Here is a 56,388-nt window from a genome sequence, read left to right on the forward strand (position 1 = left end):
GCAGCAGCACCGGGCCGCGCTCGTCGCCGAGGGCCAGGCCGAGCACGAGCGCCTGATCACCGAGACGGAGGTCTACCGCACCGCCGTCTCCCGCGCCGACGAGCTCGGCGAGCAGTCGCACGCCGAGGCCGCGCAGATGCGGGCGGAGGTCGACGAGTACGTGGACTCCCGGCTGGCCGAGTTCGGGGCGGCCCTGGAGCGCATGCTGCGCTCGGTGGACAAGGCGCGCAGCAACCTCCGGGACGGCTGAGACCTTCCGCACGGTGGGGGCCGGGAGAGGATCGGGTAGTCTCGACCACCGGTCCCGCCGACGGCGTCCCGCCCGGCTGGCCACCCCTCCCGCACCCGACCGCGAGTACCGACATGCCTGCTGCTCCCCAGAACCACCCCGGCGCTGCGTCCAACGAGGACCGGCGCCCCTCGACCAACCCCTGGAAGGTCGACCTCCGGGAGCTGGGCCGGCGCGCCGGCAGCCTGCACGAGCTGGACCGGACGGCGACGGCGCCGGAGGGCTGGGGCCTGGAGCTCATCCGTGTCCCCGGCGGCGCCGAGGTCCACCTGCGGCTCCGGCTGGAGTCGGTCATGGAGGGCGTGCTCGTCACCGGTGACCTGGAGGTGCCCGTCGTCGGCTCCTGCGCCCGCTGCCTCGAGCCGCTCGAGGACACCCTCACGCTCGACGTCCAGGAGCTGTACGCCTACGCCGGGAGCACCACCGAGGCGACCAGCGAGGAGGACGAGGTGCGCCGGGTCGAGGGCGACTTCCTCGACCTGGAGCCCCTGGCCCGCGACACCATCGTGCTGAGCCTCCCGCTCTCGCCGGTGTGCACCGAGGACTGCGGCGGCCTGTGCGTCGACTGCGGTCAGCGGATCGACGACCTGCCCGAGGACCACACCCACGAGGTGACCGACCCCCGCTGGGCGGCCCTCGCGGAGCGATTCGCTTCCTCGCCGGGCACCCCCGGCGAATCCACCACCCCAGAGGAGAACTGACGTGGCCGTTCCGAAGCGGAAGATGTCGCGGGCCAACACCCGCATGCGCCGGTCGCAGTGGAAGGCCAGCGCGCCGACCCTGTCGCCGTGCCCGAACCGCGCCTGCGGCGAGCTCAAGCCCCCGCACCAGGCGTGCCCGACCTGCGGGCAGTACGACGGCCGCCAGGTCCTGTCGGTCTGACCTCCCGCACCGCCATGGGGACGTCGGCCGCCGCTCCGCACCCTGACCGGGGTGCCGCGGACGGTCGCGTCCCCGCGGCGCCCCCGGGTGGGCCGGAGCACGCCGAGCGGGCCGCCACCTGGTTGTTCGACGCGCTCGGCGTCGCGCTGCCGGGTGGGCTGCTGCCGCTGGCGCTGACCCACCGGTCCTTCGCCTACGAGAACGGCGGCCTGCCGACCAACGAGCGGCTGGAGTTCCTCGGCGACTCGGTGCTCGGCCTCGTGGTCACCGACGAGCTCTACCGCAGCCAGCCGGACCTCCCCGAGGGCCAGCTGGCCAAGCTGCGTGCCTCCGTGGTCAACATGACGTCGCTGGCCCGCGTCGCCCGGCGCCTCGGGGACGGCGGGCTCGGCCCGCACCTGCTGCTCGGCCGTGGCGAGGAGACCACCGGCGGCCGGGACAAGGACTCGATCCTCGCCGACGCGCTCGAGGCCCTCATCGGTGCGCTGCACCTGGGCTGCGGGCTGGACACCGCCGCCGCGATCGTGCACCGGCTGTTCGACCCGCTGCTGGTCGAGGCGGCCACCCGCGGCGCCGGCCTGGACTGGAAGACCAGCCTGCAGGAGCTCGGTGCGGCCCAGGGCCTGGGTGCGCCCACCTACCAGGTGGACGACGAGGGGCCCGACCACGCCAAGACGTTCCGCGCCGAGGTGCTGCTCGCCGGGATCGTCCGCGGCACCGGCACCGGCCGCACGAAGAAGGCCGCCGAGCAGGAGGCCGCCGAGGCCGCCTGGCGCTCCCTGTCGGAGGAGTAGAGCCGTGCCCGAGCTGCCCGAGGTCGAGGTGGTGCGCCGGGGGCTGGAGCAGTGGGTGGCCGGGCGCACCGTCGCCGCCGTCGAGGTGCACCACCCGCGGGCGGTCCGCCGCCACCTCGAGGGCGCCGACCACTTCGTGCAGGCGGTAACCGGCCGCACCTTCACCGGCGCGTACCGCCGCGGGAAGTACCTCTGGCTGCCGCTGGCCGAGCCCGACGGGACGCCGTCGGGGCGGGCGCTGGTCGGGCACCTGGGCATGAGCGGTCAGCTGCTCGTCGAGAAGCCGTCCGCGCCCGACGAGACCCACCTGCGGGCCCGGTTCACCTTCACCGACCGCGGCCGCGAACTGCGCTTCGTCGACCAGCGGACCTTCGGCGGCCTGGCCGTGGAGGAGTGCGCCGGCGGCGGTGGGGAGGGTGGACCGGCAGCCGACCAGGTCCCGCCGCGGCTGGCGCACATCGCGATCGACCCGCTGGACGAGGGCTTCGACGTCGACGCGTTCAGCGCGGCGCTGCGCCGGCGCCGCACCGAGGTGAAGCGCGCCCTGCTGGACCAGACGCTCATCGGCGGGGTGGGCAACATCTACGCCGACGAGGCGCTGTGGCGGGCCCGCCTGCACGGCGCCCGCCCCACCGACCGGCTGACCCGGGCGCAGGTGGCCGACCTGCTCGACGGGGTCCGCGACGTGCTGGGGGAGGCCCTCGCGCAGGGCGGCACCTCCTTCGACTCCCTGTACGTCGACGTCAACGGGCAGAGCGGCTACTTCTCCCGCTTCCTCGCCGTCTACGGGCAGGAGGACCGGCCGTGCCCCCGCTGCGGGACGCCGATCCGCCGGGAGTCGTTCATGAACCGCTCCAGCTACAGCTGCCCCACCTGCCAGCCACGGCCGAGAGCACGCCGCACGTGACCGTCCGCGTCGAGGTGCTGGTCTCCGGCCGGGTGCAGGGCGTCGGCTACCGGTACTTCGTGCGCGAGCTCGCTCGGAGGGCCGGCCTCGCCGGCGTCGCGCGCAACCTTCCCGACGGGCGGGTCGAGGTGGTCGCCGAGGGTGCGGAGCAGGCGGTGCGCGAGCTCGTGGCCGCCCTCGACGGCCCGGACGCGCCGGGGCGGGTGACCGACGTCGACGTGCGCTCCGGACCCCCGCAGGGGCTGCGGGGCTTCACCACGGCGTGACGAAGACGACATCCCCCTGGCACGGAAGCCCTGCCCCGTCGCCGTTGACCTGCGTGTCGGGGGCTGTCACCCTGGGAACATCCAGCCCGCGCCGACCGCCCACCGGGGCGCCGGGCACACCCTCTCGCTCTCGAAAGGCCGTCACAGCCATGGCCAAGGCCCTGTTCGGTTCGGTCGTCACCCCCGTGGAACTCCGGGTAGCCGAGGAGAACGCCGCCCTGCGGGCCCGGGTGCAGCGGCTCGAGCACGAGCTCGCCGAGCTGCGTGCCCAGCGCGACGCCGCCATCGCCCACGAGCTGCTCTCGCTGGCAGGCGACACCGCCGAGCCCGCGCTCGCCTAGCTCCTCGTCGCGTCACAGGGGCACCACCGGCCCCGCAGCCCACCTGTACTGCGGGGATCCGGGCTAGAGTCCACGTCCCGTGCACCTCTCCAGCCTGACGCTCAAGGGCTTCAAGTCCTTCGCGTCCGCGACGACGCTCCGGCTGGAGCCCGGCATCACCGCCGTCGTCGGCCCCAACGGGTCGGGCAAGTCCAACGTCGTCGACGCCATCTCCTGGGTCCTCGGCGAGCAGGGCGCCAAGAGCCTGCGCGGCGGCAAGATGGAGGACGTCATCTTCGCCGGCACCGCCGGCCGCCCGGCGCTCGGCCGGGCCGAGGTGACGCTGACGATCGACAACGCCGACGGTGCCCTGCCGATCGAGTACGCCGAGGTGTCGATCACCCGCCGCATGTACCGCTCCGGCGAGAGCGAGTACGAGATCAACGGCGACAAGGTCCGGCTGCTCGACGTCCAGGAGCTGCTCAGCGACTCCGGCATCGGCCGCGAGATGCACGTCATCGTCGGGCAGGGGCAGCTCGACGCCGTCCTCTCCGGCCGCCCCGAGGACCGCCGCGCCTTCATCGAGGAGGCCGCCGGCGTCCTCAAGCACCGCAAGCGCAAGGAGAAGGCGCTGCGCAAGCTCGACGGGATGCAGGCCAACCTCGACCGGTTGGCCGACCTCACCGCCGAGCTGCGCCGCCAGCTCAAGCCGCTGGGCCGGCAGGCCGAGGTGGCCCGCCGCGCGGCGGGTGTCCAGGCCGACCTCCGCGACGCCCGCCTGCGGCTGCTCGCCGACGACCTGGTGCAGCTGCGCGACGCCCTCGACCGGGACGTCGCCGACGAGACAGCGGCCCGGCAGCGGCGCGCCGTCGTCGAGCGCGAGCTCTCCGCCGTCTCCCGGCGGGAGGGCGAGCTGGAGAGCGAGCTGGCCGCGAGCGCGCCGCGGCTGCAGGCCGCCTCGGACACCTGGTACCGGCTCTCCGCGCTGGGGGAGCGGTTCCGCAGCGTCGCCCAGCTCGCCGCCGAACGGCACCGGCACCTCTCCGCCGCGGCCCCGTCGGCCGCGACCGGGCGCGACCCCGACCAGCTCGACGCCGAGGCCGACCGGGTCGCCGCGACCGAGGCCGAGCTCGCCGCCGGGTTGGCGGTCGAGCGGGAGCGCCTCGCCGCGGTGGTGGCCGGCCGGGCGGAGCTCGAGACGGCGCTGGCCGCCGCCGAGAAGGCCTGGGTCGCCGCCGCCCGGGCGCTCGCCGACCGCCGCGAAGGCCTGGCCCGGCTCTCCGGCCAGGTCGCCGCCGCCCGGTCCCGGGTGCACGCCGGGGAGGCGGAGATCGAGCGGCTGACCGCCGCCGCCGCCGAGGCCACCGAGCGCGCCGACACCGCCGCCGAGCGGCTGGCCGACCGGCGAGGTCAGGTCGCCGACCAGGAGGACACCGACCTCGCCCTGGTCGCGGCGCACGAGGACGCCGTCGCCGCGCACGCCGCCGCGGCCCGGCGGGTGAGCGAGCTGGCCGAGGCGGAGCGCGCCGCCGAGCGCGACCGCGCCTCCTGGCAGGCCCGCCGCGACGCCCTGGCCCTCGGGCTCACCCCCGCCGACGGCGCGGCCGCGGTGCTCGGCGCCGGCCTCGCGGGCGTGCTCGGGCCGGTGACCGAGCACCTCACCGTGACCCCCGGCGACGAGGTCGCCGTGGCCGCCGCGCTGGGCGGGATGTCCGACGCCGTCGTCGTCGCCGGGGTCGCCGAGGCCGCCGCGGCGCTCCAGCACCTCACCCGCACCGACGGCGGGCGCGCCGGGCTCCTGGTGACCGCGGGCCTGCCGCCGGTGCCGCGGGACGGCTGGCCGGAGCTGCCGGACGGCGCCCGCTGGGCGCTGGACGCCGTCCGGGCCCCCGACGCGCTGCGCCCGGCGCTGGCCCGGGCTCTGGAACGGGTCGCCCTGGTGCCCGACCTGGACGCCGCCGTCGCGCTGGTGCGCACCCACCCCCGGGTCCGGGCGGTCACCGCCACCGGGGACCTCCTGGGCGCGGACTGGGCGCTGGGCGGCCAGACCGACGCCCCTTCCAACCTGGAGCTGCGCGCCCGCGTGGAGGAGGCGGCCACCGAGCTCGCGACAGCAACGGAGCGGGCGGCCGGGCTCGCCGAGGAGCTGGCCGCGGCCCGCGAGACGGCCCGCGCGCGCTCGGCCGCCGTCGACGAGGCGCTGGCCGCGCGCCAGGCCGCTGACCGGACGCGTTCCGCCGAGGCCGCGGCGCTCGCCGAGCTCGGCGCCGCGGCGCGGTCGGCCGCCTCGGAGGCCGAGCGCTCGCTGGCCGCCCGGGTGCGGGCCGAGCAGGCGCTCGAGCAGGCCCAGGGCTCGCTGACCCGGCTGGAGCAGCAGCTCGCCGAGGCCGAGGCCGCGCCGGTGGAGGACGAGCCGCCGACCGAGGAGCGCGACCGGCTGCGCGCCGAGGCGGCCGCCGCCCGGCAGGCCGAGACGGAGGCGCGCCTCGCCGTCCGCACAGCCGAGGAGCGGGCGCGCGCCCTGCAGGGGCGGGCCGAGTCGCTGCGCCGGCAGGCCCGCCAGGAGCGGGCGGCCCGCGAGCGCGCCACGGCGGCCCGGGTCGCGCGCGAGCGCGGCGCCGCGGTGGCCGACCGGGTGCGGCGGGACGCCGGGGTGGCGACCGCCGCCCTCGAACGCTCCCTGGTGCGCGCGGCCGCCGAGCGGGACGCGCTGGCGTCGTCGCGCAGCGGGGCCGAGGCCGAGCTGCTGGAGGTGCGCAGCCGGGTGCGCGCGGCCACCGCGGAGCTCGACCGGCTCACCGACGAGGTGCACCGCGACGAGGTCGCCCGCACCGAGCAGCGCTACCGCATCGAGTCGCTGGAGACCCGGGCCGCCGAGGAGTTCGGCGTCGACCTGGCCACGCTGATCGGCGAGTACGGGCCGGCCGCCGCCGTGCCGCCCTCGCCGCAGCAGGTGGCCGAGGCCGAGGCGGCGGGGGAGCCGGCACCCGACCCGGTGCCCTACGACCGCGCCGTCCAGGAACGGCGGGTGGCGCGGGCCGAGCGGGACCTCGCCACGCTCGGCAAGGTGAACCCGCTGGCGCTGGAGGAGTTCGCGGCGCTGGAGGAGCGGCACACCTTCCTCGCCACCCAGCTGGAGGACCTCAAGACCACCCGCAAGGACCTGCTCACCGTCGTCCGTGAGGTCGATAGCCGCATCCACGACGTCTTCGCCGCGGCGTTCGCCGACGTGGCGCGCGAGTTCGAGCAGGTCTTCGCCACCCTCTTCCCGGGCGGCTCGGGGCGGCTGGTGCTCACCGATCCGGAGAACATGCTGACCACCGGTGTCGAGGTGGAGGCGCGGCCGCCGGGCAAGAAGGTGAAGCGCCTGTCGCTGCTGTCGGGCGGGGAGCGGTCGCTCACCGCGGTGGCGATGCTCGTGGCGATCTTCCGTGCCCGGCCCTCGCCCTTCTACGTGCTCGACGAGGTCGAGGCGGCGCTGGACGACGTCAACCTGGGTCGGCTGCTGGTGCTGGTGGAGCAGCTCCGGTCCACCTCGCAGCTGATCATCATCACCCACCAGAAGCGGACGATGGAGATCGCCGACGCGCTGTACGGGGTGAGCATGCGCGGTGACGGCATCACCGGCGTGATCAGCCAGCGCCTGCGCGAGCTGGAAACGGCCTAGCTAGGCGTCCGCAGGCATAGGAAGCTCCCTCTGCATCTTCGCGCCCGGAATCGCACGTACAGCTCCCTGTGCCCTAGACGCCCGAGCGGACCTCGAGGTCGACGACGACCGGCAGGTGGTCCGAGGCGCCCGCGGCGTCGAGGACGTGGGCGCCGGCGACGGCGACGCCCGGGGAGACCCACACCTGGTCGATGCGCCGGTGCGGCGACCGCGCCGGGTGGGTGTGGCCGGCGTCGGACTGCCAGAACCGCCAGCCCGCCTGGTCGTCGCGGGCCCGGGCCAACCGCCAGGCGTCGGTGAACCGCTGGCGCAGCGCGTCCAGCTCCGGGGCGTCGGGGGCGGTGTTGAAGTCGCCGACCAGCACGCCGGTCTCCATCGAGTCGCTGTGCAGCGCCGCCACCGCCTCGACCTGGGCGCGGCGCTCCTGGGCCGAGCGGGTGGTGAGGTGCGTCGCGGTCACCCACAGCGCCCCGCCGTCCAGTTCCACCATGGTCCGCAGCGCGCTGCGCGGCTCCCCACCGCCGGGGAGCCGGTGGACGTCGCTGATCAGGATCGGCAGCCGCGAGAGCAGCGCGTTGCCGTACTGCCGGGGAGGTCGGTCACCCGGACGCGGCTCGTCGATAGCCGGGCCCCAGGCCAGCTGCATGTCCAGCGCCCGCGACAGCAGCAACGCCTGGTCGACGTCCTCGCTGCGCGCGCCGAAGTGCCGGTCCACCTCCTGCAGGCAGATGACGTCGGCGTCCACCGAGGCCAGCAGCTTGGCCAGCCGGGGCAGGTCGTGGCGCGCGTCGGCGCCCACGCCGTGGTGTGTGTTGAAGGTGACCAGGCGGACCGGGATCGGCGGCTGGTCCGGACCGGGGGCCGGCTTCGTCACCCCGCCACCTTCTCAGGCGTCCGACAGCGGGGCGTCGACGACCTGGGTCAGCGTGCTGGCCCCCCGCTCGCTCACCGACAGGACGAAGCGCGCCTCGCGGCCGTCCAGCACGAGCTCGCCGATCTGGTTGCCGAAGAAGGGGCCGGCCTGCTTCTCCCACTCCAGGGCGGTGGGGGCGGCCTGCACGAGCCGCGCCAGGCGCTCGGTCCACCGGCGCGCCGCCCGGCTCCAGCCGATCGTGAAACCGACGCGGACGGGGTGCGGCGCCTGGTTGTGCAGCGGGGAGACGGTGAGCTGGTGGACCCGGGCCCGGAGGTCTCCCGGACGCACCAGCTCGGCGGCGTAGGCGTGGTGGACGTCGCCGGAGAGGACCAGCGCCGTGGCGGGCGCCCGGCCGTGCTCTCCCCGCGCGACAGCCGTGAGCGCCGCGCCCAGCCGCTCGAAGGAGTGCCCGAAGGCCGACCAGTGCTCCAGGTCGGCGGCCTGGCGGATGGCCTCGGCGAGCTTGCCGCGCCAGCGGCCGTGGTGCCGCACGTTGAGCGTCTCGTTCCACCGCTCCAGGTTGTGGATCGCGTGCGGCAGCAGCCAGGGCAGCGAGGTGCCGATGATCAGGTGCTCCACGCCTTCGTCCACGGCGCGGCGCATCGCGGCCTCGACCCAGGCGAACTCCTCCTCGTCGAGCATCCGGCGGTGCTGCTCCTCCAGGACCCGGCCGGCCCGGGTGTCGACCATGATCAGCCGCGCGTCGCCCCAGTGCCGCACGAAGCTCCAGCGGATGGTCGCCGGCTCGGCGTCGGCCAGCTCGGCCATCTCGAGCAGCATCGGCCGGGCGTCCCGGGTCGGGTCGTCGGCGCCCAGGCCCTGGATCGCCTGCCAGGTCTTGTTCTCCGCCAGTTCCTGCGGGCTGAGGTTGCCCAGGTGCTGGTAGACCCAGTAGCTGACCAGGCCCCCGGTGATCCGCCCGTGCCACCAGGGCTGCCGGGAGGCCGTGGCGCGCCAGGCAGCCGAGGTGTTCCAGTCGTCGATCATCTCGTGGTCGTCGAAGATCATCGAGGACGGGATGGTGGACAGCAGCCACCGCACCCGGGGGTCCTGCCACGACTCGTAGTAGAGCCGGGTGTACTCCTCGAAGTCCGCCACCTGGTCGTCCAGGGCCGGGCGCCCGGTGCTCCGGTCGCGTCGGCGGTGCAGCAACGACCTGGTGTGCGCGCTGAGCTCGTCGGCGTACACCTGGTCGCCGAGCAGGACCAGCGCATCGGGCCACCGGTCCTCCGGCAGGCCCGCCACCAGGTCGGCGTAGAGGTCCAGGGCGTCCGGGGGGATGCCCTCGGACGTCTCGACGGTGCCCGGGCTGGCGTAGCGGCAGGAGCCGAAGGCCAGCCGGAACGCACCCGGGCCGCCCGGCGTCCGGATCCGGCTGGCCGGGAACGCCGGGTCCTCGGGCGGCCAGACCCGGACCCCGTCGAGCCGGACCTCGTAGGGCGTGGTGCTGCCGGGCTGGAGGCCCTCCACGACGACCAGCGCGTAGTGGTGGCTGCCGACGCGGAAGGTGCGGGCCCGCCGCCCGAGGACGTCGACCTCGCAGGGCCCGTCGGTCTCCACCCACACGGTCGCCGAGACGGGATCCACGTGCCGCAGGAGGGGGCCCAGGACGAGGGCGGGGGAGGGCGGGTCGGGCGACGGCATGGGCACAGCCTGGCCCATCTGCCCGCGCGTGCGGGGACCCGCCGTCCCGGAGGTGCTCTGCGGACCGGTGCTGGGAGACTCGCGGCATGGAATTCGTGCTGATCGCGATCGCGATCCTGGTCGTGGCACTGGTCCTCGGTGTCAGCCTCCTCGTCGGCCGCGGCCGGCGGACCACGCGTCTCGACGACGACGCCGCCAGCGGCACGACGCTGACCCGGCCCCGGCCGCCTGCCCCGCCGGCCGAGCAGCCGCGGCCGACGGGCGCCACCGCCTCGGGCCTGGGCCTGCAGGACCAGCCCGACGCGGTCGTCCCCGACGCCCCGCCGACGGTGGAGCTGCCCCCGGCCGAGCCCGAGCCGGGGCTGGTGTTCGACCAGCCGGCCCCCTCGGCCGGCCGGCTGGTGCGGCTGCGCTCGCGGCTGGCCCGGTCCCAGTCCTCGCTCGGCCGCGGTCTGCTCACCGTGCTGGCCCGCGAGAAGCTGACCGAGGACGACTGGGAGGAGATCGAGGAGACCCTGCTCGCCGCCGACGTCGGTGTCGCCGCGACCACCCAGATCGTGGAGCGGCTGCGCACCCAGTCGATGGTGCTGGCCACCGCCTCCGGCGCCGAGCTGCGCGAACTCCTCGTCGACAACCTCACCGCCGTCCTCGGTCCGGACCTCGACCGGTCGCTCGGCACCTCGCGGCGCGAGGGGCGGCCCGGTGTGGTGCTGGTCGTGGGCGTCAACGGCGCCGGCAAGACGACCACCGTCGGCAAGCTCGCGCGCGTGCTCGTCGGCGACGGCAAGAGCGTGATCCTGGGCGCGGCCGACACCTTCCGGGCCGCCGCCGCCGACCAGCTGGAGACCTGGGGCGAGCGGGTGGGCGTGCTCACCGTCCGCGGGCGCGAGGGCGGCGACCCGGCCGCCGTGGCTTTCGAGGCGGTGCGCACCGGCGTCGAGGCCGAGGTGGACACCGTCGTCGTCGACACCGCGGGCCGGCTGCACACCAAGTCCGGGCTCATGGACGAGCTGGGCAAGGTCAAGCGGGTCGTGGAGAAGCAGTCGCCGGTCACCGAGGTGCTGCTGGTGCTCGACGCCACCACCGGCCAGAACGGCGTCGTGCAGGCCCGCGTGTTCACCGAGGCGGTCGAGGTCACCGGCGTCGTGCTCACCAAGCTCGACGGCACAGCGAAGGGTGGGATCGTCGTCCGGGTCCAGCAGGAGCTGGGCATCCCGGTGAAGCTGATCGGCCTGGGGGAGGGCCCCGACGACCTCGCGCCGTTCGAGCCGCGGGTGTTCGCCGAGGGCCTCGTCGGCGAGGGGTGATCCCCCCGGTCGGTGGGTGAGGAAGGGCGCCCGGGCGGGCGCGCAACACGTCCGCAACGCGGGAGCGGGACACGCGGGCAGGAGTTCACGCCCGTGAAACGCGGCAGCGACGTCGCCGGAAACACGGTCCCGGCACGGTGAACACCGCGTCGCCCCTCCCGCACGGAGGGCCCGAGCCCACCGATCCGGCCGCCCGGCCGACGACCCGACACAGGAGGTTGCCGTGGTCAACACCGGCGACACCGCCTGGATCCTCACCAGCGCGGCGCTCGTGCTGCTGATGACGCCAGGCCTCGCGCTCTTCTACGGCGGCATGGTCCGCGCCAAGAGCGTGCTGAACATGATGATGATGAGCTTCGGCGCCCTGGCCCTGGTCAGCGTGCTCTGGGTGCTCTTCGGCTACTCGATCGCCTTCGGCGACAGCGTCGGTGGCAGCGGCCTCATCGGCGACCCGGCCGAGTTCCTCGGCCTCGCGGGCCTGATGGAGGACACGACGGGGGAGGCCGGGGGCCTGCCCGCCATGGCGTTCGTCGGCTTCCAGGCCGCCTTCGCCATCCTGACGGTGGCGCTGATCTCCGGGGCCATCGCCGACCGCGCCCGGTTCGGCGCCTGGATGGTCTTCGTCGGCATCTGGGCCACGATCGTCTACTTCCCGGTGGCGCACTGGGTGTTCGCCTTCGACGGCGACGACGTGATCGGCGGCTGGATCGCCAACGACCTCGCCGCCATCGACTTCGCCGGCGGCACCGCCGTCCACATCAACGCCGGTGCGGCGGGCCTGGCCCTCGCTCTGGTCCTCGGCAAGCGCCGCGGCTTCGGGCGCGACGCCATGCGCCCGCACAACCTGCCGCTGGTCATGATCGGCGCCGGGCTGCTGTGGTTCGGCTGGTTCGGCTTCAACGCGGGCTCCGCGCTCGCGGCCGACAACGCCGCCTCGGTCGTCTGGGTCAACACCCTCGTCGCCACCGGCGCGGCGATCCTCGGCTGGCTGCTGGTGGAGAAGATGCGGGACGGGCACTCCACGTCGCTGGGCGCCGCCTCCGGTGTCGTCGCCGGGCTCGTGGCGATCACGCCGGCCTGCTCCGCGGTCTCGCCGGTCGGCGCCATCATCATCGGTGCGATCGCCGGTGCGCTCTGCGCCCTGGCGGTGGGCCTGAAGTACAAGCTCGGCTACGACGACTCGCTCGACGTCGTCGGCGTCCACCTCGTCGGCGGCCTCTGGGGCACCATCGCCATCGGCTTCCTCGCCGACCCCGACGCCCCCGCCGGCGTGGAGAGCCTCTTCTTCGGCGGCAGCGTCGACCAGCTGTGGCGGCAGGTCATCGGGGCGGTGGCCGTCCTCGTCTTCTCCTTCGTCCTTACGCTGGTCATCGGGATGGCGATCCAGAAGACCATGGGCTTCCGGATCCGCGAGGAGGACGAGATCGCCGGCATCGACACCGTCGTGCACGCCGAGTCCGGGTACGACTTCGCCTCGCTGGGCGCCAGCGGTTCCACCGCCCCACTGAGCGGCCAGGCACGCGCCGAGGCCCGTAACACGGAAGGGATCCGGGCATGAAGCTGGTCACCGCGATCGTCAAGCCGTTCAAGCTGGACGACGTCAAGAACGCCCTCGAGCTGATCGGCATCGCCGGGCTCACCGTCAGCGAGGTCCAGGGCTTCGGCCGCCAGCGGGGCCACACCGAGGTCTACCGCGGCGCGGAGTACCAGGTGGACTTCGTGCCCAAGGTCCGCATCGAGGTGGTCGTCAGCGAGCTCGACGCCGCCCGGGTCGTGGACGCCGTCGTCGAGGCGGCCTCCACCGGTCAGATCGGTGACGGGAAGGTGTGGGTCACGACGATCGACGAGATCGTCCGCGTCCGCACCGGGGAGCGCGGCGACGACGCTCTCTGAGCGACCGATCCGCGGGTAGCGCATCCGTCGGCCGGGGTGGTGGGATCGCCCGCCCCCCGGCCGACGTCTTCCATCCGGGCCGTACCGAGGGGGAGTCGTGCTGGACACCGAGGCGCTGGCGGAGCTTTCCCGCGCGGAGCGGGTCGAGGCCCTGGACGCGTGGCTCGCCGGGCTGCTGGCCGACGCCGTGGGGGGCACCCCGCCGGCCCGCTCGAAGCGGGGAGGGCCGCCGCCCCGCACGGGTTCCGACGGCCTGGCCCTGGTCGCCGTCGGCAGCCTCGGCCGCCGCGAGCTGCCGCCGCACGGGGACCTGGACCTGGTCCTGGTGCACGAGGACCGGCCGGAGGTCGCCGCCGTCGCCGACGCGCTCTGGTACCCCGTCTGGGACGCCGGCCTGCGGCTGGACCACTCGGTGCGGTCGGTCGCCGAGGCGGTGGGCGTCGCCTCCACCGACGTGAAGGCCGGCCTCGGTCTGCTCGACGCGCGGCTGGTGGCCGGGGACGCCGCGCTCGCCGCCCGGCTGCGCACCGCGACGCTGGCCAGCTGGCGCCAGCACGCCGTCCGGCTGCTGCCCCAGCTGCGCGACCTGCGCCGCGACCGCGCCCGCCGGCTCGGCGAGCTCGCGTTCCTGCTCGAGCCCGACCTCAAGGAGGCCTACGGCGGCCTGCGCGAGGGCCAGGTGCTGCGCGCGGCAGCCGCCGCCCAGCTCGCCGACGAGCCCGCCGCGGAGGTCGAGCAGGCCTACGCCTTCCTGCTCGACGTGCGCGACGAGCTGCGCCGGCGGTCGGGCCGGGCGGCCGACGTCCTGGTGCGCCAGGAGCAGCGGGCGATCGCCGCGGCGCTCGGCCTGGCAGACGAGGACGCGCTGCTCCGAGAGGTCAGCCTGGCCGGACGGCGGCTGGCCTTCGTCGCCGACGAGACCTGGCGGCGGGTGGAGGCCGGGCTGGTCCGGCGTCCCCGCGGCCGCTACCGCCGGGTGCGCCGTGAGCCGCTGGCCGACGGCGTCGTCCGGCAAGGGGACGAGGTCGTCCTCGCGCGGGACGCCCGCCCCGCCGCCGACCCCGGGCTGGTGCTGCGGGCCGCGGCGGCCGCGGCGCGGGCCGACCTGCTGCTCTCGCCCTACACGCTCAAGGTGCTCGCCGTGCACAGCCCGCCGATGCCCGAGCCGTGGCCCGCGGAGGCCCGGTGGTCCTTCCTCCGGGTCCTGGCCAGCGGGCGCTCGGCGGTGCCCGTGCTGGAGCAGCTGGACCAGGAGGGGCTGCTGGCCCGGCTGCTGCCGGAGTGGGACCGGGTCCGCTCCCTGCCGCAGCGCCACCCCTGGCACCGGTTCACCGTCGACCGGCACCTCATCGAGGCCGCGGCGGCCGCCTCCGAGCTGACCCGCGACGTCGACCGGCCCGACCTGCTGCTGGTCGCCTCCCTGCTGCACGACATCGGCAAGGGCTGGCCCGGCGACCACAGCGTGGTGGGCGAGCCGATCGCGGCCGCGATCGGCGCGCGGATGGGTTTCACCGAGGCCGACGTCGCCACGCTGGGCACCCTGGTACGCCACCACCTGCTCCTCCCCGCGACCGCGACCCGGCGGGACATCGACGACCCCGCCACCATCGAGCGGGTGGCCGCCACCATCGGGCGCGACGCCTCGGTGCTCCAGCTGCTGCACGCGCTGGCCCAGGCCGACGGCGCCGCGACGAGCGCGTCGGCCTGGTCGCCCTGGAAAGCGCACCTGGTGGCGGCGCTGGTCGCCCGGGTGCAGGCCGAGCTCGGGGGCGCGTCGTTGGCGGCGCCCGAACCCGTGCTCCACCCGGCTCCCCGCGTGCAGGCGACGGCGGAGGTGGCGGGTCCCCCCGGTGCTGCCCGGGGCGTGACCGTCGCCATCGAGGAGGTGGCCGACGGCCAGCAGGTGACGATCGGTGCACCCGACCGGCCGGGCCTGCTCAGCACCTGCGCGGGGGTGCTCGCGCTCAACCAGCTGGACGTGCGGGCGGCGAAGATGACCGTGGCCGACGGGTACGCGACCGGTGTCTACTCGGTGCGGCCGCGGTTCGGCCGGGCACCGGTGCCCGAGATCCTCGCCGACGGCGTGCGGGCGGCGCTCGACGGCACGCTGCGGCTGGCCGAACGGCTGCGCCAGCGGGAGGCCGACTACCGCCAGGGGAACCGGTCGGCGCCGCCGCGCATCTCCTGGCACAACCACGAGGTGAGCGGGCAGGCCACCGGCATCGTCGAGGTGCGGGCCGGGGACCGGGCGGGGCTGCTCTACCGGCTGACCGCGGCGATCGCGGGTGAGGGGCTGGACGTCACGTCGGCCCGCATCGAGACCCTGGGGGCCGACGCGGTCGACTGCTTCTACGTCGCCAACCCCTCGGGCTCCCCGGTGGACCGGGAGCAGCGGGAGCGGGTGGACGCCGCGCTGATCGCGGCCACCCGTGGTCCGGCGTTGGCGGTGCGGACCGACACGCCGTCCTGAGCTACGCGGTTCTGTCGGAGGTCCGTGCGACGGTCGGGGTGGATCGGGACGGACCGGTCCCATCGGCCGAGAGGAGCCTGCTCGTGGACAGCCGCCACTGGCCCTGCCCGTCCTGCGGGGACGACCGGGACTTCGTGCAGCCGCCGTGCGTCGACGGCCACACCGAGGACGGCGGCGAGTGCCCCGAGTGGGCGTGCGCCGACTGCGGTACCGCGGTCGTGACCGGCGAGGCGGCGGGGCTGCGCACCGAGGTCCGTCCCGCGCGCGCGGCCTGAGGGCGCCTTCCGGCGCACGCTGGCTGCTGGCAGCACCCTGCGGGAGGGTCGACCGGTCCTCGCCACTCGATACGCTGGGGTGAGGTGGCGCGGCGAGCCCGTGCCCGTGACTTCTGAGGACGTGCTGTGTTCGAGACCCTTTCCGACCGCCTCGACAAGGTCTTCACCGGCCTGCGGGGCAAGGGTCGGCTCTCCGACGCCGACATCGACGCGACGGCGCGCGAGATCCGCATCGCGCTGCTCGAGGCCGACGTCGCGCTGCCGGCGGTGCGGGCCTTCATCGCCGCGATCAAGGAGCGCGCCCGGGGCGCGGAGGTCTCCCAGGCGCTGAACCCGGCGCAGCAGGTCATCAAGATCGTCAACGAGGAGCTCATCCAGATCCTCGGCGGCGAGACCCGCCGCATCCGGCTGGCCAAGACCTCGCCGACGGTCATCATGCTGGCCGGTCTGCAGGGTGCCGGTAAGACCACCCTCGCCGGCAAGCTCGGCCGCTGGCTCAAGTCGCAGGGGCACACCCCGCTGCTGGTGGCCGCCGACCTGCAGCGCCCGAACGCGGTCAACCAGCTGTCGATCGTGGCGGGGCAGGCCGGCGTCGACGTCTTCGCGCCCGAGCCGGGCAACGGCGTCGGCAACCCTGTCCAGGTGGCCCGCGACTCGATCGACCACGCCCGCCGCACCATGCACGACGTCGTCGTCGTCGACACCGCCGGCCGGCTGGGCATCGACGCGGAGCTGATGCAGCAGGCAGCCGACATCCGCGACGCCGTCCGGCCCGACGAGACGCTGTTCGTCGTCGACGCGATGATCGGTCAGGACGCGGTGACGACCGCGCAGGCATTCCAGGAGGGCGTCGGCTTCAGCGGCGTCGTCCTGACCAAGCTCGACGGCGACGCCCGCGGTGGTGCCGCCCTCTCGGTGCGGTACGTCACCGGCCAGCCGATCATGTTCGCCTCCACCGGCGAGAAGCTCACCGACTTCGACGTCTTCCACCCCGAGCGGATGGCCTCGCGCATCCTCGGGATGGGCGACGTGCTCACCCTCATCGAGCAGGCCGAGCAGGCCTTCGACGCCGACCAGGCCGAGAAGATGGCCGGCAAGCTCACCTCGCGCGAGGGCTTCACGCTCGAGGACTTCCTCGAGCAGATGATGGCGATCCGCAAGATGGGTCCCATCGCCAACCTGCTCGGCATGCTCCCGGGCGCGGGGCAGATGAAGGAGCAGCTCAAGCAGATCGACGACCGCGACCTGGACCGCACCGCGGCGATCATCCGGTCGATGACCCCGCAGGAGCGGGTCAACTCGAAGATCATCAACGCGTCGCGGCGGGTGCGCATCGCCAACGGCTCCGGAGTCAGCGTCACCGAGGTGAACCAGCTGCTGGAGCGGTTCGCCCAGGCCCAGAAGATGATGGGCCAGATGGCCGGCAGCATGGGCCTGCAGGGCATGGGCCCCATGTCGAAGAAGGCCCGCGGCCGGCAGATGCAGGCGCAGTCCAAGAAGGGCAAGGGCAAGGGGAAGAAGGGCAAGGGCGGGCCGGCGCGCCGCCCCGCCGGCGCCCCCGGCCTGCCGCCGGGTGCGGGTTTCCCGGGCGGGGCCAACCCCTTCGGTGGCGCCGGCATGCCGGGCCTGCCGCCGGGTCAGGGCCTGCCTGACCTCACCAAGCTGAACTTCGACCAGTTCAAGGACGGCAACGGGCGGTGACCGCCCCCGCCCTCCACCTGTCCGGCGTCGTGCTGCCCGAGGGCGAGCACCGCGACGTCTGGGTGCGCGACGGGCGGTTCACCTTCGAACCGGTGCCCGGCGCGGAGACGGTCAGCCGCGGCGGCTGGCTGCTGCCCGGCCTGGTCGACGCGCACTGCCACGTCGGCATAGCCCGCGGCGGCGGGCACGTCGAGGACCTCGCGCACGCCCGGATCCAGGCGCTCGTCGAGCGGGACGCCGGGGTGCTGGCGCTGCGGGACTGCGGCTCACCGGTCGACACCCGCGAGCTGGACGGCGACCCGGAGCTGCCGACGATCATCCGGGCGGGGCGGCACATCGCCCGCACCCGCCGGTACATCCCCGGTCTCGGTGTCGAGATCGAGCCGGAGGACCTGGTCGAGCAGACCCGCGTCCAGGCCCGCCGCGGCGACGGCTGGGTCAAGCTCGTGGGGGACTGGATCGACCGCTCGGTCGGCGACCTGGCGCCGGAGTGGCCGGCCGACGTCGTCGCCGCGGCCATCGCCGCGGCTCACGAGGAGGGCGCCCGGGTCACCGCGCACACCTTCGGCACCGACGCGCTGCCCGCGCTGATCGAGGCCGGCATCGACTGCATCGAGCACGGCACGGGTCTCACCGAGGAGCTCATCGCCGAGATGGCCCGCCGCGGCACGGCCGTCGTCCCCACGCTGGTCAACGTCGAGAACTTCCCCGGGTTCGCCGCGGCGGGGGAGAAGAAGTTCCCCACCTACGCCAGCACGATGCGGAGGCTCTACGCGAACTCGGGTGCCGTGGTGCGGGCCGCGTTCGAGGCGGGCGTGCCGGTGTTCGCCGGCACCGACGCCGGCGGCGGGATCGACCACGGCGTCATCGCCGACGAGATTCGCGCGCTCTGCCAGGCCGGCGTCCCGGCCGAGGCGGCGCTGGCGGCGGGCTCGTGGAAGGCGCGGGAGTGGCTGGGGCTGCGCGGGATCGAGGAGGGTGCGACGGCTGACGTCGTCGTCTACGAGACCGACCCGCGGGCCGACCTCGACGCGCTGCAGCGGCCGCAGCGGACGGTCCTGCGCGGCCGCGTCGTCGCCTGAGGGGCGTCTGCCGCCTCAGTTGATGCAGCCGGTGTCGGCGGCGGTGCGGGTGCCCTCGCCCTCGGCCGGTGCCGACGGCGGCTGCGCGGTCACGGCCTGGCCGATGCCGTTGAAATCGGCGCCCAGGACGAGCTGCACGGTGCCCGGTGTGGCGTCGTCGACCACCGTCACCACCGCACCGGGGACCACGGCGGCCAGCGCGGCGGCGAGGGCCTCGTCGCCCGCGGCGTGCCGGATCTCGGTCCGGGCGTAGTCGGAGCTGTCGGCGTTGCCCGTCGATGCCACGGGGAAGCCGCCGGCCTCCAGCTCCGCCTGCGCGTCGGCCGCCAGGCCGCTGGTGCCGGAGCCGTTGAAGACCGCCACCGGGACGTCGGCGGGGTCCGCGGCCTCCGGCGGCGGGGCGTCCTCGGTAGGGGCCTCCTCCGGCTCGGCCGACAGCTCAGCGAAGAAGCGCTCCAGGGTCGCCTCGTCCTCGAGCCGGACGATCGACTTGTCGCCCTCCCGGTCGACCCCGAGGTTGGGCACGGTCTGGAACTCGATGCTGCCCGTGGTCACCGACTGCATCTGCTCGGCGAGCTGCAGCAGGTTCAGGTCCTCGTCCACCGTGAGCGACTCCGCGGCGGCCTGCACCAGCTCGCGTTGCTTGCCGAGGTCGAGCAGCACGTCCTCGGAGAGCATCTTGCGGAGCACGCCGGCGATGAAGACCTGCTGGCGGACGATGCGGTCGAAGTCGCCGCGGCCGTCGGGGCCGAAGTTGTGCCGCTGCCGGACGAACTTCAGCGCGTCGGCGCCGCTGATCGTCTGCGGGCCGGCCGGGAAGTAGGCGCCGGACCACTCGCGGTCGTCGACGGCGTTGCAGAGGTTGACCTCGACGCCTCCCACGACGCTGGACAGCTCGAAGAAGCCCAGCAGGTCCACCTCGGCGTAGTGGTCGATCTGCAGCCCGGTGAGCCGGCTGATCGTCTGCACCAGCAGCTGCGCCCCGGCAGCCTCCCGCGCGGTCTCGCCCTCGGCGTCGGCGTTGGTGTAGCCGTAGGCGTACGCGGCGTTGAGCTTGTCCTCGCCGTAGCCGGGGATCTCCACCCAGCTGTCGCGTGGGAACGACACGAAGGAGGCGCGCGACCCGTCGGCCGGCACGTGCACCAGGATGATCGTGTCGGTGTTGATGCCCGAGTCGGTGCCGGCGTTGAGCTCGGCCAGCTGCTCCTCGGTCAGGTTGCTGCGGCTGTCGTTGCCGACCAGCAGCAGGTTCATCGCCTCGCCGTCGCCGTCGTTGCCCTCGGCGGGGATGGCGTCGGTGCGGTTCACCGTCGCGTCGGCGACCTGCCCGAGGTACCAGCCCCAGCCCGAGCCGGCGAGCAGCAGCACCGAGAGCAGCCCGGCGACGACCCGGCTGCCGACCACGAGGCGGCGGCGGCCCTCCCGCTCGCGCAGCCCGGCGGCGCTCGACCCGGTCCGGGCCCGCGGGCGCCCGCCGGCGCGCGGGTCGAGGCGCGGGGGGAGCGGCCGAGCGCCCTGCTGGTCCTGGTCTCGGCCCACTGGTTCCTCGCTCACGCCGATCGGCCCCGCGGCGGGGGTGTGGATGCGCCTCTGACCGGCCCGATCGTAGCGAGGCCGAGCAGGTCGCCGTGCGGCTGCGACATGCCGTCCGGGGGCGGGCGCTGGTTCACTCGGACCATGGTCACCCCGATCCCGGAGCCCGATCGCCCGCTCGACCCGAGCGAGCCCGTACCGGACGACCCGGGCGAGCTGCTGCCCGACACCCCCGACACGCTGCCGCCCGCGCCGGTCGAGCCCTCGCCCGACGACCCCGGCGGCGACCCTGGCGGGGTGCCCGAACCCGCCTGATCGCGCGGGCGGGCAGCGTGCCCGCCGGCGGGTGGAGTCCGTGAGCGGGGCGCCTGATCAGGTGGGCGGGCCCAGTTCCACCGTCACGCGTGTCCCGGCCGAGGACGAGGAGACGTGCAGCCGGCCGCGGGAGGCCTCGGCCGTCCGCCGGGCGATGTCCAGGCCGAGCCCGGTGGAGCCGCCGCCGCTCCGACCGCGCCGGAGTGCCGTGGCATCCAGTCCCGGCCCGCCGTCGGCGACCGTGACCAGGGCGCCGCCGCCGTCCCGCGGCCGGACCTCCACGGTGACGGGGGTGCCGTCGGGCGTGTGCTGGAAGACGTTGCCGAGCAGCGCGTCGACGGCGGCGGCGAGGTCGTCGGCGGGCGCCCGCACCGGCAGGGCCTCGGAAGGCGCGGTGAACCCGAGGAGCCGCCCCTCGTCCTCGGCGAGCGCCGACCAGAAGGCGATCCGGTCGGTGACCACCGCGGAGGCGTCGCAGCCGGTTCCGAGGCCCTCCCGCAGCGGGCGGCGGGCCTCGGCGATCACCGCGTCCACGGCGCGGCTGAGCGCGTCGACGTCGTCCCGGATCCGGGCGCGCTCGGCCGGGGGGAGCCCCTCGGCGTCCAGCCGCAGGGCGGTCAACGGCGTGCGCAGCCGGTGCGCCAGGTCGGCCGCGGCCTCCCGCTCGGCCACCAGGAGCTCACCGATCCGGGCGGCCAGCCGGTTGACCGCCTCGCCCACCTCCCGCACCTCGGGTGGGCCGGCAGGGGTGGCGCGCGCCGCCAGTTCGCCGCTGCCGAGCCGGTGCGCCGTGGCAGCGAGGTCGGTCACGGGGCGGGTGAGCGAGCGGGCCAGCCGGTCCGCGACCACCAGGGCCAGCAGCAGGAGGACGATGCCCAGCCCGGTCAGCACCGCCCACGTGCGGGCGACGCCCGCCCGCAGTTGCTCCGCCGGGACCAGCACCTCGATGACCGCCGTCCCCTCGGGGCGGTCCACCGGCTGGACGAGGCGTGTCCCCTCGGCGGACTCCTCGACCACCGGGCTGACCGGCGGGGTGGTCGTGGTGCCGGGCTCGCCCAGCCAGGTCGTCCCGTCGGTCCAGAGCACTCCCACGCGCGTCCCGCCGGTGAGGCCTCCCAGGTCGGCGGCGACCCGGTCCCGGTCCTCCAGACCGACGGACGGCAGCAGGAACTGCAGTTGCGCCTGACCCGCGTCGAGGGCGCGTGCCTCGGCCACGCGGGCGACCAGCGAGGCGGCGGGGAGGAGGAAGGCGAGCAGCACCACCGAGGTCGTCGCCGCCACCAGCAGGGTGATGCGGCCCCTCACGGCTCTGGCTCGGTCAGGCGGACGCCCACGCCGCGGACGGTCTGCACCATCCGGGCGCCCTCTCCGCCCAGCTTGCGGCGCAGCCACGACAGGTGGACGTCGACGGTCTTGTCCGAGCCGCCGTAGGGGAGCTGCCACACCTCCGACAGCAGCTCCCGCTTCGGGACCACCGCGCCGGCCCGCGCGGCCAGGTACGCCAGCAGGTCGAACTCCTTGGGGGCGAGCTCGATCGCCCGGCCGGCGTAGCTGACCCGGCGGCCGCGCGGGTCGACCGTCAGGTCGCCGACGGTGAGCTCGGTCCCGCCGCTGCCCGCGGCGCCGCTCCTGCGCAGGACCGCCCGGATCCGCGCGTCGAGCTGCTCGGCGCTGAACGGCTTGCGGACGTAGTCGTCCGCGCCGGCGTCGAGGACCCGCACGATGCTCCCGTCGTCGTCCCGGGCCGTCGCGACGATCACCGGGACGGACGACACCGCACGGAGCATGCGCAGCAGCTCGCCACCGTCGAGGTCGGGGAGGCCCAGGTCGAGCACGACGAGGTCGGGTCGCCCCTCGACGGCCTGGCGCAGCCCCTCCAGCGCGGTGCCGGCCGAGCTGACGGCGTGCCCGCGGTCGCGCAGGGCCCGGATCAGCGCCGAGCGGATGCGCTCGTCGTCCTCGACGACCAGGAGCTGGGCCACGCCGCGGACGCTAGCGTCCCCGCCGTCCCCACGAGTGGGAACGATGCCGTTCCTTGACGTCGTCTTGGGGTGGCCTTAACCCGCCCCGCCGGAGGCTCTGCGCCATGACACGAACCAGCATGAGACGACCGGTCCTCCTCGGTGCCGCCTGGACCGCCTCTGCGGCGGCGGCGATCGGCCTGGGCTTCCTCGCGGTGTCGCTGGTGGACGCCTCGGCGTCGCCGGGGACGTCGCCCGTCGCGGCCACCACGTCGTCGCCGGCGGCACCGGTGCCCACGGCAACCGCCCCGGACGGGTCCGTGTCCGGCTTGCCGGTGCCCGCCGCGTCGCCGACCGGTGAGTACGCGACCGCCGGTGGCACCGTGTTCGCGGACTGCACCAGCGGCTCACCCGTCCTCGCCGGTGTTCCCGCGACCGGCTGGTGGGTGGACCCCTCCGACGACATCGGGAAGATGGAGTTCGAGAACGACGACGACGACATCGACGTGCACGTCGCGTGCATCGACGGCGCGCCGCGGTTCGCCCTCGACGACTCGGTGTTCCGGTCGTCCTCGTCGTCCTCGTCGTCCCCGTCGTCCTCGGGCCCGGCGAGCCCCAGGTCCGGGTGGGACGACTCCGACGGGCGGATCGGCGGTGGCCACGGCGCCGACGACTAGAGAGGTTCACCAGGCCCGGCGCGGGACGGTCCCCGCCGGGCCTGGGAGACTTCTGCCGTGCTGCTGCGGATGTCGACCCTGTTCCTGCGGACCCTTCGGGACGACCCGGCCGACGCCGAGGTCGCCAGCCACCGCCTGCTCGCGCGGGCCGGCTACATCCGGCGGGCCGCCCCCGGCGGGTTCACCTGGTTGCCCCTGGGGTTCCGCGTCTTCCGCAACGTCGAGCGCATCATCCGCGAGGAGATGGACGCGATGGGCGCGCAGGAGGTGCACTTCCCCTCGCTGCTGCCCAAGGAGCCCTACGAGGCCACCGGCCGCTGGACCGAGTACGGCGACAACCTCTTCCGGCTGAAGGACCGCCGTGGCGTCGACCACCTGCTCGGCCCCACGCACGAGGAGATGTTCACGCTCCTGGTGAAGGACCTGTACTCGTCGTACAAGGACCTGCCGCTCTCGCTGTACCAGATCCAGACCAAGTTCCGGGACGAGGCGCGTCCCCGGGCCGGCCTGCTGCGCGGGCGCGAGTTCACCATGAAGGACAGCTACTCCTTCGACGTCGACGACGCCGGGCTGGACACGAGCTACGCCGCGCACCGCGACGCCTACATCAGGATCTTCGACCGCCTGGGTCTGGAGTACGCCATCGTCTCGGCGATGTCCGGCGCCATGGGCGGCTCCAAGAGCGAGGAGTTCCTGCACCCGACGGCGATCGGTGAGGACACCTTCGTGCGCTCGCCCGGCGGCTACGCGGCCAACGTGGAGGCCGTCACCACCGTCGTCCCCGACGAGATCCCGCTCGAGGGCCTGCCCGAGGCGCACGTCGAGGACACCCCCGACACCCCGACCATCGACTCGCTGGTCGCCGTCGCCCAGCAGATGTTCCCCGACGCCGGCTACACCGCCGCCTCCACGCTGAAGAACGTCGTCGTCACCCTGGTGCACCCCGACGGCACCCGGGAGCCGCTGGTCATCGGGCTGCCCGGCAACCGGGAGGTCGACGCCAAGCGGCTGGAGGCGCAGGTCGCTCCCGCGGAGGTCGAGCCGTTCACCGAGTTCGAGAAGCACCCCGCGCTGGTGAAGGGCTACATCGGCCCGCAGGTGCTCGGCAGCGGGAGCGAGTCGGGCATCCGCTTCCTGGTCGACCCGCGCGTGGTCAGCGGCAGCCGGTGGATCACCGGCGCCAACGCCCCGGGCAAGCACGTCTTCGACCTGGTGGCCGGCCGCGACTTCACCTGGGACGGCGTCATCGAGGCCGCCGAGGTGCTGGCCGGCGACCCCGCGCCCGACGGCTCCGGCCCCCTGGAGCTGGCTCGCGGCGTGGAGATGGGCCACATCTTCCAGCTGGGCCGCAAGTACGCCGAGGCGCTGGACCTCAAGGTGCTCGACGAGAACGGCAAGCTCGTCACCGTCACCATGGGCTCCTACGGCATCGGCGTCTCCCGCGCGGTCGCGGCCATCGCCGAGTCCACGCACGACGAGCTGGGGCTGGTCTGGCCCCGCGAGGTCGCCCCGGCCGACGTGCACGTCGTCGCCACGGGCAAGGACGCCGCGATCTTCACCGCGGCCGAGTCGCTGGCGCAGGAGCTCGTGCGGCAGGGGCTCACCGTGCTGTACGACGACCGGCCGAAGGTCTCACCCGGCGTGAAGTTCAAGGACGCCGAGCTGCTCGGCATGCCCACCATCGTCACCGTCGGCCGCGGCCTGGCCGAGGGCGTCCTGGAGCTCCGCGACCGCGCCACCGGCGAGCGCGAGGAGGTCCCCGTGGCCCACGCCGCGTCCCGGGTGCTGGCCGCCGTCCGCAGCTGACTCCCCGCCACGATCAGGACCTGATCGTGGCGCGTCCTCCCTCACGATGCGCGGTGAGGGAGGACGCGCTGCGGTGGGGAGGACGCCGGCCGGCGGCTGTGGCCGGGGGGCCTCACCCGGGCGCACCCGGCTGCGTGCCCGCCCCGCCCGGCCGTCTGGCATCATGGTCGGTCGAACACGGCGTCGGCGGCCCTCTCACCGGTGACGTGCGTGTCCCTGGCTCCGCCCCGGCGTACCCCCACACGTCGCTCCGGCGAGCACCCGAAACGCGTTCGAGGAGAACCCCACACACCGTGGCCACCAAGATCAAGCTCATGCGCCTGGGCAAGATGCGCGCCCCGTACTACCGCATCGTCGTCGCCGACTCCCGCACCAAGCGGGACGGTCGCTCGATCGAGACGATCGGCAAGTACCACCCGAAGGAGGACCCCTCCTTCATCGAGGTCGACAGCGAGCGGGCGCAGTACTGGCTGGGTGTCGGCGCGCAGCCGACCGAGGCCGTCGCCGCCATCTTCCGCGTGACCGGTGACTGGCAGAAGTTCAAGGGCGAGCCGGCCCCGGCCCCCATGAAGGTCGCCGCGCCGAAGCCGGACAAGAAGGCCCTCTACGAGGAGGCCGTCCGGGCGGGCATGGACGAGCCGGCCGCCGGCGCCACCACCCCGAAGAAGAAGGCCGCCCCCAAGGCCGAGGCCCCCGCGGCGGACGCCGCCGAGGCCGCTCCGGCCGAGACGCCGGCCGAGTAAGACGTGCTCGAAGAAGCGCTCGAGCACCTGGTCAGGGGCATCGTCGACAACCCCGACGACGTCACCGTCGACCTGCTCACCAACCGCCGCGGCAAGACCCTCGAGGTCCGGGTGCACCCCGACGACCTCGGCAAGGTCATCGGCCGCGGCGGGCGCACCGCCAAGGCGCTGCGCCAGGTGATGACCGGGGTCGGCGGACGGGGCCTGCGGGTCGACGTCGTCGACACCGACGGGCGCTGAGCACCGGCTCCTTTGAGCACCGGGAACGAATCCACCGACACCGTGGTGGTCGGCCGCATCGGCCAACCCCACGGTGTCCGTGGTCTGGCCACCGTCGAGGTGCGCACCGACGACCCGGAGGGGCGCTTCGCCCCCGGGGCGGTGCTGCTCACCGAGCCGGCCGAGCGCGGCCCGCTGACCGTCGTGGACCGGCGGTGGCACAGCGGCACGCTGCTGCTGCAGCTCGCCGGGCCCGACGGCGGCGTCTACGACGTGCGCGAGGCCGTCGACGAGTTGCGCAACACCCTCCTGCTGGTCCGGGTCGCCGACCTGCCCGAGCTCGACGACCCCGAGTCCTACTACGACCACCAGCTCGTCGGCCTGGCCGCCCGGTTCCCCGACGGGACGGCGCTCGGCGAGGTCACCGCCGTCCGCCACGAGGCGCAGGACCTGCTGGTCGTCCGCCGGGTCGAGGGTGGAGACGCCCTGATCCCGTTCGTGACGGCGATCGTGCCGACCGTCGACGTCGCCGGCGGCTTCGTGGTGATCGACCCGCCCGAGGGGCTGCTCGACCTGTGAGCGAACAGGGACGTGAGCATCTCAGCGAGGAACGAGCGAGGCGCGGAGCGGCCCGCGGTAGCGAACCCGAGGCGCCGACTTTCCGGATCGACGTCGTCACGATCTTCCCGGAGTACCTGGCGCCGCTGCGCCAGTCGCTGCTGGGCAAGGCGATCGAGCGGGGGCTGGTCACCGTCGGCGTGCACGACCTGCGGCAGTGGACCGACGACGTGCACCGCACCGTCGACGACGCCCCCTACGGCGGGGGCCCCGGCATGGTCATGAAGCCCGAGCCGTGGGGTCGGGCGCTCGACGCCGTCCGCCCACCCGGCACCCGGCTGGTGGTCCCCACCCCCGCCGGGCGCCCGTTCACCCACGCGATGGCGGCGGAGTGGGCGGCCGAGCCCGGCCTGGTCTTCGCCTGCGGTCGCTACGAGGGCATCGACCAGCGGGTCGCCGACTGGGCTGCCGACGCCGGCCCGGTCTCCGAGGTCTCCATCGGCGACTACGTGCTGGCCGGCGGCGAGTCCGCCGTGCTCGTGATGACCGAGGCCGTCACCCGGCTCATCCCGGGTGTGCTGGGCAACCGGGAGTCCGCCGAGCTCGACTCGCACGCCGACGGGCTGCTCGAGGGTCCCTCCTACACCCGCCCGGCGAACTGGCGGGGCCACGAGGTGCCGCCGGTGCTGCTGTCGGGCGACCACGCGGCGATCGCGCGCTGGCGGCGCGCGGAGTCGCTGCGTCGCACCGCCGCCCGCCGTCCCGACCTGCTGGCAGCCCTGCCCGAGGACGCGCTCACCGACGCCGAACGGACGGCGCTGGCCGGTGGGTGAGCGGCCGGTGCAGCGGACGACGGCGCGCGTCGTCGTCCTCGACCCCGACGGCCGGGTCCTGCTGCTCGGCGCCCGCCTGCCCGACCCCTCCGTGCCGCCCGGTGAGGTGCTGTTCTGGTACACGCCCGGCGGGGGAGTGGAGGACGGCGAGACGCTGCGCGCGGCCGCCGTCCGGGAGCTCGCCGAGGAGATCGGGCTGCACGTCGAGCCGGCCGCGCTGGAGGGCCCGGTGTGGCTGCGCCGGCACGTCGGCCCGTTCGGCGCACAGGTCTTCGACACCCGCGAGACGTTCTTCGTGCTGCGCGACGTCGTCCACGACGTGGTCCCCGGGGCGCTGACCGAGCTCGAGGTGCTGGCCGACGAGCCGCACCGGTGGTGGACGCCGGGCGAGCTGGCGGCGGGCGAGGCCTTCGTCCCGGCCGACCTCCCCGCCCTGGTGGCGGAGCTCCGGGCGGGACCGTGGACGGGGCCGCCGCGCATCGTCGCCTGAGGATGTGGCACAGTAGAGAGTCGCTGCTGACCGACGGCCGGGCTGTCGGGAGCTCCGCACCGGAGCCGCAGCTCCCCGGAACGGACAGCCGGGGCAAGCCGCTGTCCGGACCGAGAACGAGCCACCTGAGACTGAGGACTGCCGAGATGAACACCCTGGACGCACTCGACGCCGACTCGTTGCGCGACGACATCCCCTCGTTCCGCCCGGGTGACACCGTCAAGGTGCACGTCCGCGTCATCGAGGGCAACCGCTCGCGCATCCAGGTCTTCCAGGGCGTCGTCATCCGCCGTCAGGGCGGGGGCATCCGCGAGACCTTCACCGTGCGCAAGGTCAGCTTCGGTGTCGGGGTCGAGCGCACCTTCCCGGTGCACACCCCGGTCGTCGAGAAGATCGAGGTGCTGACCCGCGGTGACGTGCGTCGCGCCAAGCTGTACTACCTCCGCGAGCTGCGCGGCAAGGCCGCCAAGATCAAGGAGAAGCGCGAGACCGTCGCGCGCTGACCTCTCCGCGAGGACACGTCTGCAGCCGGCCTGACCGGCTGGAACCCGGCGGGCCCCCCGCGCCGTACGCTGGCTCCCGATGAGCAGCGACCGGCCCGGGGGGCCCGCCGACGTCGTCCCAGGCGAGCCCGACGAACCCGACGACAGCACGGGAGCCGCGCCGGCGGCCGACGCTCCCCGGCGGCGCCGGAAGGACGACGCGAAGAAGGGCTCGCTGCTGCGCGAACTGCCCGTCCTGCTGCTGATCGCCTTCGTGCTCGCCCTGGTCGTCAAGACGTTCTTCGTGCAGGCGTTCTTCATCCCGTCCGGGTCGATGGAGCAGACCCTGCACGGGTGCACCGGGTGCACCGGTGACCGGGTGCTGGTCAACAAGGTGCCCTACTGGTTCGGCGAGCCCGAGCCCGGCGACATCGTGGTCTTCCGCGGCCCCGACACCTGGACGCCGGAGATCGCGGTCGAGGAGCCGGACAACTGGTTCACCGGCGCCCTGCTGTGGCTGGGCCGCACGATCGGCGTCGCGCCCCCCAGCGAGGACGACTTCGTCAAGCGGGTCATCGCCACCGAGGGGCAGACCGTGCAGTGCTGCGACGTCGACGGCAGGGTCACCGTCGACGGCGAACCGCTCGACGAGCCCTACATCTACGAGGACACGCCCATCGAGAGCCGGCCGTTCGGCCCGGTGACCGTGCCCGAGGGCCGGCTGTGGGTCATGGGTGACCACCGGTCGGCGTCGGCGGACTCCCGCTCGCACGTGGGGGACCAGTACGCGGGCACCATCGCCGTCGACGACGTGATCGGCAAGGCGGCGGTCATCGTCTGGCCGCTGGACCGGTTCGGGCTGCTGGGCTCACCCGACATCCAGGGCGTCGAGGCCGGCGGGGCCGCGCCGCCGGTCGCACCCGGGGGCGCGGTCGGCCCGGCCGGCGCGGTGGCGGTGCTGCCCTACGCGGCCGGGCTGGCCGGGGTTGTGCCGCTCACCGCCTGGCGCCGGAGGTCCCGGGGTGCCGCGCCGTCCTGGTGACGGTCACCCGTTACGGGTGTGATCCGCAGACATGCCCGAAATGGTCCGGACAACTGCGGAAAGAAATGTCGGAAAAGCATTCAAGCAACCGTTTCACCCTTCCGATGGACTGATTGCACGTTCCCGGAAGTGAAACGGAGTCAGTTGTGTCTGCACCCATGGCGAGCACCGCGCGCGGCATCACCCGCGTGCTCCTCCTCGCCGACGCGCCCGTCCTGCGCCGGGGGCTGGTGAGCATGATCAACGAGACCGCCGGCATGCAGGCGGTCGGCACCCCCGGCGAGTTGCGGCGGGCTCTCGCGCTGGTCGAGACCGCCCGCCCCGACGCCGTCGTGGTGGAGCTGGGCTCCGGCCGGGCGGCCACGCTGAACGCTTGCCGGGACCTGCGGCGTCGCTTCCCCCGGGTGGCGATCGTCGCGCTGGCCACCTCCGAGGACCCGGCCGTGGTCAACGAGGCACTCGCCGCCGGCATCCGTGGTTACCTCATGATCAACACGTCGCCGACCCTCCTCGGCTGGGCGATCCTGGCCGCCCGTGCCGGGCGGACCGTGGTCGACCCGCAGATCCGCCGGGTGGAGCCTTCCGCGGTGCCTGCGGCCAAGCCGTTCACCCCCGAGGTGCCGCTGACCCGCCGCGAGCAGGATGTCCTCGACGAGCTCCTCCAGGGCCAGTCGAACCGGCAGATCGGCCGCAACCTCTTCATCAGCGAGGACACCGTCAAGTCCCACGTCAAGGCCATCCTGCGCAAGCTGGGGGCCCGCGACCGGGCGCACGCCGTCTCCCTCGTCCTGTCCAACCGCACCCCGGGCTGCAGCTGCGGCGCGCACCCGGAGCCGGCCGGGTCGCCCGAGGCGACCGCCGACCTCTGACCCGATCCTCCGTCGGCTCCGCAGGCCGGCTCCCGTTCCCGGGGGCCGGCCTGCGGGGCGTCCGGGGGGCGGTCGTGGTGTCACCGCGCCGTCGTACTGTCGTGCGGCGATGTCCGCTCGTCCCACCTCCACCCGTTCCTCGCCGGCGGTCCGTGCCCGGCGCACCCTCGCCGACGACCGCCCCGACGCGCTCTGGGACATGGAGCGCGCGCTGCGCCGGCGCGGGTTCGAGGCGATCGCCGGGGCCGACGAGGCGGGGCGGGGCGCGTGCGCCGGGCCGCTGGTCGCCGCGGCGTGCATCCTGCCCGCCGGACGCCGGGGCCGGGTGCCGGGGCTGGCCGACTCCAAGCTGCTCACCGCGGCCGCCCGGGAGCGGGCCTACGACGAGATCGTCGACCGCGCGGTGGCGTGGTCGGTCGTCGTCCTGCCCGTGGACGACCTCGATGCGCGGGGCATGCACGTGACGAACATCGAGGCGCTGCGCCGCGCGGTCTGCACGCTCGACCCCGGCCCGGACTACGTACTGACCGACGGCTTCCCCGTCCCCGGGCTCGCCCGCCCGGGGTTGGCCGTGTGGAAGGGCGACCGGGTGGCCGCCTGCGTGGCCGCAGCCTCGGTGCTGGCCAAGGTGACGCGGGACCGCATCATGCTGGAGCTGCACGAGCGCTGGCCGGAGTACGACTTCGCGGGCCACAAGGGCTACATCACCGACGTGCACACGGCTGCGCTGGAGCGCCACGGACCCTGCCCCGCGCACCGGATGCGCTTCGTGAACGTGCGGAGCGCCCGCGATGCGCACGCCGCGCGGGCCACCCACCTGACCGGCTCGGGCCCCATGGTCGATGATGGGGCCATGCGCCCTGCGTCCCGAGCCCTGATGAGCACCGAGGACCGATGAGCACCGAGGACCTCGAGAAGTACGAGACCGAGATGGAGCTGCAGCTCTATCGCGAGTACCGGGACATCGTCCGGCAGTTCACCTACGTGGTGGAGACCGAGCGCCGGTTCTACCTGGCCAACTCCGTGGACCTGCAGGTGCGCGAGGCCGGGGGAGAGGTCTTCTTCGAGCTGAAGCTCTCCGACGCCTGGGTGTGGGACATGTACCGGCCCGCCCGGTTCGTGCGGAACGTGCGGGTGCTGACGTTCAAGGACGTCAATGTCGAGGAGCTCGACAAGCCCGACCTGGAGCTCCCGGACGGCCCCCGGCTGCCCTAGCCGTCCACACCTCTCGGCGTCGTCCACAGATGGCCGCTCCGGCTGGGCCGGCCGGACCGGTGGCGGCACGGTCGGGGAGTGCCTCCCACCACCGACCTCGGCGCCCGCGGTGAACGCATCGCCGTCGCCTACCTGACCGACGCCGGCCTGCGCGTCCTCGACCGCAACTGGCGCTGCCGCGAGGGCGAGCTCGACCTCGTCGCGCGCGACGGCGACGCCCTCGTCTTCTGCGAGGTGAAGACCCGGCGGGGCACCGGCTACGGCCACCCCGTCGAGGCGGTCACGCCCGCCAAGCGGCGCCGGATCCGGGTGCTGGCGCAGCGCTGGCTGGCCGCGCACGACCACCACGCGCCCGAGGTGCGCTTCGACGTGGTGGGCGTGCTGGTGCGCCCGGAGCGCCCGGCGGTCGTCACGCACCTGCGGGGAGCGTTCTCGTGACGCTCGCCCGCACGTGGTCGGTGGGGCTCGCCGGGGTCCGCGGCGCCATGGTCGAGGTGGAGGTGGACATCGCCGTCGGGCTGCCCGGTGTGGCGCTCGTCGGGCTGCCCGACGCGGTGGTCCGCCAGTCGGTCGACCGGGTGCGCGCCGCGATCGCCAACGCCGGCGGCGAGTTCCCCGTCCGCCGGGTGACCATCGGGCTCTCGCCGGCGTCGATGCCCAAGCAGGGCAGCGGCTTCGACCTCGCCCTGGCCGCCGCCGTGCTCGCCGCCTCGGGCGCGGTGCCCGAGGCGGCCGTCGACCGGCTGGTGCTGCTGGGCGAGCTCGGGCTGGACGGCTCGGTGCGGGCGATCCGCGGGGTCCTGCCCGCCGTGCTCGCGGCGGCGCGGGCCGGTCACGACCAGGTCGTCGTCCCGGCGGCCAACGCGGCCGAGGCCGCCCTGGTCGACCGCGTCGAGGTGCTCGCCGTCGCCACCCTCACCCAGCTCGTCGCCCACCTGAAGGGCGCGGACCGGCTGACGGCGCACGTCCGGGGTGCGCAGCCTGCCCAGCCGCCGGTCCCCGACCTCGGGGACGTCGTCGGGCAGGCCGCCGGCCGGCGGGCGGTGGAGGTCGCCGCCGCCGGTGGGCACCACCTCTACCTCGCCGGGCCGCCCGGGGCCGGGAAGACGATGCTCGCCGAGCGGCTCCCCGGCCTGCTGCCGCCGCTGGACGAGGAGGCGGCGCTGGAGGTCACCGCCATCCACTCCATCGCGGGCACCCTGCCGCCCGAAGCGCCGCTGGTCACCCGGGCGACCTTCGAGGCGCCGCACCACTCAGCGACCATGGCCGCGCTGATCGGCGGTGGCTCGGGCCAGATCCGGCCCGGCGCGCTGTGCCGGGCGCACCGCGGCGTCCTCTTCCTCGACGAGGCGCCCGAGTTCCCGCGGGCGGTGCTCGACAGCCTCCGCCAGCCGCTGGAGCGCGGGCAGGTCACCATCCAGCGGGCCGCGGGCGCCGCCACGTTCCCGTGCCGGGCGCAGCTGGTGCTGGCCGCCAACCCCTGCCCGTGCGCGACCGCCGCGGGTGACACCGCCTGCACCTGCAGCCCGCTGGAGCGGCGGCGCTACCAGGCGCGCCTCTCCGGGCCGCTGCTGGACCGGGTGGACCTGCGGGTCGAGCTGCCGCCGGTCACCCGCGCGGCCTGGCTCGACGGCCTCCCGGAGCCGGAGTCCACCGCGGTGGTCGCGGCCCGGGTGGCGCGGGCACGGGCGGTGGCGCGGACGCGGTTGGCAGGTACCGGGCTGGCCCTCAACAGCGAGGTCCCCGGTCGCCTTCTCCGCGACCGGTTCGCCGCTCCGCGGGCGTCGCTGCGGCTGGCGGAGCGGGCGCTGGAGCGGGGGTCGATCTCGGTGCGCGGGTTCGACCGGGTGGTGCGCGTGGCGTGGACGATCGCCGACCTGGCCGGTCGGGCCGTGCCGTCGGCGGACGACGTCGCCGAGGCGCTGGGCATGCGGCTGCAGCGGGCCGCGGCGTGACCACACTCGAGGAGGACCTGGAGGACGCCGCCGCGGGGCCGCGGGAGGGCGGCGTGGTCCACCCGGGGCTGCGGCGGGCACGGGCGTGGCTGAGCCGGGCGGTGGAGCCGGGCACCGTCGACCTCTGGCGCTACCTGGAGGACGTCGGCCCGGTCGAGGCCGTGCGGCGGCTGCGGGCGGGGACCGCGCCGGCCGGCATCCGGTCGCTGGTCGGCGCCAGGGTGGCGGAGGACGCCACCCTCGGCGACCTCCGCCGGGCCGAGCGGTGCGGTGCCCGGCTCGTCGCGCCCGAGGACGACGAGTGGCCCGACCACCAGCTCCACGCGCTGACCGTCGCGGTCGCCGACGAGCCGTTCGAGCGGCGGGACCAGAGCGACCGCACGCGGGCGCTGGTCCCCCCGGTCGCGCTGTGGGTGCGCGGTGCGGCCCGTCTCGACGAGCTGACCGAGCGCTCGGTCGCCGTGGTCGGTGCCCGCGCGTCCAGCGCCTACGGCGAGCACGTGGCCGGGGAGCTGGGGCACCAGCTCGGCGAGCGCGGGTGGACCGTCGTCTCCGGTGGCGCCTTCGGCATCGACGGGGCCGCCCACCGCGGGGCGCTGGCCGCGGAGGCGCCCACGATCGCGGTGCTCTCCTGCGGGGTGGACCGCCCCTACCCGGCGGGCAACGGCGCCCTCTTCCACCGGATCGCCGAGACCGGCCTGCTGGTGAGCGAGTGGCCGCCCGGATGCGCCCCGCTGCGCCACCGCTTCCTCGTCCGCAACCGCCTCATCGCGGCCCTGACACGGGGGACGGTGGTCGTGGAGGCGGCTGCCCGGTCGGGCGCGCAGGCCACGGCGCACCGTGCGCAGAAGCTCGGCCGCCCGGTCATGGTGGTGCCCGGGCCGGTGACCAGCGCGCTGTCGGTGGGCTGCCACGAGCTGCTGCGCGACGAGCAGGTCGGGGCTGTCCTGGTGACGTCCGCCGCCCAGGTCGTCGAGGCGGTCGGCCGCATCGGCGACGACCTCGCCCCGCCGGTCGAGCGCCCGGTCTCGCCGCGGGACGGGCTCTCCGACGTCGCGTCCCGCGTCCTCGATGCCTGCCCGGTGCGCAGCGGCGTCGGCCCCGAGCGGCTGGCCCGGAGCGCGGGCTGCGACGTCCTCGACGTGCTCCGGGTGCTGCCGGCCCTGGAGCTGGCGCAGCTGGTCGAGTGGACCGGCACCGGCTGGCGGTTGGCCCCGCCGCCGAAGCCACCCGGCGCGGCGGCTTGACCGGCGCACGGAGCCGACGGACGGTGCCTCCGTGGCCACGCCCAGCACCGACGAGGTCCGCGCCGGGCTCCCGGCCGCGCTGGCCGAGGCGCTGGCCGGCTTCGAGGAGCACCTGACCGGGCAGCGCGACCTCTCGGCGAACACCGTCCGCAGCTACGTGGGGGACGTGGCCCGGCTGCTGGACCACCTCGCCCGCCGCAGCGGCACGCAGCCGCACGACCTCGACCTCGCCGCACTGCGCAGCTGGCTCGCCCAGGGGCGCACCCGCGGGCACAGCCGCTCGACCACCGCCCGGCACGCCTCCGCGGCGCGGTCGTTCACCGCCTGGCTGCGGCGGGCCGGCCTCACCCCCGAGGACGTCGGCCAGCGCCTGGTGAGCCCGAAGGCGCGCCGCACCCTGCCCGACGTGCTGGCGCCCGAGCAGGCGAGGGCGCTGGTCGAGACCGCGGCGGGAGCCGAGGAGCCGGTGCAGCTCCGCGACGCGGTCGTGCTCGAGCTGCTCTACGCCAGCGGCATCCGGGTGAGCGAACTGGTCGGCCTGGACGTCGACGACGTCGACCGCGGACGGCGGCTGCTGCGCGTCCTCGGCAAGGGGCGCAAGGAGCGCAGCGTGCCGTACGGCGTCCCCGCCGAGCGAGCGCTGGAGGCCTGGCTGACCCGCGGGCGGCCGGCCCTGGCCCGCTCGGACTCGGGGCCGGCGCTGCTCCTCGGCCTGCGGGGCGGCCGGCTCGACGCCCGCGAGGCCCGCCGCACCGTGCACGCGGCGACGGCCGGTGTCCCGGGCGCACCGGACATCGGGCCGCACGGCCTGCGGCACTCCGCCGCGACCCACGTCCTGGAGGGCGGCGCGGACCTGCGTTCCGTACAGGAGCTGCTCGGCCACGCTAGCCTCGCGACGACACAGATCTACACGCACGTGACGGTCGAGCGGCTCCGTGCGGTCCACGCCCAGGCGCACCCCCGTGCCTGAGGTGCGCGGCCGGGTGGCGGGTTCGGCGGCGGCAGTCAGGACCACGCGGGACCACGGACGGTGCCCGCGCAGCACGACCGAGGAGCGCGACCGTGTCTGAGGCAACCATCCATCGCATCGACGAGTCCGGTGAGGACGCCGATGCCCTGCTGGCCGACCTGTGGGCACGGTACGTCGAGGGTCGGGACGCCGGCCTGCGCGACCGGCTGATCCTCCACTACGCACCGCTGGTGAAGTACGTCGCCGGCCGGGTGGGCAGCGGCCTGCCCGCGCACGTCGAGCAGGCCGACCTCGTCTCCTACGGCACCTTCGGGCTGATCGACGCCATCACCCGTTTCGAGCCCACCCGTGAGGTCAAGTTCGAGAGTTACGCGATGGCGCGCATCCGGGGGGCGATCATCGACGAGCTGCGCAACACCGACTGGATCCCGCGGTCGGTCCGCGTCAAGGCGCGCGCGTTCGAGCGCACCGTCGCGGAGCTGGAGAGCACGCTGCACCGGACGCCGACCGACGAAGAAGTCGCCGCGGCGATGGGCATGGACGTCGAGGACATCCGGAAGTTCCTCGGCCAGCTCTCCCTGGTCAACGTCGTCGCCCTCGACGAGCTGCTCACCGACGACGAGGGCGGCTCCCCGCGCCTCGGCGACACCCTGCAGGACCCCAGCGCGCTCGACCCGCAGGCCATGGCCGAGCACGGCGAGGCGCGCCAGCTGCTGGCGCGTGCTGTCGAGCAGCTGCCCGAGCGGGAGAAGGTCGTCGTCTCGCTCTACTACTTCGAGGGGCTGACGCTCGCCGACATCGGCCGTGTCCTCGGGGTGACCGAGAGCCGGATCTGCCAGCTGCACACCAAGGCGGTGCTGCACCTGCGCACCAAGCTCGCCGACATCGCCTGACGCCGGGCACCGAAGCCGAACGGGAGGGGCGCTCAGCCGTTCCGGTCGTCGTCCGGGCGGGGGCCCAGCAGCGGCTGCGTGCCCGGCGGGTTGCGGTGCCCCTCCTGCCAGGGCAGCCGGCCGGTGGAGTCCGGCCAGATCAGCTGCAGGGCGTCCACGGTGCCGTGGAGCTCCTCGACCACGGTGAGGCGTGCGGTCTCCTCGACGCGGAGGAAGACCACGGGGGAGTCCTCGTCGGTCAGCGCCGTCGTGGCGGTGCCCGGCGCGAAGCGGGCCCCGGCCCGGACGGCCTCACCCACCAGGTTCAGGTACTTCTCCGCGGCCGGGAAGGGCAGCCCCACCACGATGACCTCCGGGTGCTCCCAGGCGGCCAGCCCCACGGTGTACGAGTAGCGCGGCTCGCCGGGGGTGCCGCCACCGTGCAGCACCGCCCAGCCGAACTCGTCGATCACCCGGCGCAGGCCGCCCAGCACCTGGTCGGCGTCCTGCTCGCCCTCGATCGCCGGGGCCTCGATCGCCGGGGCCTCGATGGCCTGAGCCCCGACCGGCTCCCCTTCGACCGGTCGCGCCTGGGCCTCGACCGGTCGCGCCTGGGCCTCGACCGGTTGCCGGCCCTTCGTCCCGGCACCGGCCTGCTCGGCACCGGTGGGCTCGCCGGAGCCCGGCTTCGCGGCTCGCTTGCGTCGGAATCGCACACCGCGACGGTAGCGCCGGGCTGCCGGGTCGTCGGGCATCCACACCCGCCCGGTACGCACGTTGTGTCATCGGGCGTTCACCGCTTGTGGTCCACCACCGGCAGTTCCGGCGAGGGGGAGCAGCCGCACCCGCGGGGGTCGGAGCAGCGACATGGGGTCGACGTAGGCCTCGCCGCGGCGCGCCCCCCAGTGCAGGCAGGCGGCGACCGGGCACCCGCCGTGGCCGGGTTCCAGCACGCCGAGCGGTTCGCCGAGGCGGACTGCTCGGCCGGTGCCCACCGCCGGCCTGACGGGTTCGTACGTCGTCCGCAGCCCATCCGGGTGGTCGACGCTGAGCACCGGCCGCCCGGCGACCATCCCGGCGAAGACGACGACCCCGTCGCCGGCCGCCAGCACGGGGGAGCCGGGCGTCGCCGCCAGGTCGACCCCGCGGTGCCCGGGCCCGTACGGGTGCGGAGGGGGCTCGAACGGGCGGGCCACCACCGGCTCGCCGGGGAGCGGAGCACTCCAGGACGCCTCGGGTGCGCGTGCCCCGGCGGTGGTCGGCGAAGCCGTGGCGGGGACGCCGCCGGCCAGCACGACCAGTCCGAGGAGCAGGGCGGCCAGCGGCCGGAGGTGCAGGCGCATGCCCCGATGCTGGCGGCGGGCGGCGCGCCGCGAAGGGGTCGGCCCGGATGTGTGGACGCCCGGGTCGGTTGTGGAGGGCCGCTGGCGCGCCCGGGCCCGAGGACCGGGCCACCACGCAGAGCGCCACGGCGCAGGCCACGCCGACGCTGACCAGCACCGGGCCCGCGGGGGCGGGCGGCCCGCGCGGCCGGACCGGGAGGGCGGCCTGCCACGGGCGCGGCCCGCCGACCGGCGGGACGAGGGCTGTCTGTGGACGCGTATGCTGTCCGGTGCGACCCGTGCGAACGGGTCGACTTCGCGCGTCCTCTTCCCGTCGATCGACGGGGCAGTCGCCACCTCGGTCCCGGCCCAGCCGGGTCGGTGGCGCCGCAGGACGCCAGGGCGGTGCACCACCCGGTGCCCGCGACAACCGGAATCCGCGCGGCCCCGGTCGCGCGCGAGAAGCAGAGAGGCTGCGATATGGCAGTCGTCAGCATGAAGCAGCTGCTCGACAGCGGCGTCCACTTCGGGCACCAGACCCGTCGCTGGAACCCGAAGATGAAGCGCTTCATCTTCACCGAGCGCAACGGCATCTACATCATCGACCTGCAGCAGACGCTGGGGTACATCGACTCGGCGTACGAGTTCGTCAAGCAGACCGTGGCCCACGGTGGCTCGATCCTGTTCGTCGGCACGAAGCGCCAGGCGCAGGAGGTCGTCGCCGAGCAGGCGACCCGCGTCGGCATGCCCTACGTGAACCAGCGCTGGCTGGGCGGCATGCTCACCAACTTCCAGACCGTCCACAAGCGGCTCCAGCGCCTCAAGGAGCTCGAGGACATGGAGCAGACCGGCGTGCTGGTCAGCCTCTCCAAGAAGGAGCAGCTGGTCCTCAGCCGGGAGAAGGCCAAGCTCGAGCGCAGCCTCGGCGGTATCCGCGACATGCAGAAGGTGCCCAGCGCCATCTGGATCGTGGACACCAAGAAGGAGCACATCGCCGTCGGCGAGGCCCGCAAGCTCAACATCCCGGTCGTCGCGATCCTGGACACCAACTGCGACCCCGACGAGGTCGACTACAAGATCCCGGGCAACGACGACGCGATCCGCAGCATCACCGTGCTGACCCGGGTCATCGCCGACGCCGTGGCCGAGGGGCTCATGGCCCGGTCGGCCGCGCAGGCCAACGCCGGTCGCGAGGCCGGCGAGGAGGCCGTCGGCGCCGGCGAGCCGCTGGCCGACTGGGAGCGCGAGCTGCTGACCGGCGGCACCGCCGACGAGCAGGCCGCTGCCACCCCGCTGCCCGAGACCCCGGCCGAGCCGCCGGCGGTCACCGCGAACGAGGTCGCCCCGGTCGAGGGCGTGCCCGCCACCACCGGTGGCAAGGAGACCCTCGAGTCCTGACGGTCGCGCGCCGTCCCGCCCGGTGGCGGGCGGGACGGCGCCACCGCCAGACCTTCGCTGATCGCCCCACCGACAGACCAAGAGGAAAAGACATGCCTGCCTTCACCGCAGCCGACGTCAAGCGTCTTCGCGACGCCACCGGCGCCGGCATGATGGACTGCAAGAAGGCCCTGACCGAGGCCGACGGCGACTACGACAAGGCCGTCGAGCTGCTGCGCGTCAAGGGCGCCAAGGACGTCGGCAAGCGCCTGGAGCGCTCGACGACCAACGGTGTCGTCGTGAGCAAGGACGGCGCCCTGCTCGAGCTCGACTGCGAGACCGACTTCGTCGCCAAGAACGCCGACTTCGTCGCGCTGGCCGAGCGGCTGATCGACATCGGCCTGCAGAGCAAGCCGGCCGACGCCGAGGCGCTGCTCGCCACCGAGGTCGACGGCCGGACCGTCGCCGCGCTGATCGAGGCCGAGTCGGCTCGCATCGGCGAGAAGCTGGTCCTCAGCCGGTTCGTCGCGTTCGAGGGCACCACCGCCACCTACCTGCACAAGCGGGCCACCGACCTGCCCCCGGCCATCGGTGTCGCCGTGCAGTACACCGGTGGCAACGAGGACGCCGCCCGCAGCCTGGCGATGCACATCGCCGCCGCGCGGCCGCGCTACCTCACCCGTGACGAGGTCCCGGCCGAGGCGGTCGAGACCGAGCGCCGTGTCGCCGAGCAGACGGCCAAGGAGGAGGGCAAGCCCGAGCAGGCGATCGCCAAGATCGTCGAGGGTCGGGTCAACGCCTACTACAAGGACTTCGTCCTGCTCGAGCAGCCGTCGATCACCGAGCCCAAGCGCACGGTCAAGCAGATCGTCGACGAGGCCGGCCTGACCGTGGAGCGCTTCGCCCGCTTCGAGGTCGGCCAGGCCTGAGCCGCACCCGGTACCGATGACCGGCCCCGTTCCCCTGTGGGACGGGGCCGGTCGTCTGTGCGGACGCCTCCGCTCAGCAGGAGCCGGCCGCCGGTATCCGGCAGGATCACCCACCGACAGCCCCCACCGACACCACCCCAGGGATGAAAACGTTGACCGAGACGACCGCGCCGCTGTCCGCCCCCACCGCCTTCCAGCCCGCCGACGGGAGCGGCTACCAGCGCGTGCTGCTGAAGCTCTCGGGTGAGTCCTTCGGCGGCGGCAAGGTCGGTGTCGACGCCGACATCGTCAAGGGCATCGCGGAGCAGCTCGCGGAGGTCGTCGATCGGGGCACCCAGGTCGCCGTCGTCATGGGTGGCGGCAACTTCTTCCGCGGCGCGGAGCTCTCCCAGGCCGGCATGGACCGCACCAAGGCCGACTACATGGGCATGCTCGGCACGGTCATGAACTGCCTCGCGCTGCAGGACTTCTGCGAGAAGGCGGGGCTGGAGACGAGGGTGCAGTCGGCGATCACGATGGGACAGGTCGCCGAGCCCTACATCCCGCGCAAGGCGATCCGGCACCTGGAGAAGGGGCGGCTGGTCATCTTCGGCGCCGGCGCCGGGATGCCCTACTTCTCGACCGACACCGTCGCCGCGCAGCGCGCGCTGGAGATCGAGTGCCAGGTGCTGCTCATGGGCAAGAACGGTGTCGACGGCGTCTACGACGACGACCCGCGCACCAACCCCGACGCCGTCATGTACCGCGACCTGGACTACGCGACGGTGCTGGCCAAGCAGCTCAAGGTCGCGGATGCCACGGCTATCAGCCTCTGCATGGACAACCGCATGCCGATCGTGGTGTTCGACCTGCTGAGCGACGGCAACATCGCCCGCGCCACCGCAGGTGAGAGGATCGGCACGCTGATCAGCCAGCCGGCCTGAGACCGGCAGCACCGATCGGGGTACAGACGAGGACGCCGGCGGGACGAGAACCGCCGCAGGAGGGACAACCCGTGATCGACGACACCCTGCTCGACGCCGAGGAGCGCATGGACAAGGCTCTCTCGGTGGCGCGGGAGGACCTGGGCTCCGTCCGCACCGGCCGGGCCACGCCCTCGATGTTCAGCAAGATCATGGTCGACTACTACGGGGCCTACACCCCCGTGCCGCAGATGGCCTCGATCACCGTGCCCGAGGCGCGCATGGCGGTCATCAAGCCCTACGACATGAGCCAGCTGACGGCCATCGAGCGGGCCATCCGCGACAGCGACCTGGGCGTCAACCCGACCAACGACGGCCAGATCCTGCGAGTGGTCTTCCCGCAGCTCACCGAGGAGCGCCGGCGCGACCTGGTGAAGCAGGCCCGCGCCAAGGGCGAGGACGCCAAGGTCGCGATCCGCAACATCCGCCGGCGTGCCAAGGAGGAGCTCGACCGCATCGCCAAGGACGGCGAGGCGGGCGAGGACGACGTGCGCCGGGCCGAGAAGGAGCTCGACGACCTCACCGCGCAGCACGTCGCGCAGGTCGACGAGGCGATGAAGAACAAGGAGACCGAGCTGCTCGAGGTCTGACCGCAGCTCGGCCGCCGTTCCCATGACACGTCCTCCCGCCGACCGTCCCGGTTCCTCGCGCCCGGAGGGGCAGCCGTCGCCCCGGGTCGCCGAGCCGCGCGCGGGTGGGCACCGGCGGGGCGACGACACCGGCCCGGTGCCGGTCGCGGCCTCGCGCCCGCTTCCGCCGCTCCCGTCCCGCGCGCCGGTCCCGGTTCCCGACGACCCCGCACCCGCCGATGACGACGTCCCCACGGCGACGGCTGTGCCGCTGCCCGACGCGGTCGCGCAGCTGCCGACCACGGAGCAGCCGGTGAGCCGCGCCGGGCGGAACCTGCGCGCGGCGATCGGCGTCGGCGTGGGGCTGGTCGCGGTCATCCTGCTGTCGCTGTTCGTCTGGCGCCCGGCGTTCCTGGGCGTCCTGGTCGTGGCGATCCTCGTCGCCGTCGTCGAGCTCACGCGGGCGCTGGGGAAGGGCGGGTTCTCCGCACCGCTGGTCCCGCTCCTCGTGGGCGCCCTGGCCATGGAGGCGCTCGCCTGGACGCGCGGCCCCACCGGGCTGCTGACCGGCTTCTTCCTCACCGCGCTCGCCGTGCTGCTGTGGCGGCTGGCGGCCGGCCCGGTCGGCTACCGCAGGGACGCTGCCGCGGGGGTGCTGACCGCCCTCTACGTGCCCTTCCTGGCCGGTTTCGCCGTGCTGCTGCTGGTGCCCGAGGACGGCGCCGTGCGGGTGCTCGCGTTCATGGCCACCGTCATCGCCAGCGACGTCGGCGGCTACGCGGCGGGCGTGCTCTTCGGCAGGCACCCGATGGCGCCGTCGATCAGCCCCAAGAAGTCCTGGGAGGGCATGGCCGGGTCCGTGTTCACCTGCATGCTGGTGGCCACCCCGATCCTCGTCCTCGGCCTGGACGCACCGTGGTGGGGCGGGCTGGTGTTCGGTGCTGCGCTCGCCGTCTCGGCGACGATCGGCGACCTCGCCGAGTCGCTGATCAAGCGCGACCTCGGCATCAAGGACATGGGTGACCTGCTGCCCGGCCACGGCGGGATCATGGACCGGCTGGACTCGCTGCTGCCCTCCGCGGCCGCGGCCTACCTGCTGCTGACGGTGCTCGCGCCGGTCTAGGCGGGCCGGTCCACCGACCAGGTCGAGCCCAGCACGGCGAACCCCCGCCGGGCGTACCAGTGCCGCGGCCAGTCGTCGCCCGCGGCCTCGAGCACGACCAGGTCGCAGCCGGCGGCCGCGGCCAGCTCCAGCACCCGGGCGAGCACCGCGTCGCCGTACCCGCGCCCGCGGGCGTCCGGATCGGTCATCACCGACTCCACCGCCGCGGTCGCGCCGTCCACCCGCAGCTGCGCCGCGGCCACGACCCGGCCGTGCTCGCGCACCACCACGTCGGTCACCGCGACCACCCGGTCGTTGAGCTCCTCCCGGCCGATCAGCTGCCGGACCACCGGCCCCAGCCGGTCGCCGAGGGAGGCGAGGTCCCGGCGCCAGCCCCGGTCCCACAGGTCGTGGACCTCCCGCTGGTCCACCACCTCCGCGCGGACGGACGTCAGCGGCACCGGGAGGTCCGCGGGCCGCCCCATGAGGACGAGCTCCTCGGCGTTCCACCCGCCGGTGGCGAGCTCACCGGCCACGGACCCGGCGCCGGCCCAGGTCAGGAGGGCCGCCAGGTGCGGCCAGCCGGCGTTGCCCCCGACCTGCTCGGCGGCGGCCTCGACGGCCGCGGCGGTCACCGGCCGGGTGAGGACCAGCCGGTTGTTGTCCCTCGAGTGCGGGAGGTCGGGGTCCAGCACGGCCACCCCGCCGGGGACGTCCCCCACCTCCACCGCACGGCGGACCGGCACCGACGTGTACAGCGCCACCGCCCGGGCGAGCGCGTCGCCGGGCCCGGGAAACTCCACCGGCGCCGGCGGCCGGTAGGGAAGGACCGCCACGACCGACGACGTCGGCAGCGGGCCGTGCAGGTGCGGGAACAGCGATCCCGCCGGGTCGTCCGGGTGCCCGGCTTCCCACCGCACCGGCGCGGGGAGGCGCGCGGGGTCGACGACGAGCAGCGCGAGGTCGCGGCGGCCGGGGAAGAGCCGCTGCGCGGGGAGGTGCACCTGCCCGGGCGCGGAGAGGTGCACGAACCCCTCGGCCGCCGGGGCGACCGCACCGGTGCGGAGCGCGGCTCGCCACGCGGGCGGCTCGACCAGGTGCAGGAGGACGCCGTCGGTCACCCTGCCATCCTCCCTGGGTGCACGAGGACGAACTGCCCGGCCCCACGGACTGGGGCTCGACGATCGGCGTCGGACCGTGGGAGGGCCCGTGGCCGGCCGATCCCCGGTACGACCCACATCTGCTCGCCGAGGGCGACCGGCGCAACGTCGTCGACCGCTACCGCTACTGGACGGTCGAGGCGATCGTCGCCGACCTCGACCGGCGCCGGCACCCCTTCCACGTCGCCATCGAGAACTTCGGCCACGACCTCAACATCGGGACGGTGGTGCGCACCGCGAACGCGTTCCTCGCCGCCGAGGTGCACGTGGTGGGCCGGCGGCGCTGGAACCGGCGCGGGGCGATGGTCACCGACCGGTACCAGCACCTGCGCCACCACCCGGACGTCGAGGGACTGCTGGGCTTCGCGTCCGAGCAGGGCCTGACCGTCGTCGCCGTCGACAACGGACCGGGCGCCGTCCCCCTGGAGACCGCCGAGCTGCCGCGGCGCTGCGTGCTGCTGTTCGGCCAGGAGGGGCCGGGGCTGACGGGGGAGGCGCGCGCCGGCGCGGCCATGACGGTCTCCATCGCCCAGTTCGGCTCGACCCGGTCGATCAACGCCGGGGTGGCCGCCGGCATCGCCATGCACGCCTGGGTGCGGCGGCACGCCGACCTCGGCGCCGCGCGCTAGTCCCCGTCGAGCGGCGGGTCGGGGTCGATGCCCCGGGCGTGCAGCGCCGCCTCCACCGCCTCGCAGACCGTGCGGACGACGGCGACCCGCGCCCACCGCTTGTCCTCGGCGGGGACGACGTGCCACGGCGCCACCTCGGTGTGGGTGCGCTCGAGCATCTCCTCGACGGCGGACTCGTACTCGCCGCGCTTCTCCCGGTTGCGCCAGTCCTCGTCGGTGAGCTTCCACGCCTTGTAGGGGTTCGCCCGACGGGACTCGAAGCGACGCAGCTGCTCGTCGGGGGAGAGGTGCATCCAGAACTTCACCAGCACCGTCCCCTCGGCGGCCAGCGAGGTCTCCAGGTCGACGATCTCCTGGTACGCGCGCCGCCAGGCCTCCTCCGAGGCGAACCCCTCCACCCGCTCGACCAGCACCCGGCCGTACCAGGACCGGTCGAGCACGGCCATGCCGCCCCAGCCGGGGAGCACCGGCCAGAAGCGCCACAGGAAGTGGTGCCGCTTCTCGTCGCGGGTGGGGGCGGCGAACTGGGCGACCCGGACGTGGCGGGGGTCCAGCTCGCCGACCAGCCGCTGGATGGCGCCGCCCTTGCCCGACGCGTCCCAGCCCTCGAAGAGCACCAGCAGCGGGGGGCCGAGCTCACCCGGGCCGATCTGCCCGCCCAGCAGCAGCCGCAGGTGGACCAGCCGCTCCTGCGCGGCGGCCAGCTGCTTCCTGGCCTCCTTCTTGCTCAGGTGGAGGCTCAGGTCGACGTCGTCCAGCCGGCTCATGCCCCCAGACACTGCCAGGGATCAGCCCGGTCCGCGTGAGTTCGGTCTCCGGACCGCGAGCAGGGGTGCGGAGGTGGGAGCATGGACGGTGCCATGACTGCCCTGCCCCTGGTCTTCGACGCCCCCCGCCGCGGCAAGCCGCCCCGCCACCTCGCCGACCTCACCCGTGAGGAGGCCCGCGCGGCGGTGGCCGAGCTCGGCCAGCCGGCGTTCCGCGCCGACCAGCTCGCCCGGCACTACTACCGCGGGACGACCGACCCGGCGCAGATGACCGACATCCCGGCCGCTGCCCGCGAGACCCTCCGCGAGGCGCTGCTGCCCGGGCTGCTCAGCCCCGTGCGGCACCAGACGGCCGACGACGGGCGCACCCGCAAGACCCTGTGGCGGCTGCACGACGGCGCGCTCGTGGAGAGCGTGCTCATGCGCTACCCCGACCGGGCCACCGTCTGCATCTCCAGCCAGGCCGGCTGCGGCATGGCCTGCCCCTTCTGCGCCACCGGCCAGGCCGGGCTGACCCGCAACCTGTCCGCCGCCGAGATCATCGGCCAGGCGGTGGCCGCCGCCGCGGCGATGGCGAACGGCGAGGTCGCCGGGGGACCGGGCCGGCTGTCCAACGTGGTCTTCATGGGCATGGGGGAGCCGTTGGCCAACTACGCCCGCGTCCGCAAGACCCTCGAGGCCCTGCTCGGCGCGGCTCCCTACGGGCTGGGGCTCTCGCAGCGGTCGGTCACCGTCTCCACGGTCGGCCTGGTGCCGGCCATCCGCCGGCTGACGGAGGAGGGCCGCAACGTCACCCTCGCCGTCAGCCTGCACGCGCCCGACGACGAGCTGCGCGACACCCTGGTGCCGATCAACACCCGCTGGAAGGTCGGCGAGGTGATCGAGGCCGCCGACGCGTACGCCCAGCGCACCGGGCGCCGCTACTCGGTCGAGTACGCGCTCATCCGCGACGTGAACGACCAGCCGTTCCGGGCCGACCTGCTCGGCAAGCTGCTGGCGGGAAAGCTCGCGCACGTCAACCTGATCCCGCTGAACCCGACGCCCGGCAGCCCCTGGGACGCCAGCCCGCTGCCGGCCCAGCGGGAGTTCGTCGCCCGCCTGCGGGCCGCCGGCGTCGCGACGACGGTCCGCGACACCCGCGGTCAGGACATCGACGGTGCCTGCGGGCAGCTCGCCGCCGCCGACCGGGTCGACGGCGTGCCCGCCGTGGCGCTGCCCACCCCGGCCGTCGAGGCGCCCGTCCCGCTCGGCGCGGAGGCCGACCAGGGGTGACCGGTGCGCCGCCCGACGCCGAGGCCCACGAGCACACCCATGCCGACGTCTCCGGCGGCTGGCTGCGGGCCGCCGTCTTCGGGGCGATGGACGGCCTGGTCACCAACACCGCGCTGGTCGCCGGGGTCGGTGGCGGTGGCGCCGCTCCGCGGGCCATCGTGCTCGCCGGGGTCGCCAGCCTCGTCGCCGGGGCGATCTCGATGGCGCTCGGCGAGTACACCTCCGTCAAGACCCAGAACGAGCAGCTGGACCTCGAGGTCGAGAAGGAGCGCCGGGAGCTCGCGCGCAACCCGGAGGGCGAGCTGGCGGAGCTGACCGAGATGCTGCGGGTCCGCGGTGTCGACGAGCGCCTGGCCCGCAAGGTGGCCGTGCAGCTCTCCCGCGACCCCGAGACCGCGCTGCGGCTGCACGTCGTCGCCGAGATCGGCCTGAGCCCGGAGGACAAGCCCTCACCGCGGCTGGCGGCGGTCTCGTCGTTCCTGACCTTCGGCACGGGGGCCGTGCTGCCCCTGCTGCCGTACTTCCTGGGCGTTCCCGTCCTGTGGGTCGCCCTGCTGTGCGGCGGGCTGGGCCTCCTGCTGGCCGGGGCGCTGTCCTCGCGCTTCACCCCCAGGCCGTGGTGGTACGCCGGCCTGCGCCAACTGCTGTTCGGCGCTGCCGCAGCCGGTGCGACCTACCTGATCGGCGCGGCGATCGGCGTCAGCGTCACCTGAGCGCGCCCTGACCGCGGACGGCTCCTGGGAGGTCCCGCGCGGGAGCCGTCCGCGGGACGGGGGAGGAACCCCTTACCGGTTGCGCCAGGAGTTCTTCCGACGGCGCCGGTCCATCAGCAGGATCAGCACGCCCAGCGCGGTGATGGCGATGACCCACACGTGCCCTGTGCTGATCAGCGGCTCGTTGCCGGCCAGCATGAGCAGGAGGAACCCGAACGCGATCACGGCCCCGATCCGGCCCCAGGCCCCGGTCTCGCCGTGCCAGCCCCAGTCCTCGGGCTGCTCGTGCTCGACGGGGTGCTCGCCGGCGCGGACGACTGCCTCTTCGCGGCCGGGCTGGCTGACCCGCTGGGTCGACGGGGAGTGCGGTGCGGTCACCCGGTCATTCTGACAGGACCAGGCGCCGGGCACGCTCCGAGGTGCCGGACCGGCGGGTCGTCAGCTGTCGCAGGAGAGCCCGGCCCCGGCGATCGCCGCGGCGGTCTCCGCCGTGGGGGAACGGGCGAGCGTCCGTCCCAGCGGGTCGCCGACCGGGAGGACCCGCACATCGGCGAGGTCCGCGAGGGCCAGGGAGACGAGCTCACCGACGGAGGTCTCCGGGTCGGTGGTGAGCGTCCCTGATCCCGTCCAGGCGATCGCCTGCGCCCGCCACGGCCGCGACGCCGCGTGCTCCAGCTCGCCGGCCAAGGCGGACAGGACCGTCCCGGCGGCGGTGGCGCGCCCGTCCGGGTCGATCGCGGCCGGGCGCCACGAGCCGTCCACGAGGTGCTCCGGGTGACGGGAGCGGACCAGCGCCAGGGCGGTCGGGCCGTCGACCCGCTGCGGGCCGGCCTCGTCGATCTGCAACCCGGCCGGGACGTCCCGCACCGGCGTCGGGATGTCGAGGCGGAGCCCGCCGGCGGCGTCGACGATCTCGGCGAATCCGGCCAGGTCGACGGTCAGCAGGTGGTCGGTCGGGATGCCCAGGCGGCACAGCGAGCTGACCAGGCCCTGCGGCCCGTCGAGCCAAGCCAGGGCGAGGCGGTCCGGGCCGTGGTCGGTGTGGACGACGACGTCCCGAGGTAGGGACAGTGCCGTGGCCCCGGAGTCGGTCTGGTGCACCACCACGACGACGTCGGCGCGGGCGCCCGGGACGGCGTCCGGGGTGCCGAAGTCGGCGACGTCCGCGCCGGCGGGCAGTCGGTCGCGGGAGTCCAGCCCGACGAGCACCCAGGTCCGGCCGTCTGCGTCCCCGGGGCCGTCCGCGAGGTCGACGTCGACCCGGTCGATCCTCGCGGTGACCGCCACGACGTCGACGACCAGGCCGAAGAGGAGGGCGGCGAGGCCGAGCAGGACGAGCAGCGGCCGCCGACGCCGGGTGGGCGGCCTGGAACGGGGGGGGGGGGGGGGGGGGGGGGGGGGGGGGGGGGGGGGGGGGGGGGGGGGGGGGGGGGGGGGGGGGGGGGGGGGGGGGGGCGCATCTTGGGGGCCGCCCGCCACCCCCCCCCCCGCGCGCCGCCCCCCGGGGGCCCCCCCCCCCCCCCCCCCCCCCCCCCCCCCCCCGCCCCCACCGGGCCGCCGCGGCGTGAAGCTGGTCACGAAGGCCGTCCGGCGGCGTCCTTCTTAGGTGGACCTTGCTTGCGAGGTCTCCGAAATAGGACACACTCGTGTTGTGGAAATTCTCGCGGCGAAGCTCCGGCCGTCGGCGCCCGCCGACGACGGGCGCACCCGCGATCGCGTGAGCGGGCTGCTGCTGGAGCACGGACCGCAGACGGCGACCGAGCTGGCGGGCCGCCTCGGCATCTCCCCGGCGGCCGTGCGCCGCCACCTCGACGCCCTGGTCGGCACCGGCCGGGTCGAGGAGCGGCAGGTGCGCGACGCCCACCGCGGCCGGGGGCGCCCCGCCCGGCGGTACCACCTCACCGACGCCGGCCGCTCGGCCTTCCCGCACGCCTACGACGACCTGGCCCTCACCGCGCTGCGGTACGTCGCGGCGGCCGGGGGTCCCGACGCCGTCCGCGCCGTCGCCGAGCAGCAGCTCGCCGGCCTGGAGGCGCGCGCCTCCAGCGCGGTCGAGGCGGCCACGACCGGCAGCTCCGGCGCCCCGGCCGACCGGGCCCAGGCGCTCGCCGCCGCCCTGACCGCCGAGGGCTACGCTGCCACCGCCTCGGCGCTGTCCGGCGGTGGGCAGCTCTGCCAGCACCACTGCCCGGTGGCGCACGTCGCGGCGGAGTTCCCGCAGCTCTGCGAGGCCGAGACCGCGGTGATCAGCCGGCTGGTCGGCACGCACGTCCAGCGGCTGGCCACGATCGCCCACGGCGACGGGGTGTGCACCACGCACATCCCGGGACCGGTCCGCCCCGGCAGTGGCCGGGACCGCACGCGCACGGGGAACAGATCGGCCCCCGGACGCCCTGTACCAGGTGAGCGTGCAGCGCCCGACCGCGCGCGCACCCGCACGACCCAGTCCACCAGCACCGCCCCCACGAACGACCGGGAGAGGACGCCCGCATGACCAGCACCCAGCAGCCGGCCACGGCCACGCAGCTGACGCAGGACGAGCAGATCGAGCAGCTCGGCCGCTACGAGTACGGCTGGGCCGACGCCGACGTCGCCGGTGCCTCCGCCCGACGCGGGCTCTCCGAGGAGGTCGTCCGCGACATCTCGGCCCGCAAGAGCGAGCCCGAGTGGATGCTCGAGCGCCGCCTCAAGGCCCTCAAGCTGTTCGACCGGAAGCCCATGCCCGACTGGGGCTCGGACCTCTCCGGGATCGACTTCCAGAACATCAAGTACTTCGTGCGCTCCACCGAGAAGCAGGCGACGTCCTGGGAGGAGCTGCCCGAGGACATCAAGAACACCTACGACAAGCTGGGCATCCCCGAGGCGGAGAAGCAGCGGCTGGTCGCGGGTGTCGCCGCGCAGTACGAGTCCGAGGTCGTCTACCACCAGATCCGCGAGGACCTGGAGGAGCAGGGCGTCCTGTTCCTGGACACCGACACGGCGCTGAAGGAGCACCCGGACCTGTTCCGCGAGTACTTCGGCTCGGTGATCCCGTCCGGTGACAACAAGTTCGCCGCGCTGAACACCGCCGTGTGGTCGGGTGGCTCCTTCATCTACGTGCCGCCGGGCGTGCACGTCGAGATCCCGCTGCAGGCCTACTTCCGGATCAACACCGAGAACATGGGCCAGTTCGAGCGGACGCTGATCATCGTCGACGAGGGCGCCTACGTGCACTACGTCGAGGGCTGCACCGCGCCGATCTACAAGAGCGACTCGCTGCACTCCGCGGTCGTCGAGATCATCGTCAAGAAGAACGCGCGCTGCCGGTACACGACCATCCAGAACTGGTCGAACAACGTCTACAACCTGGTCACCAAGCGGGCCGTGGCCCACGAGGGCGCGACCATGGAGTGGGTCGACGGCAACCTCGGCTCCAAGGTGACGATGAAGTACCCGGCCGTCTGGATGACCGGCGAGCACGCCAAGGGCGAGGTCCTCTCGATCGCCTTCGCGGGCGAGGGCCAGCACCAGGACGCCGGCGCCAAGATGGTGCACGCCGCGCCGCACACCTCCTCGACGATCGTGTCGAAGTCGGTGGCCCGTGGCGGCGGCCGCACCTCCTACCGCGGCCTGGTGCAGGTCGACGAGGGCGCCTACGGCTCGAAGTCCACGGTGAAGTGCGACGCCCTGCTGGTCGACACGATCAGCCGGTCGGACACCTACCCCTACGTCGACGTCCGCGAGGACGACGTCGCCATGGGCCACGAGGCGACGGTCTCGCGGGTCAGCGACGACCAGCTCTTCTACCTGATGAGCCGCGGTCTCTCCGAGGACGAGGCCATGGCGATGGTGGTGCGCGGGTTCGTCGAGCCGATCGCCCGCGAGCTGCCCATGGAGTACGCCCTCGAGCTCAACCGGCTCATCGAGCTGCAGATGGAAGGTGCCGTCGGCTGATGCCCGACCAGAACGCCCCCACCACCACCGGGCTGACCACCGAGTCGGCCACCCTCGCCGGCGAGCTGTTCGGCGACGGCGTCGGGACGCAGGCCGGTCCGCCGTCCGTCCCGGCCGCCGGTACGGGCACGGCCGGGCAGGCTCCGCCCGGTGCGCACTCGCACGGCGGGTCCGCGCCGACCGGCTCCCCGGCGGAGCGGTTCACCTCCACCGACCCGGACGCCTTCGGCGTGCCCACCGGGCGCGAGGAGACGTGGCGCTTCACGCCGATGAAGCGGATCCGCCCGCTGCTCGACGGCGCCCCCTCCGATGCGCACCTCACCTGGACCACCGACCTCCCCGAGGGTGTCGAGCTGACCAGCGTCGAGGCCGGCGACCCGCTGCTGAAGGGCCTGCCCGAGCCGGTCGACCGGCTGGCCGCGCTGGCCCGGCAGCGCAGCGGCGGTGCCGCCGTCGTCCGCGTGGCCAAGGAAGCCCAGCTCGACCGCCCGGTCACGCTGGGTCTCGCGGGCACCGGCTCCGAGGACGTCGTCTGGGGTCACCTGGTGATCGAGGTCGGCGCCTTCGCCCGGGCGACGGTCGTGCTCGACCACAGCGGCCTGGCCCGCTACGCCGGGGGCGTCTCCGTCCTCGTCGGCGACGGCGCGCAGGTGAAGCTGGTGTCGGTGCAGGACTGGGCGCCCGGGGCCGTGCACGGCGGGCAGTACGACGCCGTCGTCGGCCGGGACGCCACCTTCACCCAGGTGGTGGTGACCCTCGGCGGCGACCTCGTCCGCCTGGTCAGCAACGTGCAGTACGCCGGCCCCGGGGGAACCGCGGAGCTGTTCGGCGTCTACTTCTCCGACGAGACCCAGCACCAGGAGCACCGCCTGTGGGTCGACCACGCGGTGCCCAACTGCTCCAGCGACGTGCTCTACAAGGGCGCGCTGCAGGGTGAGGGCGCCCGCACGGTCTGGATCGGCGACGTCCGCATCCGGCCCGCGGCCACCGGCACCGAGACCTACGAGCTCAACCGCAACTTGGTGCTCACCGACGGCGCCCGCGCCGACTCGGTGCCGAACCTGGAGATCGAGACCGGCGAGATCGTCGGCGCCGGTCACGCGAGCGCCACCGGCCGGTTCGACGACGAGCAGCTGTTCTACCTCTGCTCGCGCGGCATCGACGCGGAGACCGCTCGCCGCCTGGTCGTCCGCGGCTTCTTCGCCGACGTCGTCCAGCGGATCGGCCTGGACTCGCTGCAGGACCGGCTCATGGCCTCGATCGACGAGCGCCTCGGCGCCCTGCCCGCCCTGGACGAGCAGCCGGTCGAGGTGGCCTGACCATGGCGTTCGAACGCGTCTGCGCGCTGTCCGACGTCCCCGAGAACGGCTCCCTGCGGGTCGAGCTCGCGGACGTGGACGTCGCCGTCGTCCGCTTCGAGGGTCAGCTGTACGCCCTCGAGGACCGGTGCTCGCACGCCGACGTCCCGCTGAGCGAGGGGGACGTCGAGCTGTTCGGCGGGGCCCCGACCATCGAGTGCTTCCTGCACGGCTCGTGCTTCGACCTGCGCACGGGCGAGCCCACCAACCTGCCGGCGACCGAGCCGGTCGACGTCTACCCGGTCCGCGTGGAAGGGGAGGCCGTCCTCGTCGACACCGAAGCCGACGGCCGCCTCCCGCTCGCGGCCGGCGAATGAGAGAGCGAGAAGAAGTGTCCGTTCTGGAGATCCGCGACCTGCACGTGTCGGTCGGCGAGGGTGACGACGCCAAGGAGATCCTCCGCGGCGTCGACCTGACCGTCCGGTCGGGCGAGACCCACGCGATCATGGGCCCCAACGGGTCGGGCAAGTCCACCCTGGCCTACTCGATCGCCGGCCACCCGAAGTACACGATCACCGGGGGCAGCGTCACGCTCGACGGCGAGGACGTCCTCGCGATGAGCGTCGACGAGCGGGCCCGCGCCGGCCTGTTCCTCGCCATGCAGTACCCGGTCGAGGTGCCCGGCGTCTCGGTGTCGAACTTCCTGCGCACCGCTGCCACCGCCATCAAGGGCGAGGCGCCGAAGCTGCGCACCTGGGTCAAGGACGTCAAGACCGAGATGTCCGGCCTGGAGATGGACCCGGCGTTCGCCGAGCGCAACGTCAACGAGGGCTTCTCCGGCGGTGAGAAGAAGCGCCACGAGATCCTGCAGATGCGGCTGCTCAAGCCCGCCATCGCCATCCTCGACGAGACCGACTCCGGCCTCGACGTCGACGCGCTGCGCGTCGTCTCCGAGGGCGTCAACCGCAGCCGGGAGGACAGTGACGTCGGCGTCCTGCTGATCACGCACTACACGCGCATCCTGAAGTACATCAAGCCCGACTTCGTGCACGTCTTCGTCGCCGGCAAGGTGGTCGACGAGGGTGGCCCGGAGCTCGCCGCCAAGCTCGAGGACGAGGGCTACGCCGCCTACGTCAAGGGCTCCCCGGAGGTCGCATCCGCATGACCCAGACCGCCTCGCGTCCCGGAGCCGGGGCGCAGCAGGTGCCCCTGCCCCTGGACGTCGAGGCGATCCGGGCGGACTTCCCGATCCTGCGCCGCACCGTGCGCGACGGGAAGCGGCTGGTCTACCTCGACTCCGGGGCCACCTCGCAGAAGCCGCGCCAGGTGCTCGACGCCGAGCGCTGGTTCTACGAGAACGTCAACGCCGCGCCGCACCGGGGGGCCCACCAGCTCGCCGAGGAGGCGACCGGTGCCTACGAGGAGGCCCGGGCGAAGATCGGTGCCTTCATCGGCGCCCCCGAGAACGAGGTCGTCTTCACCCGGAACACCACCGAGGCGATCAACCTCGTCGCCTACGCGCTCTCCAACGCCGCGACGGCGAAGGAGCCGGAGTTCCGGACCCACGCCGTCGGCCAGGGCGACGAGATCGTCGTCACCGAGATGGAGCACCACGCCAACCTGATCCCGTGGCAGCAGCTGTGCGAGCGCACCGGGGCGACCCTGCGCTGGCTCGGGCTGACCGACGACGGCCGGCTGGACCTCTCGGACCTGGCGACGGTGGTCAACGAGCGCACCAAGCTGGTCGCCGTCACCCAGCAGTCGAACATCCTGGGCACGATCAACCCGATCGACCAGATCGTGGCGCGGGCCCGCGAGGTCGGTGCCCTGGTGCTGGTGGACGGCGCGCAGTCGGTGCCGCACCAGCCGATCGACGTGACGGCGATGGGCGCGGACTTCCTGGTGTTCTCCGGGCACAAGATGCTCGGGCCCACCGGTGTCGGGGTGCTGTGGGGCCGCTACGAGGTGCTCGACGCACTGCCCCCGTTCCTCACCGGCGGGTCGATGATCGAGGTCGTGCGCATGGAGGGCTCCACGTTCATGCCGCCGCCGCAGCGATTCGAGGCCGGCGTCCCGATGACCGCGCAGGTGGTCGGGCTCGGGGCCGCCGTGGAGTACCTGAGCGCGCTCGGCATGGACAAGGTCGAGGCGCACGAGCGGGCGCTGACGGGTTACGCGCTGGAGAAGCTCGCCGAGATCCCCGGCGTCACGGTGATCGGCCCGCCCGACACCGTGGCCCGTGGAGGAGCGGTCTCCTTCACCGTCGAGGGGATCCACCCGCACGACGTCGGGCAGGTTCTCGACGACCTGGGCATCGCCGTCCGCGTGGGGCACCACTGCGCGTGGCCGGTCGTGCGGCGCTACGGCGTGCCGGCCACCACCCGGGCGACGTTCTACGTGCACACGGGGTACGACGACGTCGACGCGCTGGCCGACGGAATTCGCGCGGCCCAGAAGTTCTTCGGAACGGTGTGAGGTCGATCCGCTGATGCAGCTCGAGTCGATGTACCAGGAGATCATCCTGGACCACTACAAGAACCCGCACGGTCGCGGTCTGCGCGACCCGTTCGACGCCGAGGTCCACCACGTCAACCCGACGTGCGGTGACGAGGTGACCCTCCGGGTGAAGCTCGACGGGGACACCGTCGCCGACGTGTCCTACGAGGGCATGGGGTGCTCGATCAGCCAGGCGTCGGTCTCGGCGATGTACGACCTGGTGGTCGGCAAGCCGGTGACGCAGGCCTTGGAGACCGGCGAGCACTTCATGACCCTGATGCAGGCCAAGGGCGACCCCGCCGTCGCCGAGAAGCTCGAGGACGAGCTGGAGGACGCCGTCGCGTTCGCCGGCGTCTCCAAGTACCCGGCGCGCATCAAGTGCGCGCTGATGAGTTGGATGGCCCTCAAGGACGCGTCCGCCCGAGCCCTGTCCACGACCCAGGCCGGAGGCCAGTGATGAGCGAGACCACCGAGAACGCGACCCCCGTCACCGACGGCGCCCCCGGCGACCTGCCGGCCTACAAGTCGGCGCTGATCGAGGACGTCGAGGAGGCGATGCGCGACGTCGTCGACCCCGAGCTCGGGGTGAACGTCGTCGACCTGGGCCTGGTCTACGGCCTGGACGTCGACGAGAACAACGTCGCGATCATCGACATGACGCTGACCAGCGCGGCGTGCCCGCTGACCGACGTCATCGAGGACCAGGCCCGCCAGGCCCTCACCGGGGGCCCCGGCCCCGGCCTGGTCGACGACATCCGGATCAACTGGGTCTGGATGCCCCCGTGGGGCCCGGACAAGATCACCGATGACGGCCGCGAGCAGCTGCGCGCCCTGGGCTTCCGGGTCTGAGACCCGCAACTGTGCGCTGAACGGGGTCATGGCAGCTGCCATGACCCCGTTTCGCGCACAACGGCGGCCGTTCACCTCAGGTCGGCGAGGCGGGCGGCGAAGCCGGCCACCGGCACGCGCTCGCGGAGCACGCCCACGAGCAGCAGCACCGCACCCACGGCCAGCGCGGCGGCCACCGGCCAGGGCAGCGCGCGCACCGCGAGTCCCAGCGCCAGCACCACCGCCGACCCCGCCCCGACCAGGATCGGGGCGCGGACGCCGGCGCGGCTCCCCGCCACCATCGCCACCGCGGCGGCGGCCAGGACCAGCACGGCGCGCGGGGCGTCGGGGGAGAGGGCGGCGAGCGCGGTCGACGGCACGGCCGCGACCAGCAGGCCCGGGCCCCACGACGGCCACGACGGCTCGTGCACGAGCGCCCGCCCAGCCGCCAGCAGCAGGCCTCCGGCCGCGGGGAGCGTCCAGGCCTCCACCGTGCCGGTGCCGGCGAGCGCGGCCGCGATCCAGGAGGCCAGCACCACCTGCGCCGCGCCCACCCGCCAGGCGACCGTGGCATCGTCCTCGGTGCCCCGGGCCTCCGTGCGGCCGGTCCACCAGGCCCAGCCGAGCGATGCGGCGCCCTGCGCCGCCAGGTGGGCCAGCACCTGGGCACGGGCACCGTCGGCCACCGGGAGCAGCACGGCGAGCGCGGCGACGACCGCGGCGGCGACGACGGTGGCCCGCCGGGAGTCGCGGTCGAGCGCCGCGGCCGTGCCGAGTGAGACCACGTAGAGCGCGGTCAGCAGGACCGCGGCGCCGGCGGGGGAGGCCCAG

The 56,388-nt window shown here is 74.4% G+C and carries 61 protein-coding genes (2 of these 61 cut by a window edge); 49 read left to right on the top strand and 12 right to left on the bottom strand.

The window, feature by feature from the left end:
• The 8 genes from ACI79W_RS05680 to smc form a co-directional block, all read left to right on the top strand.
• Positions 1-250, top strand: the 3' end of a protein-coding gene (locus tag ACI79W_RS05680) for a hypothetical protein (protein WP_456561097.1). The gene continues 431 nt to the left of window position 1, outside the view; 250 of the gene's 681 nt are visible here — the last part of the coding sequence; its start codon lies beyond the left edge, outside the window; the stop codon is at positions 248-250.
• 113 nt (positions 251-363) lie between these two features.
• Positions 364-990: a YceD family protein gene (locus ACI79W_RS05685; protein ID WP_456561098.1), complete on the top strand. Its 627-nt coding sequence runs from the start codon at positions 364-366 to the stop codon at positions 988-990.
• 1 nt (position 991) lies between these two features.
• Positions 992-1,171 carry a 50S ribosomal protein L32 gene (gene rpmF, locus ACI79W_RS05690; protein WP_456561099.1) on the top strand — a complete coding sequence of 60 codons (180 nt, stop codon included), beginning with the start codon at positions 992-994 and terminating at the stop codon, positions 1,169-1,171.
• A 14-nt stretch (positions 1,172-1,185) separates the two neighbouring features.
• Positions 1,186-1,965: a ribonuclease III gene (gene rnc / locus ACI79W_RS05695; protein ID WP_456561100.1), complete on the top strand. Its 780-nt coding sequence runs from the start codon at positions 1,186-1,188 to the stop codon at positions 1,963-1,965.
• A 4-nt stretch (positions 1,966-1,969) separates the two neighbouring features.
• On the top strand, positions 1,970-2,872 hold the full coding sequence (gene mutM, locus ACI79W_RS05700) for a bifunctional DNA-formamidopyrimidine glycosylase/DNA-(apurinic or apyrimidinic site) lyase (protein WP_456561101.1): 903 nt from the start codon (positions 1,970-1,972) through the stop codon (positions 2,870-2,872).
• Complete coding sequence (locus ACI79W_RS05705) at positions 2,869-3,138, top strand: acylphosphatase (protein WP_456561102.1); 270 nt, start codon at positions 2,869-2,871, stop codon at positions 3,136-3,138. The genes mutM and ACI79W_RS05705 overlap by 4 nt, the downstream gene beginning before the upstream one ends.
• A gap of 149 nt (positions 3,139-3,287) precedes the next feature.
• A complete protein-coding gene (locus tag ACI79W_RS05710; protein ID WP_091933638.1) occupies positions 3,288-3,479 on the top strand; it encodes a hypothetical protein in 192 nt (63 codons plus the stop codon).
• Positions 3,480-3,558: 79 nt separating this feature from the next.
• A complete protein-coding gene (gene smc / locus ACI79W_RS05715; protein WP_456561103.1) occupies positions 3,559-7,125 on the top strand; it encodes a chromosome segregation protein SMC in 3,567 nt (1,188 codons plus the stop codon).
• 73 nt (positions 7,126-7,198) lie between these two features.
• On the opposite strand, the gene ACI79W_RS05720 is transcribed toward smc, so the two are convergent.
• Positions 7,199-7,999 carry an endonuclease/exonuclease/phosphatase family protein gene (locus tag ACI79W_RS05720; RefSeq protein WP_456561104.1) on the bottom strand — a complete coding sequence of 267 codons (801 nt, stop codon included), beginning with the start codon at positions 7,997-7,999 and terminating at the stop codon, positions 7,199-7,201.
• Positions 8,000-8,011: 12 nt separating this feature from the next.
• Positions 8,012-9,685, bottom strand: a complete 1,674-nt coding sequence (locus ACI79W_RS05725) for an alkaline phosphatase D family protein (protein ID WP_456561105.1) — start codon at positions 9,683-9,685, stop codon at positions 8,012-8,014.
• Positions 9,686-9,771: 86 nt separating this feature from the next.
• Between ACI79W_RS05725 and ftsY the strand changes: the two genes are divergently transcribed.
• The 7 genes from ftsY to ACI79W_RS05760 all read left to right on the top strand — a co-directional run bounded on the left by ftsY (position 9,772) and on the right by ACI79W_RS05760 (position 18,413).
• On the top strand, positions 9,772-10,992 hold the full coding sequence (ftsY, locus tag ACI79W_RS05730; protein ID WP_456561106.1) for a signal recognition particle-docking protein FtsY: 1,221 nt from the start codon (positions 9,772-9,774) through the stop codon (positions 10,990-10,992).
• A gap of 223 nt (positions 10,993-11,215) precedes the next feature.
• Complete coding sequence (locus ACI79W_RS05735) at positions 11,216-12,550, top strand: ammonium transporter (RefSeq protein ID WP_456561107.1); 1,335 nt, start codon at positions 11,216-11,218, stop codon at positions 12,548-12,550.
• Entirely contained in the window at positions 12,547-12,885 is a 339-nt protein-coding gene (locus ACI79W_RS05740; protein WP_026856120.1) for a P-II family nitrogen regulator, read from the top strand. Before ACI79W_RS05735 ends, ACI79W_RS05740 begins: the two co-directional genes overlap by 4 nt.
• Before the next feature lie 97 nt (positions 12,886-12,982).
• The gene (locus ACI79W_RS05745; protein ID WP_456561108.1) at positions 12,983-15,355 is read left to right on the top strand and encodes a [protein-PII] uridylyltransferase; all 2,373 of its coding nucleotides are present in this window, start codon (positions 12,983-12,985) and stop codon (positions 15,353-15,355) included.
• 83 nt (positions 15,356-15,438) lie between these two features.
• Positions 15,439-15,630, top strand: a complete 192-nt coding sequence (locus ACI79W_RS05750; protein WP_456561109.1) for a hypothetical protein — start codon at positions 15,439-15,441, stop codon at positions 15,628-15,630.
• Between the two features lie 126 nt (positions 15,631-15,756).
• Entirely contained in the window at positions 15,757-17,331 is a 1,575-nt protein-coding gene (ffh, locus tag ACI79W_RS05755) for a signal recognition particle protein (protein ID WP_456561110.1), read from the top strand.
• Positions 17,328-18,413: an amidohydrolase family protein gene (locus ACI79W_RS05760; RefSeq protein WP_456561111.1), complete on the top strand. Its 1,086-nt coding sequence runs from the start codon at positions 17,328-17,330 to the stop codon at positions 18,411-18,413. Before ffh ends, ACI79W_RS05760 begins: the two co-directional genes overlap by 4 nt.
• Before the next feature lie 15 nt (positions 18,414-18,428).
• Here ACI79W_RS05760 and ACI79W_RS05765 read toward each other — a convergent pair whose 3' ends face one another.
• The gene (locus tag ACI79W_RS05765; protein ID WP_456561112.1) at positions 18,429-19,952 is read right to left on the bottom strand and encodes an LCP family protein; all 1,524 of its coding nucleotides are present in this window, start codon (positions 19,950-19,952) and stop codon (positions 18,429-18,431) included.
• Positions 19,953-20,090: 138 nt separating this feature from the next.
• Here ACI79W_RS05765 and ACI79W_RS05770 point away from each other — a divergent pair, with 138 nt between their 5' ends.
• The gene (locus ACI79W_RS05770; RefSeq protein ID WP_456561113.1) at positions 20,091-20,261 is read left to right on the top strand and encodes a hypothetical protein; all 171 of its coding nucleotides are present in this window, start codon (positions 20,091-20,093) and stop codon (positions 20,259-20,261) included.
• A 57-nt stretch (positions 20,262-20,318) separates the two neighbouring features.
• Here the strand turns inward: ACI79W_RS05770 and ACI79W_RS05775 are convergent, their stop codons facing one another.
• The gene (locus ACI79W_RS05775; protein WP_456561114.1) at positions 20,319-21,566 is read right to left on the bottom strand and encodes an ATP-binding protein; all 1,248 of its coding nucleotides are present in this window, start codon (positions 21,564-21,566) and stop codon (positions 20,319-20,321) included.
• Positions 21,563-22,243, bottom strand: a complete 681-nt coding sequence (locus ACI79W_RS05780) for a response regulator transcription factor (protein WP_456561115.1) — start codon at positions 22,241-22,243, stop codon at positions 21,563-21,565. The genes ACI79W_RS05775 and ACI79W_RS05780 overlap by 4 nt, the downstream gene beginning before the upstream one ends.
• 119 nt (positions 22,244-22,362) lie before the next feature.
• Here ACI79W_RS05780 and ACI79W_RS05785 point away from each other — a divergent pair, with 119 nt between their 5' ends.
• The 17 genes from ACI79W_RS05785 (at position 22,363) to whiG (ending at position 36,221) form a co-directional block, all read left to right on the top strand.
• Positions 22,363-22,899: a hypothetical protein gene (locus tag ACI79W_RS05785; RefSeq protein WP_456561116.1), complete on the top strand. Its 537-nt coding sequence runs from the start codon at positions 22,363-22,365 to the stop codon at positions 22,897-22,899.
• A gap of 57 nt (positions 22,900-22,956) precedes the next feature.
• Positions 22,957-24,705, top strand: a complete 1,749-nt coding sequence (locus ACI79W_RS05790) for a proline--tRNA ligase (protein ID WP_456561117.1) — start codon at positions 22,957-22,959, stop codon at positions 24,703-24,705.
• A 293-nt stretch (positions 24,706-24,998) separates the two neighbouring features.
• Complete coding sequence (gene rpsP / locus ACI79W_RS05795) at positions 24,999-25,448, top strand: 30S ribosomal protein S16 (RefSeq protein WP_456561118.1); 450 nt, start codon at positions 24,999-25,001, stop codon at positions 25,446-25,448.
• Between the two features lie 3 nt (positions 25,449-25,451).
• Positions 25,452-25,688, top strand: coding sequence for an RNA-binding protein (locus ACI79W_RS05800; protein WP_091933685.1), 237 nt, complete (start codon positions 25,452-25,454; stop codon positions 25,686-25,688).
• 12 nt (positions 25,689-25,700) lie between these two features.
• A complete protein-coding gene (rimM, locus tag ACI79W_RS05805) occupies positions 25,701-26,246 on the top strand; it encodes a ribosome maturation factor RimM (protein ID WP_456561119.1) in 546 nt (181 codons plus the stop codon).
• Positions 26,243-27,058 (top strand): tRNA (guanosine(37)-N1)-methyltransferase TrmD, encoded by an 816-nt coding sequence (gene trmD / locus ACI79W_RS05810; RefSeq protein ID WP_456561120.1) that lies wholly within the window; start codon positions 26,243-26,245, stop codon positions 27,056-27,058. Before rimM ends, trmD begins: the two co-directional genes overlap by 4 nt.
• Positions 27,051-27,548, top strand: a complete 498-nt coding sequence (locus ACI79W_RS05815) for an NUDIX hydrolase (RefSeq protein ID WP_456561121.1) — start codon at positions 27,051-27,053, stop codon at positions 27,546-27,548. Before trmD ends, ACI79W_RS05815 begins: the two co-directional genes overlap by 8 nt.
• Before the next feature lie 146 nt (positions 27,549-27,694).
• Positions 27,695-28,051: a 50S ribosomal protein L19 gene (gene rplS, locus ACI79W_RS05820; protein WP_091933693.1), complete on the top strand. Its 357-nt coding sequence runs from the start codon at positions 27,695-27,697 to the stop codon at positions 28,049-28,051.
• 79 nt (positions 28,052-28,130) lie between these two features.
• Complete coding sequence (gene lepB / locus ACI79W_RS05825; RefSeq protein ID WP_456561122.1) at positions 28,131-29,072, top strand: signal peptidase I; 942 nt, start codon at positions 28,131-28,133, stop codon at positions 29,070-29,072.
• 158 nt (positions 29,073-29,230) lie between these two features.
• On the top strand, positions 29,231-29,941 hold the full coding sequence (locus tag ACI79W_RS05830) for a LuxR C-terminal-related transcriptional regulator (protein WP_456561123.1): 711 nt from the start codon (positions 29,231-29,233) through the stop codon (positions 29,939-29,941).
• A gap of 109 nt (positions 29,942-30,050) precedes the next feature.
• The gene (locus ACI79W_RS05835; RefSeq protein ID WP_456561124.1) at positions 30,051-30,839 is read left to right on the top strand and encodes a ribonuclease HII; all 789 of its coding nucleotides are present in this window, start codon (positions 30,051-30,053) and stop codon (positions 30,837-30,839) included.
• Entirely contained in the window at positions 30,836-31,156 is a 321-nt protein-coding gene (locus tag ACI79W_RS05840) for a DUF2469 domain-containing protein (protein WP_029432918.1), read from the top strand. The genes ACI79W_RS05835 and ACI79W_RS05840 overlap by 4 nt, the downstream gene beginning before the upstream one ends.
• A 78-nt stretch (positions 31,157-31,234) precedes the next feature.
• On the top strand, positions 31,235-31,594 hold the full coding sequence (locus tag ACI79W_RS05845) for a YraN family protein (protein WP_456561125.1): 360 nt from the start codon (positions 31,235-31,237) through the stop codon (positions 31,592-31,594).
• Complete coding sequence (locus tag ACI79W_RS05850) at positions 31,591-33,111, top strand: YifB family Mg chelatase-like AAA ATPase (protein ID WP_456561126.1); 1,521 nt, start codon at positions 31,591-31,593, stop codon at positions 33,109-33,111. Before ACI79W_RS05845 ends, ACI79W_RS05850 begins: the two co-directional genes overlap by 4 nt.
• Positions 33,108-34,358 carry a DNA-processing protein DprA gene (dprA, locus tag ACI79W_RS05855; RefSeq protein ID WP_456561127.1) on the top strand — a complete coding sequence of 417 codons (1,251 nt, stop codon included), beginning with the start codon at positions 33,108-33,110 and terminating at the stop codon, positions 34,356-34,358. Before ACI79W_RS05850 ends, dprA begins: the two co-directional genes overlap by 4 nt.
• Positions 34,359-34,389: 31 nt before the next feature.
• Complete coding sequence (locus ACI79W_RS05860) at positions 34,390-35,328, top strand: tyrosine recombinase XerC (protein WP_456561128.1); 939 nt, start codon at positions 34,390-34,392, stop codon at positions 35,326-35,328.
• A gap of 92 nt (positions 35,329-35,420) precedes the next feature.
• The gene (gene whiG / locus ACI79W_RS05865) at positions 35,421-36,221 is read left to right on the top strand and encodes an RNA polymerase sigma factor WhiG (RefSeq protein ID WP_456561129.1); all 801 of its coding nucleotides are present in this window, start codon (positions 35,421-35,423) and stop codon (positions 36,219-36,221) included.
• Between the two features lie 32 nt (positions 36,222-36,253).
• Here the strand turns inward: whiG and ACI79W_RS05870 are convergent, their stop codons facing one another.
• Positions 36,254-36,916, bottom strand: coding sequence for a DUF4262 domain-containing protein (locus ACI79W_RS05870; RefSeq protein ID WP_456561130.1), 663 nt, complete (start codon positions 36,914-36,916; stop codon positions 36,254-36,256).
• Between the two features lie 66 nt (positions 36,917-36,982).
• Positions 36,983-37,543, bottom strand: coding sequence for a M23 family metallopeptidase (locus tag ACI79W_RS05875; protein WP_456561131.1), 561 nt, complete (start codon positions 37,541-37,543; stop codon positions 36,983-36,985).
• 459 nt (positions 37,544-38,002) lie between these two features.
• Between ACI79W_RS05875 and rpsB the strand changes: the two genes are divergently transcribed.
• From rpsB to ACI79W_RS05900, 5 genes are all read left to right on the top strand, one after another.
• A complete protein-coding gene (gene rpsB, locus ACI79W_RS05880; RefSeq protein WP_456561132.1) occupies positions 38,003-38,920 on the top strand; it encodes a 30S ribosomal protein S2 in 918 nt (305 codons plus the stop codon).
• Between the two features lie 92 nt (positions 38,921-39,012).
• Positions 39,013-39,828, top strand: a complete 816-nt coding sequence (gene tsf, locus ACI79W_RS05885) for a translation elongation factor Ts (protein WP_456561133.1) — start codon at positions 39,013-39,015, stop codon at positions 39,826-39,828.
• Positions 39,829-39,971: 143 nt separating this feature from the next.
• Complete coding sequence (gene pyrH / locus ACI79W_RS05890; RefSeq protein ID WP_456561134.1) at positions 39,972-40,751, top strand: UMP kinase; 780 nt, start codon at positions 39,972-39,974, stop codon at positions 40,749-40,751.
• A gap of 71 nt (positions 40,752-40,822) precedes the next feature.
• Complete coding sequence (gene frr, locus ACI79W_RS05895; RefSeq protein ID WP_456561135.1) at positions 40,823-41,380, top strand: ribosome recycling factor; 558 nt, start codon at positions 40,823-40,825, stop codon at positions 41,378-41,380.
• A 244-nt stretch (positions 41,381-41,624) separates the two neighbouring features.
• Positions 41,625-42,482 carry a phosphatidate cytidylyltransferase gene (locus ACI79W_RS05900; protein WP_456561136.1) on the top strand — a complete coding sequence of 286 codons (858 nt, stop codon included), beginning with the start codon at positions 41,625-41,627 and terminating at the stop codon, positions 42,480-42,482.
• On the opposite strand, the gene ACI79W_RS05905 is transcribed toward ACI79W_RS05900, so the two are convergent.
• The gene (locus ACI79W_RS05905) at positions 42,479-43,582 is read right to left on the bottom strand and encodes a GNAT family N-acetyltransferase (RefSeq protein ID WP_456561137.1); all 1,104 of its coding nucleotides are present in this window, start codon (positions 43,580-43,582) and stop codon (positions 42,479-42,481) included. The genes ACI79W_RS05900 and ACI79W_RS05905 overlap by 4 nt on opposite strands.
• Before the next feature lie 17 nt (positions 43,583-43,599).
• Here ACI79W_RS05905 and ACI79W_RS05910 point away from each other — a divergent pair, with 17 nt between their 5' ends.
• Positions 43,600-44,250 carry a TrmH family RNA methyltransferase gene (locus ACI79W_RS05910; RefSeq protein ID WP_456561138.1) on the top strand — a complete coding sequence of 217 codons (651 nt, stop codon included), beginning with the start codon at positions 43,600-43,602 and terminating at the stop codon, positions 44,248-44,250.
• Here ACI79W_RS05910 and ACI79W_RS05915 read toward each other — a convergent pair.
• On the bottom strand, positions 44,247-45,017 hold the full coding sequence (locus ACI79W_RS05915; protein WP_456561139.1) for a polyphosphate kinase 2 family protein: 771 nt from the start codon (positions 45,015-45,017) through the stop codon (positions 44,247-44,249). The two genes, ACI79W_RS05910 and ACI79W_RS05915, sit on opposite strands and share 4 nt — an antisense overlap.
• 93 nt (positions 45,018-45,110) lie before the next feature.
• Here ACI79W_RS05915 and rlmN point away from each other — a divergent pair, with 93 nt between their 5' ends.
• Positions 45,111-46,289 (top strand): 23S rRNA (adenine(2503)-C(2))-methyltransferase RlmN, encoded by a 1,179-nt coding sequence (gene rlmN / locus ACI79W_RS05920; protein ID WP_456561140.1) that lies wholly within the window; start codon positions 45,111-45,113, stop codon positions 46,287-46,289.
• Entirely contained in the window at positions 46,286-47,002 is a 717-nt protein-coding gene (locus tag ACI79W_RS05925) for a VIT1/CCC1 transporter family protein (RefSeq protein WP_456561141.1), read from the top strand. The genes rlmN and ACI79W_RS05925 overlap by 4 nt, the downstream gene beginning before the upstream one ends.
• 72 nt (positions 47,003-47,074) lie before the next feature.
• Here ACI79W_RS05925 and ACI79W_RS05930 read toward each other — a convergent pair whose 3' ends face one another.
• Positions 47,075-47,380 (bottom strand): DUF2631 domain-containing protein, encoded by a 306-nt coding sequence (locus ACI79W_RS05930; RefSeq protein WP_456561142.1) that lies wholly within the window; start codon positions 47,378-47,380, stop codon positions 47,075-47,077.
• Positions 47,381-47,440: 60 nt separating this feature from the next.
• Positions 47,441-48,289 carry an LCP family protein gene (locus ACI79W_RS05935; RefSeq protein WP_456561143.1) on the bottom strand — a complete coding sequence of 283 codons (849 nt, stop codon included), beginning with the start codon at positions 48,287-48,289 and terminating at the stop codon, positions 47,441-47,443.
• 364 nt (positions 48,290-48,653) lie between these two features.
• On the opposite strand from ACI79W_RS05935, the gene ACI79W_RS05940 reads away from it, so the two are divergent.
• Genes ACI79W_RS05940 through ACI79W_RS05975 form a run of 8 tightly spaced genes read left to right on the top strand, consistent with a single transcriptional unit; the run spans position 48,654 to position 55,578 of the window.
• Complete coding sequence (locus ACI79W_RS05940; RefSeq protein WP_456561144.1) at positions 48,654-49,496, top strand: helix-turn-helix transcriptional regulator; 843 nt, start codon at positions 48,654-48,656, stop codon at positions 49,494-49,496.
• Positions 49,493-50,935, top strand: coding sequence for a Fe-S cluster assembly protein SufB (gene sufB, locus ACI79W_RS05945; RefSeq protein WP_456561145.1), 1,443 nt, complete (start codon positions 49,493-49,495; stop codon positions 50,933-50,935). The genes ACI79W_RS05940 and sufB overlap by 4 nt, the downstream gene beginning before the upstream one ends.
• Positions 50,935-52,254, top strand: a complete 1,320-nt coding sequence (gene sufD / locus ACI79W_RS05950) for a Fe-S cluster assembly protein SufD (protein WP_456561146.1) — start codon at positions 50,935-50,937, stop codon at positions 52,252-52,254. Before sufB ends, sufD begins: the two co-directional genes overlap by 1 nt.
• Positions 52,255-52,256: 2 nt before the next feature.
• Complete coding sequence (locus tag ACI79W_RS05955; protein ID WP_456561147.1) at positions 52,257-52,610, top strand: Rieske (2Fe-2S) protein; 354 nt, start codon at positions 52,257-52,259, stop codon at positions 52,608-52,610.
• Positions 52,611-52,624: 14 nt separating this feature from the next.
• Entirely contained in the window at positions 52,625-53,398 is a 774-nt protein-coding gene (sufC, locus tag ACI79W_RS05960) for a Fe-S cluster assembly ATPase SufC (RefSeq protein WP_456561148.1), read from the top strand.
• The gene (locus tag ACI79W_RS05965; RefSeq protein WP_456561149.1) at positions 53,395-54,708 is read left to right on the top strand and encodes a cysteine desulfurase; all 1,314 of its coding nucleotides are present in this window, start codon (positions 53,395-53,397) and stop codon (positions 54,706-54,708) included. Before sufC ends, ACI79W_RS05965 begins: the two co-directional genes overlap by 4 nt.
• Before the next feature lie 13 nt (positions 54,709-54,721).
• Complete coding sequence (sufU, locus tag ACI79W_RS05970) at positions 54,722-55,186, top strand: Fe-S cluster assembly sulfur transfer protein SufU (RefSeq protein WP_456561150.1); 465 nt, start codon at positions 54,722-54,724, stop codon at positions 55,184-55,186.
• Positions 55,186-55,578, top strand: a complete 393-nt coding sequence (locus ACI79W_RS05975; RefSeq protein ID WP_456561151.1) for a metal-sulfur cluster assembly factor — start codon at positions 55,186-55,188, stop codon at positions 55,576-55,578. Before sufU ends, ACI79W_RS05975 begins: the two co-directional genes overlap by 1 nt.
• A 71-nt stretch (positions 55,579-55,649) precedes the next feature.
• Here ACI79W_RS05975 and ACI79W_RS05980 read toward each other — a convergent pair whose 3' ends face one another.
• A protein-coding gene (locus ACI79W_RS05980) for an SCO7613 C-terminal domain-containing membrane protein (protein WP_456561152.1) crosses the window boundary here: on the bottom strand, positions 55,650-56,388 show its final stretch. 1,079 nt of this gene lie beyond the right edge of the window; only the last 739 of its 1,818 coding nucleotides appear in the window; the start codon falls outside the window, past its right edge; the stop codon is at positions 55,650-55,652.

The sequence above is a fragment of the Blastococcus sp. SYSU DS0533 genome (assembly GCF_054050775.1).

What these genes read in the sequence shown, in the direction of transcription:
- ACI79W_RS05835 (WP_456561124.1), top strand. Translation starts at nt 30,051, where the DNA reads ATGTCCGCTCGTCCCACCTCCACCCGTTCCTCGCCGGCGGTCCGTGCC.
- ACI79W_RS05915 (WP_456561139.1), bottom strand. Translation starts at nt 45,017, where the DNA reads ATGAGCCGGCTGGACGACGTCGACCTGAGCCTCCACCTGAGCAAGAAG.
- sufD (WP_456561146.1), top strand. Translation starts at nt 50,935, where the DNA reads ATGCCCGACCAGAACGCCCCCACCACCACCGGGCTGACCACCGAGTCG.
- tsf (WP_456561133.1), top strand. Translation starts at nt 39,013, where the DNA reads ATGCCTGCCTTCACCGCAGCCGACGTCAAGCGTCTTCGCGACGCCACC.
- pyrH (WP_456561134.1), top strand. Translation starts at nt 39,972, where the DNA reads ATGAAAACGTTGACCGAGACGACCGCGCCGCTGTCCGCCCCCACCGCC.
- rplS (WP_091933693.1), top strand. Translation starts at nt 27,695, where the DNA reads ATGAACACCCTGGACGCACTCGACGCCGACTCGTTGCGCGACGACATC.
- ACI79W_RS05975 (WP_456561151.1), top strand. Translation starts at nt 55,186, where the DNA reads ATGAGCGAGACCACCGAGAACGCGACCCCCGTCACCGACGGCGCCCCC.
- rnc (WP_456561100.1), top strand. Translation starts at nt 1,186, where the DNA reads ATGGGGACGTCGGCCGCCGCTCCGCACCCTGACCGGGGTGCCGCGGAC.
- rlmN (WP_456561140.1), top strand. Translation starts at nt 45,111, where the DNA reads ATGACTGCCCTGCCCCTGGTCTTCGACGCCCCCCGCCGCGGCAAGCCG.
- sufB (WP_456561145.1), top strand. Translation starts at nt 49,493, where the DNA reads ATGACCAGCACCCAGCAGCCGGCCACGGCCACGCAGCTGACGCAGGAC.
- sufU (WP_456561150.1), top strand. Translation starts at nt 54,722, where the DNA reads ATGCAGCTCGAGTCGATGTACCAGGAGATCATCCTGGACCACTACAAG.
- lepB (WP_456561122.1), top strand. Translation starts at nt 28,131, where the DNA reads ATGAGCAGCGACCGGCCCGGGGGGCCCGCCGACGTCGTCCCAGGCGAG.
- ACI79W_RS05965 (WP_456561149.1), top strand. Translation starts at nt 53,395, where the DNA reads ATGACCCAGACCGCCTCGCGTCCCGGAGCCGGGGCGCAGCAGGTGCCC.
- ACI79W_RS05710 (WP_091933638.1), top strand. Translation starts at nt 3,288, where the DNA reads ATGGCCAAGGCCCTGTTCGGTTCGGTCGTCACCCCCGTGGAACTCCGG.
- ACI79W_RS05785 (WP_456561116.1), top strand. Translation starts at nt 22,363, where the DNA reads ATGAGACGACCGGTCCTCCTCGGTGCCGCCTGGACCGCCTCTGCGGCG.
- ACI79W_RS05875 (WP_456561131.1), bottom strand. Translation starts at nt 37,543, where the DNA reads ATGCGCCTGCACCTCCGGCCGCTGGCCGCCCTGCTCCTCGGACTGGTC.
- ACI79W_RS05830 (WP_456561123.1), top strand. Translation starts at nt 29,231, where the DNA reads ATGGCGAGCACCGCGCGCGGCATCACCCGCGTGCTCCTCCTCGCCGAC.
- ACI79W_RS05840 (WP_029432918.1), top strand. Translation starts at nt 30,836, where the DNA reads ATGAGCACCGAGGACCTCGAGAAGTACGAGACCGAGATGGAGCTGCAG.
- ACI79W_RS05685 (WP_456561098.1), top strand. Translation starts at nt 364, where the DNA reads ATGCCTGCTGCTCCCCAGAACCACCCCGGCGCTGCGTCCAACGAGGAC.
- ftsY (WP_456561106.1), top strand. Translation starts at nt 9,772, where the DNA reads ATGGAATTCGTGCTGATCGCGATCGCGATCCTGGTCGTGGCACTGGTC.
- ACI79W_RS05725 (WP_456561105.1), bottom strand. Translation starts at nt 9,685, where the DNA reads ATGCCGTCGCCCGACCCGCCCTCCCCCGCCCTCGTCCTGGGCCCCCTC.
- ACI79W_RS05770 (WP_456561113.1), top strand. Translation starts at nt 20,091, where the DNA reads ATGGTCACCCCGATCCCGGAGCCCGATCGCCCGCTCGACCCGAGCGAG.
- ACI79W_RS05740 (WP_026856120.1), top strand. Translation starts at nt 12,547, where the DNA reads ATGAAGCTGGTCACCGCGATCGTCAAGCCGTTCAAGCTGGACGACGTC.
- ACI79W_RS05955 (WP_456561147.1), top strand. Translation starts at nt 52,257, where the DNA reads ATGGCGTTCGAACGCGTCTGCGCGCTGTCCGACGTCCCCGAGAACGGC.
- rpsB (WP_456561132.1), top strand. Translation starts at nt 38,003, where the DNA reads ATGGCAGTCGTCAGCATGAAGCAGCTGCTCGACAGCGGCGTCCACTTC.